General features: G+C 73.5%; 42 protein-coding genes and 1 pseudogene (2 of these 43 only partly in view). 13 read left to right on the top strand and 30 right to left on the bottom strand.

Going from position 1 to position 57671, the window contains the following annotated elements; genetic code table 11:
• The 3 genes in view from ACZ6WH_RS09225 to ACZ6WH_RS09215 are tightly spaced (at most 36 nt apart) and all read right to left on the bottom strand, a layout consistent with a single transcriptional unit that may run on beyond the window.
• Positions 1-14 carry the 5' portion of a DUF742 domain-containing protein gene (locus tag ACZ6WH_RS09225; protein ID WP_361567639.1) on the bottom strand. The gene continues 397 nt to the left of window position 1, outside the view, so 14 of the gene's 411 nt are visible here — the first part of the coding sequence; its start codon is at positions 12-14; its stop codon lies beyond the left edge, outside the window.
• A 36-nt stretch (positions 15-50) separates the two neighbouring features.
• Positions 51-485 carry a roadblock/LC7 domain-containing protein gene (locus ACZ6WH_RS09220; RefSeq protein ID WP_361567642.1) on the bottom strand — a complete coding sequence of 145 codons (435 nt, stop codon included), beginning with the start codon at positions 483-485 and terminating at the stop codon, positions 51-53.
• A complete protein-coding gene (locus ACZ6WH_RS09215; RefSeq protein ID WP_469727159.1) occupies positions 482-3133 on the bottom strand; it encodes a nitrate- and nitrite sensing domain-containing protein in 2652 nt (883 codons plus the stop codon). Before ACZ6WH_RS09215 ends, ACZ6WH_RS09220 begins: the two co-directional genes overlap by 4 nt.
• A 310-nt stretch (positions 3134-3443) precedes the next feature.
• Here ACZ6WH_RS09215 and ACZ6WH_RS09210 point away from each other — a divergent pair, with 310 nt between their 5' ends.
• From ACZ6WH_RS09210 to ACZ6WH_RS09200, 3 genes are all read left to right on the top strand, one after another.
• Positions 3444-3800 (top strand): hypothetical protein, encoded by a 357-nt coding sequence (locus tag ACZ6WH_RS09210; protein ID WP_469727158.1) that lies wholly within the window; start codon positions 3444-3446, stop codon positions 3798-3800.
• A gap of 239 nt (positions 3801-4039) precedes the next feature.
• Entirely contained in the window at positions 4040-4858 is an 819-nt protein-coding gene (locus tag ACZ6WH_RS09205; protein WP_469727156.1) for an IclR family transcriptional regulator, read from the top strand.
• Between the two features lie 147 nt (positions 4859-5005).
• Positions 5006-6091, top strand: a complete 1086-nt coding sequence (locus ACZ6WH_RS09200; protein ID WP_469727155.1) for an S-(hydroxymethyl)mycothiol dehydrogenase — start codon at positions 5006-5008, stop codon at positions 6089-6091.
• A gap of 107 nt (positions 6092-6198) precedes the next feature.
• Here ACZ6WH_RS09200 and ACZ6WH_RS09195 read toward each other — a convergent pair whose 3' ends face one another.
• The 7 genes from ACZ6WH_RS09195 to ACZ6WH_RS09165 form a co-directional block, all read right to left on the bottom strand.
• Complete coding sequence (locus ACZ6WH_RS09195) at positions 6199-11703, bottom strand: hypothetical protein (protein ID WP_469727153.1); 5505 nt, start codon at positions 11701-11703, stop codon at positions 6199-6201.
• A gap of 115 nt (positions 11704-11818) precedes the next feature.
• Positions 11819-12754 carry a hypothetical protein gene (locus tag ACZ6WH_RS09190; protein WP_469727152.1) on the bottom strand — a complete coding sequence of 312 codons (936 nt, stop codon included), beginning with the start codon at positions 12752-12754 and terminating at the stop codon, positions 11819-11821.
• A gap of 130 nt (positions 12755-12884) precedes the next feature.
• Positions 12885-14426 (bottom strand): hypothetical protein, encoded by a 1542-nt coding sequence (locus tag ACZ6WH_RS09185; protein ID WP_469727151.1) that lies wholly within the window; start codon positions 14424-14426, stop codon positions 12885-12887.
• A gap of 56 nt (positions 14427-14482) precedes the next feature.
• On the bottom strand, positions 14483-15127 hold the full coding sequence (gene pcp / locus ACZ6WH_RS09180; protein ID WP_469727149.1) for a pyroglutamyl-peptidase I: 645 nt from the start codon (positions 15125-15127) through the stop codon (positions 14483-14485).
• A 45-nt stretch (positions 15128-15172) separates the two neighbouring features.
• Positions 15173-16141 carry a DUF979 domain-containing protein gene (locus tag ACZ6WH_RS09175; protein WP_469727147.1) on the bottom strand — a complete coding sequence of 323 codons (969 nt, stop codon included), beginning with the start codon at positions 16139-16141 and terminating at the stop codon, positions 15173-15175.
• Positions 16138-16845 carry a DUF969 domain-containing protein gene (locus ACZ6WH_RS09170; protein ID WP_469727145.1) on the bottom strand — a complete coding sequence of 236 codons (708 nt, stop codon included), beginning with the start codon at positions 16843-16845 and terminating at the stop codon, positions 16138-16140. Before ACZ6WH_RS09170 ends, ACZ6WH_RS09175 begins: the two co-directional genes overlap by 4 nt.
• A gap of 99 nt (positions 16846-16944) precedes the next feature.
• Positions 16945-17670, bottom strand: a complete 726-nt coding sequence (locus tag ACZ6WH_RS09165; RefSeq protein ID WP_432851229.1) for a GntR family transcriptional regulator — start codon at positions 17668-17670, stop codon at positions 16945-16947.
• Positions 17671-17927: 257 nt separating this feature from the next.
• Between ACZ6WH_RS09165 and ACZ6WH_RS09160 the strand changes: the two genes are divergently transcribed.
• From ACZ6WH_RS09160 to ACZ6WH_RS09150, 3 genes are read left to right on the top strand one after another with little or no spacing between them, the layout of a single operon-like run.
• On the top strand, positions 17928-18692 hold the full coding sequence (locus ACZ6WH_RS09160; RefSeq protein WP_469727143.1) for a LamB/YcsF family protein: 765 nt from the start codon (positions 17928-17930) through the stop codon (positions 18690-18692).
• The gene (gene pxpB, locus ACZ6WH_RS09155) at positions 18689-19375 is read left to right on the top strand and encodes a 5-oxoprolinase subunit PxpB (protein ID WP_469727142.1); all 687 of its coding nucleotides are present in this window, start codon (positions 18689-18691) and stop codon (positions 19373-19375) included. The genes ACZ6WH_RS09160 and pxpB overlap by 4 nt, the downstream gene beginning before the upstream one ends.
• The gene (locus ACZ6WH_RS09150) at positions 19372-20256 is read left to right on the top strand and encodes a 5-oxoprolinase subunit C family protein (protein WP_469727140.1); all 885 of its coding nucleotides are present in this window, start codon (positions 19372-19374) and stop codon (positions 20254-20256) included. Before pxpB ends, ACZ6WH_RS09150 begins: the two co-directional genes overlap by 4 nt.
• Before the next feature lie 174 nt (positions 20257-20430).
• Here ACZ6WH_RS09150 and ACZ6WH_RS09145 read toward each other — a convergent pair whose 3' ends face one another.
• From ACZ6WH_RS09145 to ACZ6WH_RS09125, 5 genes are all read right to left on the bottom strand, one after another.
• A complete protein-coding gene (locus ACZ6WH_RS09145) occupies positions 20431-21801 on the bottom strand; it encodes an NAD(P)/FAD-dependent oxidoreductase (RefSeq protein WP_469727139.1) in 1371 nt (456 codons plus the stop codon).
• A 15-nt stretch (positions 21802-21816) separates the two neighbouring features.
• On the bottom strand, positions 21817-22404 hold the full coding sequence (locus ACZ6WH_RS09140) for a cupin domain-containing protein (protein ID WP_469727137.1): 588 nt from the start codon (positions 22402-22404) through the stop codon (positions 21817-21819).
• A gap of 99 nt (positions 22405-22503) precedes the next feature.
• On the bottom strand, positions 22504-26106 hold the full coding sequence (locus ACZ6WH_RS09135) for a hydantoinase B/oxoprolinase family protein (protein ID WP_469727135.1): 3603 nt from the start codon (positions 26104-26106) through the stop codon (positions 22504-22506).
• A gap of 485 nt (positions 26107-26591) precedes the next feature.
• Positions 26592-27911, bottom strand: coding sequence for a glycosyltransferase (locus ACZ6WH_RS09130; protein ID WP_469727133.1), 1320 nt, complete (start codon positions 27909-27911; stop codon positions 26592-26594).
• The gene (locus ACZ6WH_RS09125; RefSeq protein ID WP_469727131.1) at positions 27908-29032 is read right to left on the bottom strand and encodes a glycosyltransferase family 4 protein; all 1125 of its coding nucleotides are present in this window, start codon (positions 29030-29032) and stop codon (positions 27908-27910) included. Before ACZ6WH_RS09125 ends, ACZ6WH_RS09130 begins: the two co-directional genes overlap by 4 nt.
• Before the next feature lie 200 nt (positions 29033-29232).
• Between ACZ6WH_RS09125 and ACZ6WH_RS09120 the strand changes: the two genes are divergently transcribed.
• Complete coding sequence (locus tag ACZ6WH_RS09120) at positions 29233-29358, top strand: hypothetical protein (RefSeq protein WP_469727129.1); 126 nt, start codon at positions 29233-29235, stop codon at positions 29356-29358.
• Positions 29359-29612: 254 nt separating this feature from the next.
• On the opposite strand, the gene ACZ6WH_RS09115 is transcribed toward ACZ6WH_RS09120, so the two are convergent.
• Positions 29613-31037, bottom strand: coding sequence for a HEAT repeat domain-containing protein (locus ACZ6WH_RS09115; RefSeq protein ID WP_469727128.1), 1425 nt, complete (start codon positions 31035-31037; stop codon positions 29613-29615).
• 342 nt (positions 31038-31379) lie between these two features.
• Here ACZ6WH_RS09115 and ACZ6WH_RS09110 point away from each other — a divergent pair, with 342 nt between their 5' ends.
• Positions 31380-32855: a PP2C family protein-serine/threonine phosphatase gene (locus ACZ6WH_RS09110; protein WP_469727224.1), complete on the top strand. Its 1476-nt coding sequence runs from the start codon at positions 31380-31382 to the stop codon at positions 32853-32855.
• 270 nt (positions 32856-33125) lie between these two features.
• Here ACZ6WH_RS09110 and ACZ6WH_RS09105 read toward each other — a convergent pair whose 3' ends face one another.
• Positions 33126-34610, bottom strand: coding sequence for a DNA-binding protein NsdB (locus tag ACZ6WH_RS09105; RefSeq protein WP_469727126.1), 1485 nt, complete (start codon positions 34608-34610; stop codon positions 33126-33128).
• A gap of 234 nt (positions 34611-34844) precedes the next feature.
• Between ACZ6WH_RS09105 and ACZ6WH_RS09100 the strand changes: the two genes are divergently transcribed.
• Both ACZ6WH_RS09100 and ACZ6WH_RS09095 read left to right on the top strand, forming a co-directional pair.
• Positions 34845-35978, top strand: a complete 1134-nt coding sequence (locus ACZ6WH_RS09100; RefSeq protein WP_469727124.1) for an aminoglycoside phosphotransferase family protein — start codon at positions 34845-34847, stop codon at positions 35976-35978.
• A 392-nt stretch (positions 35979-36370) separates the two neighbouring features.
• A complete protein-coding gene (locus ACZ6WH_RS09095; RefSeq protein ID WP_469727122.1) occupies positions 36371-38362 on the top strand; it encodes an N-acetylmuramoyl-L-alanine amidase in 1992 nt (663 codons plus the stop codon).
• A 229-nt stretch (positions 38363-38591) separates the two neighbouring features.
• Here the strand turns inward: ACZ6WH_RS09095 and ACZ6WH_RS09090 are convergent, their stop codons facing one another.
• The 5 genes from ACZ6WH_RS09090 to ACZ6WH_RS09070 are packed head-to-tail and all read right to left on the bottom strand — an operon-like array spanning position 38592 to position 44515.
• Entirely contained in the window at positions 38592-39626 is a 1035-nt protein-coding gene (locus ACZ6WH_RS09090) for an aldo/keto reductase (protein ID WP_469727120.1), read from the bottom strand.
• Between the two features lie 29 nt (positions 39627-39655).
• On the bottom strand, positions 39656-41296 hold the full coding sequence (locus ACZ6WH_RS09085) for a glycoside hydrolase family 13 protein (protein WP_469727118.1): 1641 nt from the start codon (positions 41294-41296) through the stop codon (positions 39656-39658).
• Between the two features lie 41 nt (positions 41297-41337).
• Complete coding sequence (locus ACZ6WH_RS09080) at positions 41338-42171, bottom strand: carbohydrate ABC transporter permease (protein ID WP_469727116.1); 834 nt, start codon at positions 42169-42171, stop codon at positions 41338-41340.
• Positions 42168-43196: a carbohydrate ABC transporter permease gene (locus ACZ6WH_RS09075; RefSeq protein ID WP_469727114.1), complete on the bottom strand. Its 1029-nt coding sequence runs from the start codon at positions 43194-43196 to the stop codon at positions 42168-42170. The genes ACZ6WH_RS09080 and ACZ6WH_RS09075 overlap by 4 nt, the downstream gene beginning before the upstream one ends.
• 14 nt (positions 43197-43210) lie before the next feature.
• A complete protein-coding gene (locus ACZ6WH_RS09070; RefSeq protein ID WP_469727112.1) occupies positions 43211-44515 on the bottom strand; it encodes an ABC transporter substrate-binding protein in 1305 nt (434 codons plus the stop codon).
• A 383-nt stretch (positions 44516-44898) separates the two neighbouring features.
• On the opposite strand from ACZ6WH_RS09070, the gene ACZ6WH_RS09065 reads away from it, so the two are divergent.
• Positions 44899-45984 (top strand): LacI family DNA-binding transcriptional regulator, encoded by a 1086-nt coding sequence (locus ACZ6WH_RS09065; RefSeq protein WP_469727111.1) that lies wholly within the window; start codon positions 44899-44901, stop codon positions 45982-45984.
• Here the strand turns inward: ACZ6WH_RS09065 and ACZ6WH_RS09060 are convergent.
• The 3 genes and pseudogenes from ACZ6WH_RS09060 to ACZ6WH_RS09050 form a co-directional block, all read right to left on the bottom strand.
• Positions 45971-48412, bottom strand: coding sequence for a glycoside hydrolase family 95 protein (locus tag ACZ6WH_RS09060; protein WP_469727110.1), 2442 nt, complete (start codon positions 48410-48412; stop codon positions 45971-45973). The two genes, ACZ6WH_RS09065 and ACZ6WH_RS09060, sit on opposite strands and share 14 nt — an antisense overlap.
• Before the next feature lie 129 nt (positions 48413-48541).
• On the bottom strand, positions 48542-49039 hold the full coding sequence (locus tag ACZ6WH_RS09055; RefSeq protein WP_469727108.1) for a hypothetical protein: 498 nt from the start codon (positions 49037-49039) through the stop codon (positions 48542-48544).
• Positions 49040-49092: 53 nt separating this feature from the next.
• A pseudogene (locus ACZ6WH_RS09050) lies at positions 49093-52029 on the bottom strand (ATP-binding protein).
• A gap of 286 nt (positions 52030-52315) precedes the next feature.
• Here ACZ6WH_RS09050 and ACZ6WH_RS09045 point away from each other — a divergent pair.
• Positions 52316-53413 carry an isoafricanol synthase gene (locus ACZ6WH_RS09045; protein WP_469727107.1) on the top strand — a complete coding sequence of 366 codons (1098 nt, stop codon included), beginning with the start codon at positions 52316-52318 and terminating at the stop codon, positions 53411-53413.
• Positions 53414-53764: 351 nt separating this feature from the next.
• Entirely contained in the window at positions 53765-54088 is a 324-nt protein-coding gene (locus ACZ6WH_RS09040; protein WP_469727105.1) for a hypothetical protein, read from the top strand.
• Here the strand turns inward: ACZ6WH_RS09040 and ACZ6WH_RS09035 are convergent.
• The 5 genes from ACZ6WH_RS09035 to ACZ6WH_RS09015 form a co-directional block, all read right to left on the bottom strand.
• Positions 54026-54268: a DUF397 domain-containing protein gene (locus ACZ6WH_RS09035; protein WP_469727104.1), complete on the bottom strand. Its 243-nt coding sequence runs from the start codon at positions 54266-54268 to the stop codon at positions 54026-54028. The genes ACZ6WH_RS09040 and ACZ6WH_RS09035 overlap by 63 nt on opposite strands.
• 109 nt (positions 54269-54377) lie before the next feature.
• A complete protein-coding gene (locus ACZ6WH_RS09030) occupies positions 54378-55544 on the bottom strand; it encodes a thiolase domain-containing protein (RefSeq protein ID WP_469727103.1) in 1167 nt (388 codons plus the stop codon).
• A gap of 7 nt (positions 55545-55551) precedes the next feature.
• Entirely contained in the window at positions 55552-56592 is a 1041-nt protein-coding gene (locus ACZ6WH_RS09025; protein WP_469727102.1) for a thiolase domain-containing protein, read from the bottom strand.
• The gene (locus ACZ6WH_RS09020) at positions 56592-57539 is read right to left on the bottom strand and encodes a Zn-ribbon domain-containing OB-fold protein (protein ID WP_432851267.1); all 948 of its coding nucleotides are present in this window, start codon (positions 57537-57539) and stop codon (positions 56592-56594) included. The genes ACZ6WH_RS09025 and ACZ6WH_RS09020 overlap by 1 nt, the downstream gene beginning before the upstream one ends.
• Before the next feature lie 9 nt (positions 57540-57548).
• Positions 57549-57671 carry the end of a crotonase/enoyl-CoA hydratase family protein gene (locus ACZ6WH_RS09015; RefSeq protein WP_469727101.1) on the bottom strand. The gene runs 693 nt beyond the window's last position, so the window shows 123 of its 816 coding nt (coding positions 694-816); its start codon lies beyond the right edge, outside the window; it ends in the stop codon at positions 57549-57551.

The raw sequence follows: 57671 nt of genomic DNA, 5'->3' as shown, positions 1-57671 counted from the left end.
TCTCCTCGGTTCATTCGGTCACTCGGTTCATGCGCTCACCGTCGCCATCCTCAACTGGGCCGGTCGCCCCTGGGCGCCGTGCCCAGGTGCGTACCCACCCGCTTGACCAGCAGCGTCATCTCGTACGCGATCAGGCCCACGTCGGAGTCGGCGTCGGCGAGCACGGCGAGGCAGCTGCCGTCGCCCGCGGCGCTCACGAACAGGAACGCCTCGTCCAGCTCGACCATCGTCTGGCGCACCTGGCCCGCCTCGAAGTGCCGGCCCACACCCTTGGCCAGGCTGTGGAAGCCGGAGGCGACGGCCGCCAGGTGCTCCGCGTCCTCCCGGGACAGGTCGGCCGAGGCGCCGGTGGCCAGGCCGTCGCTGGAGAGGATGAGCGCCTTGCGGATGAAGCCGACCCGGCCGACCAACTCGTCGAGCAGCCAGCCCAGTTCGCCCGAGCCCTTCGCTGCGGTCCCGGCTGCTGTTGCCTTCGGTGCGGTCATCGACCGTCCCCTCCCATGTTCTTTCTCGGTGCTGTGCCGCTGCCGTCGTCGCCGGATTCGCGCCGGCCTCGCTGCCAGCCGCGCTGGAGCGATGCCATACGGGCTCGCACGGCCTCGGCGTCACGGTCGGCCGCGGGGTCCGCGGCCTCGGGTGCCGCGCCGGCCTGCCGGTCGGGCGACGTCTTGAGCTGGGGGGCGAGACTGGCCTGCCGTACCCGCCGGGGCAGGCCGCGCACCGTCCGCGCGAGCTGCGCCTCTTCGGAGGGCGCGGGCGCGGCCTCGGTACGCGCGGCCTCGGTACGCGCCGTCTCGGGGCGCGCGGCCTCGGTGGGGGCAGCCTCCGCGGGGAGAGCCTCGGTGGGCCGCCGTTCGCCGCGGACCTCCTCGGCCGGCCGGTCCGCGTCCGCCACCGGGCGGCCGTGGTCGCTGACCAGTGCCGGGGAGCGGCGGCGGCGCGGCAGGGGCGCGGGGCCGTCGCCCGGGGCCCGGTCGCGGGCCGGGGGCTGCTGCTCGCGCGCGGCGGGCACCGGGCCGGTGGGCTGCGCGGGGCGGCTCTCCTCGGGGCGGCGCTGCCTCCGGGGGCCGCGGAGGGCGTTCGCGTCCTCGTCCGCGGCCGGCCGCTGCGCCGGCATGTCCGAGGTGCGCTCCGGGAGCGGCACCGGGATCTGGGCGAGCGCCGCCAGGTCGCCGCCGCGCGCGGCCGGCGCGGGCCGCTTCACCGGCACCGAGCCGGTGTCCTCGCCGCGGCCGTCGGAGGTCTCGGTCAGCAGCGTGCCCGGGATGAACACCACAGCGGTGGTCCCGCCGTACGGGGAGGCCTGCAGCGAGACGCGTACGCCCTGCCGCTGGGCGAGCCGGCTGACCACGAAGAGGCCGAGCCGGTCGGTGTCGGAGAGTTCGAACTCGGGGGTCTCGGCGAGCCGGAGGTTGGCGTCCAGGAGCGCGTCGGGCGCCATGCCCAGGCCCCGGTCGTGGATCTCCAGGGTGAAACCGTTGGCGACCCGCTCGCCGACCACCTGCACGGCGGTGTGCGGCGGCGAGAAGACGGTGGCGTTCTCCAGGAGTTCGGCGGTGAGGTGGGTGAGGTCGGAGACGGCCGGGCCCTCCACCGCGAGGCGCGGCAGCCGCCGCACCTCGATGCGCTCGTAGTCCTCGACCTCGGAGACCGCGGCGCGCACGACATCCATGAGCTGGATGGGCTTGCGCCACTGCCGGGACGGCGCGGCGCCCGAGAGGATGACCAGGCCCTCGGCGTGCCGCCGCATACGGGTGGTGAGGTGGTCCAGGCGGAAGAGGTCGGCCAGCTCCTCGGTGTCCTCGGTGCGCCGCTCCATGGCGTCCAGCAGGGTGAGCTGACGGTGCAGCAGGACCTGGCTGCGGCGGGCGAGGTTGACGAAGACCTCGGAGACGCCGCGGCGCATGTCGGCCTGCTTGACGGCGGCCTCGATGGCGGCCCGCTGAAGGGTGTTGAGCGCCTGGGCGACCTGGCCCATCTCGTCCTGGGTGAACTCCAGCCGCGGCGCCTCGGTCTCCACGTCGACGTGCTCGCCCGCGGCGAGCCGGCGCATGACGCTGGGCAGCCGTACGCCGGAGACCTCGTGCGCGTCCTTGCGGAGCCGGCTGAGGTCCTTCACGTGCCGGCGGCCCAGCCGGAAGGAAACGACGATGGAGACGAGCAGGGCGACGAAGCCGAGTACGCCGGCGAAGGCGGCCTTGACGAGCACGGTCATCGCGGCGGGCTGGACGCGGTCCGCGAAGCGGTCGCCCGCTTCCTTGTTCAGCCGGTCCAGGTCGCCGAGGACCCGGCCGGCGACGCTGTGCCAGCGTTCGGCGTTGACCGCGGTGGGGGCGGCCGAGGGCCCGGCGGCGATCACCCTGTCCTCGAAGGCCTGCAGTTCGCGCGGCTTGTCGCCGTTCCAGTAGTCCTCGTAGACGGCCCGCTCGCTCGCGGGCAGGGAGGTGAGGCTGGTGTCGTACAGGAGCTTGCGCTCGGCCACCCGGTCGGCGAAGTCCCGCAGTTCGCGCGGGGTCATCGAACGGGACACCAGCGCGGCGCTGAGCACCGCGTCCTCGCGGGAGATGGCTTCGCGCCCGCGGGTGATGCTCACCAGCGCGCCGCCCTCCTTGGAGATGTCCGCGTCGGGCAGGAAGTGCAGGCTGCCCATGAAGTCGTAGCAGGGGTCGACCAGGGCGTTGTACTGCTGGAACGCCTCGCGGCGGGTGAGGGTGTTGTTCTCCACCTGCTCGCGCAGCTCGTCCAGGCCCGTGAAGCCGTCGAGCGCGGTCCGCAGCCGCGGGCCCGCGCCCCCGATCAGGTCCTCGCGTACGTCGGAGGAGTCGGCGTTGCTGCGCAGCCGGTCAACGGCCTCGTCCGTGGCGCGGGTTCGGCGGCGCAGGTCGGTCAGGGAGCCCGCGATGCGCGGGTCCGCGAGGTAGACCAGGGTGGCGCGGCGCTCCTTCTGCAGGGCCTGTACCGCGTCCTCCGTCGGATAGCCGACCTTGTCGACGATGACCGCGACCTGCAGCAGCTGGCGGGCCTCGCTTCCGGTGACGTAGGTGGCGAACGCCCACATGGCGGTCAGGGACACCAGTGGTACGAGCAGCAACGCCACGATCTTCCGGCGGATGGACTTCCCGCGAAAGCGCATGGCCTCCCCTACGTCAACCCCGGCGCGCGGGGGTGGTGTTCCGTCAACAAACGGCGCGAGCCTACTACTGTCGGGGGATCAACTCGAAGAGCTGTCCGGCGGAGCGGGCCGCAGGTCAGGCCTGGATAGCCGCCCTTGTCCGGTGATTCCGGGACAACCCGCCCGTCCATGTGGCCTCCGCCACGGAGCGCGGGGCGGGTCATCATAAGATCGGGAACGCCGGTACGCGGCGGCATGTACCGGAGAAATCCGGGCAGTCACCGAAGGGCCGGGCAGGCGGGCGGGGAAGCACGGGGAGAGTGACGCTTTCATGGACATCGGCAGAAGCGGCACGCTGTGGCAGGAGGAGCCGACCGCCCGCCCCCGGATGCCCGATCCGGTCCGCGCCGCCGCCGTACGCGCCGTGATCATCGTGGCGGTGACGCTCGTCCAGGCGATGGTCGCCTTCCTCGGCACGCTCGCCGGGTCCTGGCTCGCCTTCCCCGCGGTGCTCAGCACGGTCGCCTCGACGATCGTCGCCACATGGGGCGTGCTGGACGTCTGGGTGACCCGGCAGGTGTGGCTCCAGCGCAACGGCGTGGAGTCGCGCCCGAGCAGCACGGCCAGGGCGCTGCGCCGTGAGCGGCGGCGCGCCCGTCGGCAGGAGCGCCGCTCGGCCGCCGCGTGAGACCGCACCCGTACCGGCCGTCTTCCTTCGCCACACCGTACGGAGCGGAAAGACTTCCCGCGGTTTCGGCCACCATCTGGCCTCTTTGACGTCGATCGGTATGATGACGTTTCCCATTGCGCATCGCTCGGCGTGATGCGCAACTGGGTGACGCGCAACAGACCGAGCTCCGGGAGCGGGTCACGACGGGCTCCCGACAACTGGCCGCACAGGGCCACCGGGCGGTGACGCACAGACCGATGCCGAAGACGACCGACAGCAGCACCAACGAGACCGTCGAGGAAACCGGCGACAGCACACGCGGCGGAGGCGGCTCCGTCCAGTCCGTCGACCGGGCGGTGAGCGTGCTGGAGATCCTGGCCCGGCTGGGCGAGGCCAAGGTGACCGAGCTGGCCGAGGAGCTGGGCGTCCACAAGTCGACGGCCTTCCGGATCCTCGGCGTCCTGGAGAACCGCGGACTGGTCGAGCAGGAGGGCGAGCGCGGCAAGTACTACCTGGGCGCCGGCGTGCTGCGACTGGCGGGCGCCGCCGCGATCCGGCTGGACATCTCCCAGGAGGGCGCGCCGGTGTGCCGGGCGCTGGCCGAGGACACCGGCGAGACCGCCAACATCGCGGTGCTGGACGGCGACGCGGCGGTCAACATCATGCAGGCGCGCGGCTCGGCCGCGGTCACGGCGTACAACTGGCTGGGTCGGCGCACGCCGCTGCACGCCACCGCGAGCGGCAAGGTCCTGCTGGCGCACCTGCCGCGGGAGCGCCGCGACAACCTGCTGACCCGCTCGCTGCCCCGTTTCACCGAACGCACCCTCACGACCGCGCCGCTGCGCGCGCAGCTGACGGACGCTCTGGAGCAGGGCTTCGCCTGCACCGTCGAGGAGCTGGAGATCGGTCTGAACGCGGTCGCCGCGCCGGTACGGGCGCACGACGGCGCGGTGATCGGCGCGATCGGCGTGTCCGGACCGGCGTACCGCATGGAGGAGGAGCTGCTGCCGGAGCTCGCCGAACGGGCCGTGAAGGCGGCCGCCGAGCTCTCCCGCGCCATGGGCTTCGCGATCTGAACTCCCTTGCCCCGCAGGGGCGAAAACCTCTTGACGGATCCGCCCCTGAATCCCAGCATGTCTCATATGATGCAACAGACCGCATCATAGGCAACATAAACCGGGCACCGACCTCCGCCGCCGCAGGCGCTGTCGAGGAGTGAAGACATGCCGCACGAAGCCCGCGCCGTCATCGCCGTGAAAAAGGGGGCGCCGGTCGAGGTCCTGCCGGTCCTGGTGCCCGATCCGGGGCCCGGAGAAGTCCTCGTACAGGTGCAGGCGTGCGGCGTCTGCCCCACCGACGTGCACCACCGTGACGGCGCCGCCGGAGACGCGTTTCCGTACCTGCTCGGCCACGAGGCGGCCGGCATCGTCGAGGCCACCGGGCCCGGCTGCGGTGATCTCTCCCCCGGCGACTATGTCGTCCTCGCCTGGCGCGCCCCCTGCGGCTCCTGTCGTTCCTGCCGCCGCGGCCGCCCCTGGTACTGCTTCGACTCCCGTACGGCGCGCGGCAGGACGACCCTGCTGGACGGTACGCCGCTGACGCCCGCGCTCGGCATCGGCGCGTTCGCCGAGAAGGTACTGGTCGCCGCCGGCCAGGCGGTCAGGGTCGACCCGTCGGCCCGGCCCGAGGCCGCCGGGCTGGTCGGCTGCGCGGTGATGGCCGGGTACGGCGCCGCGGTGTACACGGGGCGGGTCGGCAACGGCGACACCGTGGCCGTGATCGGCTGCGGCGGGGTCGGCAACGCCGCCATCGCCGGGGCCTCGCTGGCCGGTGCCCGCCGGGTGATCGCGGTGGACGTGGACGCCCGCAAGCTGGACGCCGCCGAGCGCTTCGGGGCCACCGATACCGTCAACTCCCGCTGGACCGACCCGGTCGAGGCGGTCCGCACGCTGACCGGCGGGCACGGCGCGGACGTCACCATCGACGCGGTAGGCAGCCCGGACACCTTCCGGCAGGCGCTCGCGATGCGCGACCTGGCCGGGGTCCTCGTCCAGGTCGGGGCCCCCGAGGAGGACCTGCACGTCGAAATCCCGCTGCACGACCTCTTCTCGCGCGGCGGCGCCCTGAAGACCTCCTGGTACGGCGACTGCCTGCCCAGCCGCGACTTCCCCGTGCTGATCGACCTCCACCTGCGCGGCAAGCTCGACCTGGAGGCGTTCGTCTCGGAGACGGTCGCGCTGGACGACCTGGAGAGCGCCTTCGGACGGCTGCAACGGGGAGACGTCCTGCGGTCGGTGGCGGTGCTGTGAGCGCCGCTCCCGGGCGCCCCGCCCGCTGCCACCCCTGAGGGTGATCGCGGCCGTTCGGCGTGCCCGGCCGGTGCCGTACCCGGCCGGGCAGCGGCGCGGCGTAACGGCTACCGCTCCGCCGTCGGGCCGTCCGGCGCGGGCGCCTCCGAAGCCGTCGGTTCGTCCGGTGCTGTCGACGCGTCCGATGCCGCCGACTCGGCCTGTGCGACCGCCGGCTCGTCCGGTGTGGTCGCCGGCTCCTCCCCCGGGGCCGTCCTGCGGTCGCCCTGCGGGATGCGCGGGGCTTCCTGTTCCTCCGGGCGTTTGAACATCCGGGTGGCGGTGATCTCGCCGTGGATCGTCTCCGCCTCGCGCTGCTGCGGCAGGCCGGGCCGCAGGTGCTCCTCGACGCTGATGTACTTCAGGCCCGCGCGCAGGTCCGCGTCGTTCCGCAACCGGATGACCAGCGGGAATTCGGCGAGCGCCGTGGTGTCGAACAGGCCCGTGGTGTACAGCAGCTGGACGCCCAGCGCGTCGGCGACGGCACGCTGGAGCTCCAGGAGGTACGTGGCGTTGGCGCGGCCGATGGGGTTGTCCAGGAACAGCGTGCCGGCGTGCCGCTCCTTGTCACGGCCCCGGTCGTTGCTGCGCAGCGCCGCCATCGTGCAGTACAGCGCGATGGCCGCGGTGAGCAGCTGGCCGCCGGAGAAGACGTCGCCCATCTGCCCGACCGGCACCCGCTCGGCACGGAGCACCGCGTCCGGCTTGAGGATCTCCACGGCGACGCCGCGCGGCTGGAGGGCCGCGCCGACGCCCCGCAGGAGGAGGGACATGCCGTCCCGGCGCAGGTCGCTGTTGCGCTTGACGGCCGCCCGGGTCGCCTCGTCGATGACCTCGCCGAGCCGCTCGGTGAGCGTGGCCTGGTCCGGGTCGTCGAAGCGGATGCGCAGGAACTCCTGGCCCGACCACTCCCCCAGGCCCTCGGGGAGGCGCGAGAGCCGCTGCGCCGAACGGAGCGTGGCCAGCGAGGACTCCACGAGCCCGCGCAGCCGGTCGACGATGCTGTCGCGGTTGCGCTCCAGCTGCTCCAGTTCATCGGTGAGCACCCGCAGCCGGGGGGCGAACGCCTCGGCCCACTTGGCCGCGTGGTCCGGCAGCGCGGCGGCGGGCAGCTCGCGGATCTGCTGCCGGGCCGGGGTCTTGACCATCTCGTACCGGGTGGAGTTGGCGTGCCGTACGAGCACGTCGCTCGCCTCGCGGACCGCGGAGTCCGCCGCCGACAGGTCGCTCGCGCAGCCGCGCAGCGAGCGGCGGGCCTCGGCGGCCGCCTGCCGGGCCTCCTCCAGCCGGCCCCGGTACGGCTCGGGCGCTTCCTGGTCCTCCTCCGGGGTGTTGTCGCGGAGGATGTCGCGCAGCATCGCGGCGGTCTCGTCGAAGCCGCCCGCCGCGTCCTCGGCCGTGCGGTGGCCGCGCAGCAGCTCGGCGTGGGTGGCGCGGGCGGTGTCCAGCGCATCGGTGGCCGTGGCCAGTTCGGCGTTGGCGGTGCGCAGCAGCTCCTTGGCGCGGTCGGCGTCGGCCGGTACCAGCTCCTCGGGCAGTTCGGTGTGCGCCTCGACGCCCTCGGGGGGCGCCAGCCGCTCCGTCTCACCGCGCAGCCGGCCCAGCTGCTCGCTCGCCGCGGAGGCGCGCGACTCCAGCATCGCGACCAGTTCCTCGGCACGGGCCGCGGCGGCCTGCCGGGACGGGCCGTCGGCCGCGTCCGGGCTCTGCAGCAGGGTCTCGGCGCGCGTACGGACCTTGTTGGTGAGCCGGTCCAGTTCGTTGCGCGCGTTGCTCTCGTCGCCCTCGGCACGGGCCTGCTCGGCCCGGAGGTCGGCGCCGACGCCGACCTTCTCGTACAGCTGGGACGCGGCACGATAAGCCTCGCGGAGCGTCGGCAGCGAGGACTCCGGCGGGGCCTCCTCCTCGCCCAGGTCGTCCGGCACGCCCGCGATCTCGGCCCGCTCGGCGCGGAGCGCACGGGCGGTGCGGCGGGCGTCGTCGGCGGCGCGCTGGGCGGCGCGGCGGTCCTCGTCAGCGGCGCGCGCCCGGTCGACGCACTCCTCCGCACGGGACTCGTACTCCGCGCCCTCGTCGGCCAGCTCGCGCAGCTTGGTCTGCCAGGCGGCGCGCTCGCGGAGCCGGTACGCGAGCCCGGCCAGCGCGTCGGCGACCCGGCGGGCGCGCTGGGCGGCCTCGCCTCGCTCCTCCCGGACGCGGGCCGCCTCGCCGGCGGCCTCGTCCGCCTCGGCGCGTGCCGTACGGGACTCGGTCAGCTCGGCCGTGGCGGCGTCGGCGGCCGTACGGGTCTCCTCGGCGGCGGCCGCCAGTTCGGCGAGCCGGCCGGCGGGGCAGCCCGTGCGCCAGGAGGCGAGCCGGGCGGCGAGCGCGCGGTCGGCGGAGAGCCGGGCGGCGAGCTGCCGGATCTCCTCGTCGCGCGCCGTGGCGCGGGCACGCAGCGCCTGGCGCTCCTCGTCGGCGGCCGACTCGTCGTGCATGGCCGGGTTCGGCGGCACGAGGAAGACACCGCTGTCCTCGGCCTCCGGGGGCGGGGTCGGCGCGAGCAGGGCGGCGGCCGTACCGACGGCGACGGCGGACCGCGGCAGCAGCGCGGCCTGGGCCAGCACGTCGCGGGCGCGGGCGTGGGTGTCGGGGTCGGTGATGATGACGCCGTCCACCAGCTCGGGGCGGGCGGCGAGGACCCTGGCGTGGTCCACGGGGTCGACGGACTGGGCGAGGTAGCGCCAGCCGGGCAGGGCCGGGACGCCGTGCTCGCCCAGGTACTCGACGGCGGCCAGCACGTCGGGGCCGGGCGGCAGGAGGCCGCCGTCACCGAGCGCGCCGAGGATGCGCGCGTCGTCGGCGGCGGCGGTCCGCATCTCGAAGAGCTGCCGCTCGGCGGAGCTGACGCCCTCGTCGAGCAGTTCCTGCAGCGCGTCGGCGTTCCGGTCGACCTCTTCGGCGGAGAGGGGGCCGTCGGCACCGGTGCGCCGGGGGCGGGCGGCAGCCGCTTCGTGCGGGCCGTCGCCGCCGCCCTCGTCGTCGGGGCAGGCTTCCTCGTCTGCGGGCGCTTCCTCCGCGGGGGCGGCGTCGGTGGGGGCTTCGGGGGCGAAGCCGACGCCCGTCTCGGGGCCGCTGCCGGTCCGTGCCTCGGGGGCCGCGGACGTGTCGACCGCGTCGGCACCGCCCGCCGGTCCGGCGCCCTGTGCCGGGGCGGCCTCGCCCTCGTGCCCGTCGTCCGCGGCTCCTTCCGGCTCCTCATCGTGCCCGTCGTCCGCGGCGCCTTCCGGGTGCCCGTCGGCGTCGATCCGAGCCGAGACCTCGTCACGGGAATCCGATTCGGCGGCGTACGTGCCGCGTCCGCCGGCGGGCCGCTCGTCGGAGACGGGCGCCTCGTCCTCGGCGGAGGCGCCGAGGCCCACGACACCGGACGCCCAGGAGCCGCCGCCCACGGCCATCGCGTCGGCGGTGCCGGACGTACCGGCCTCGTCCGTGTGCGCGGGCGTGGCCGGCAGCGTCCGGTCCGGGGCGCTGCCCATCACGGGCCCGGCGAAGTACCCGTCGTCCGGCTCGCCGTCGTCCGCGTCCGTACCGTGCGCGCCGGCCCCGTCGTCCTCGGGAGCCGCCGCGAGCGCCTCGTCCGCGTCGTCCAGGCGGACCGTCACGCGGAGCGGCGGGTGGGCGTCCGCGGCGTACGGGCGGCCGGCGCCGCGCTGGCCCGGGAGGCCCGGCGCGGGTGCGGCCGGGGCCGTCGGCAGGCCCAGCAGCTCCGCGAGCCGGGGCTCGGCGCCGATGGACTCGGCGGCGCGGCGCTCCGCGTCGTACGCGCGCTCGGCGGCCAGTGCGGCGTCCTCCGCGCGGGCCGCGGCCAGTTCGGCGCGGGACTGGCGGGCCGCGGCCTCCTTGGCGCGGTCACCGGTCACCCGGGCGGCCTCGCGGGCGGTGTCCCAGGACTCGACCGCGGCCTTCTCCGCGTCCGTCGCGGCGAGCGCTGCGCGGGCCGGGTCGGCGTCCGGCGCGGTGTCGTCCAGCCAGCCGGCCCGTACCGCCTCGGCGGTCTCCTGCTCGACCTCGGTCAGCCGCTGCCTGAGGTGCTCGGTCTCACTGCGGGCACGCTGCGCCGCGGTGGCGGCGGCGGTGGCGTCACGATGCGCCGCCTCTCCCGTCTCCTGAAGCGCGGCGGACCGCTCCTCCTCCTGGTTGGCCCAGGTCTCCGCCTCGGTAGCGGCGCCGTGCAGCGCCCGTACGAGGTCGGCCGCGGCCTTGCTGCGGGCGGCGAGCGCCGGTGCGGCGTCCCGCTCCGCCTCCTGGATGGCCGCGGCGACGCGTGCCGAGCGGTCGGCCGCCGCGCGGTGCCGCAGCACGGTCTCGGCGGCCTGCCAGGCGGAGTGCAGCGTACGGGCGTCGTTCAGCTCGCGGCGCTGCGCAGCGGCGCCCTTCTCGGCGGCGGCGAGGGCCAGCGAGGCGTGCCGGTAGGCGATCTCGGCGGAGATCAGGGAGCGCCGCTCGCGGGTGGCCTCGGCCTCGGTGACGGCGTGGGCTGCGCCGGCGACCTGCTCGGCCAGCTCGGCGGCGCGGCCCCGCTCCTCGGTGGCGCGGGCGTGCAGCCGCTGCGAGAGGTGGCGCGTACGCCGCTCGGCACCGGCGTGCACGTCCCGGGCGCGCTCGCGGTGTTCGGCGTTCTCCGCGATCTTCGAGAGGAGGTCGAGGGAGCCGGCCGTGAAGTCGCGTTCGGCGGTCAGCTCGGCGCGGCGGCCGAGCTTGTGCGCGAAGCCGTGCACGAGGTCGGCGAGGCCGTCGGTGTCCCGGGTGTCCGTGACGGCGCGCAGCAGCAGGTCGGTGAAGTCGGAGTCGTTCTTGACCGCGAAGAGGCCGGCGGCCTCGCCCTCGTCGGCGTTCATCTCCCGCTGGTAGCGGAAGAGTTCGGGGTCCAGGCCCAGCTCGCCGAGGTGTTCGTTCCAGCGCTCGTGGATCTCGACCCAGACGACGTCGAGGTTGGGATAGTTCTTGCCGGCCTCGGTGAGGGCGTCGCGGAAGCCCTTCATCGTGCGGCGGCGGCCCTGCGCGCCGGACGCGCCCTCGACGATCGGGCGTACGGCGGTGGACTCGGCCACGGGGAGGGAGTCCAGGCTCATCCCGGGCCCCGGGCGGAAGCTGTACCACGCCTCGGCGAACTTCCGCGGATCGTTGGAGACCTGGCGGCCGCGCCACTCGCTGACCTTGCCGACCACCACGGTCTCGCCGGTCACCGTGTGCTGCCACTCCAGCGCCACGTGGCCGCAGTCGTCGGCGAGCAGGAACTTGCGCAGCACGCCGGAGCTGGCCCCGCCGAGGGTGTTGCGGTGGCCGGGCAGCATGACCGAGAAGATCAGCTTGAGCAGTACGGACTTGCCGCCGCCGTTCTCCAGGAAGAGCACGCCGGCGGGGGCCGGGCGGCGCGGCGGGCCGACCGGCTCCTCCTCGAAGAAGTCCGCCTGGGCCGGGGCCGGTCGGGGCACGGGCTCACCGACTCCGCGCAGGTCCAGGACGGTGTCGGCGTAGCGCGCACCGGCGGGCCCGATGGAGTAGAGGCGAACCCGGGACAGCTCGTACATAGAGGCGGACTCTCGTTGTCGTGACGGTGGTCGGTGGGCGACCGGCCTGCCTGGCCGGTCCTCGGTCGGTCGTGGCCGCGGCCCTACGGGGAAGCCGCGGCCCTACGGGGTGGGGTCAGCCCGAGTGGAAGGGCAGCCCCGCGTCGGCGACCAGGTCCAGGTCGTCGGTGTCCTCGGCGGGCAGCAGCGAGGCGCTGCCGTCCGCTATGGGGACCACGCCCAGCTCCAGCAGCTCGGCCATGGCGGCCGTGCCCGCCATGTCGCGCACCTGGAGCTGGTAGCGGGCCGTGGTGCGGTACGTGCCGCCCGCGTCGTCCCCGGTGCGCTGCAGGAACCCGGAGTCGACTAGGAAGGAGACGGCCTTGGCGATGATGCCGGTGGTCGAACCCGCCAGCCGCCGGGCGTCCTTGGTGGCGCCCGTCGAACTGCGCCGGGCGTACACCCGCCAGGACGCCTCCAGGCCGGGCGCGCCGCTGGTGGGGTCGGTGTTCTCGCCGGCCTCGGCGGCGCGCTCCTCCAAGCGCCGGCAGGCCTGCCGCACGAAGGCGTCCACGCCGTTGACCGTGATGCGGCCGATGTAGCCGTCGTCGGCGAGGTCCTCGGGGCGCGGGAAGGCCATCGCGGCGACGGCCAGGTGCGCGAGGCCGTGCAGGAAGCGGTCGCCCGCGTCCGTGGAGGCGCGGCGGGCGTAGTCGCCCATACGGACCGCGAAGACGGAGTCCTCTGCGGCGGTGACGGCCATCCCGGCGCGGGTGGAGACCTCCAGGACGACCAGGCCGAGCCCGGAGGCGACGGCGTCGGCGAGGCGCGCGAACGCGGGGTCGTCCCGGTAGCGCCGCAGCAGCTCGCCGTACTCGGCGTCGCGGGCGGGCAGCAGCTTGGGCTGGAGGCCGAAGGACACCAGGCGGGCGGCGTCCGCGGCGTCGGCGGGGGTGACCGGCGCGGGGCCCTTGGCGGGCTGCTCCGCCTCCGGTGCGGGCAGGTACCGGCCGTCGCCCGCGCCCGCCGTCGGATCCGGCCGCGCGGTGTCGTCGGCGTCGTACTCGGTCACGAATCTGGCTCCTTGCGGATCACGTTGTCGGCTCCTGCGCGCCCGTCGGTGGGCTCCGCTCCTGCGCGCTCCACGGCGGGCCCCCTCGGGGCGGCCACTTCGCGGGACACCATTGCCACGGCACCGGTCATCACGCCACCTCCGACCGCTCGGCCGCCATGCCCGCCGCGTCCAGCAGGGCTGTGCCCACGATGAGGTCGGCGCCGCCGAACTCGTGGTCCACCAGCTCCGTGCCGTCGTCGACCGCGAAGAGCAGCTGCCCTTCGCCCTGGCGGTACGCCGTGCCGACCGGCGGGCTCGCGGCGTGCACCGCCAGCAGCGCGACGAGGTAGGGCAGTTCGGGGTCCTGGCGGCGCGCCTCGGCGAGCAGACCGGAGAGCCGGCGCGGCGCGTCCGGGGGCAGCGTGAGCAGCGCGGTCGCGGCGTCCAGCTGCTCCTCGCTGAACCGGCTGTCGTCGGGTGTGGCGATGAGGTCGGGCTCGGGCATCTCGGCGCCGAGGTGCTCGCGCTCCTGGGGCGGGGTGAGCAGCATCTCGACCAGGTCGCCGACCCGTACGGCGGTGGGGGTGCGCAGGCCGGTGCCCTGGGCGAAGAAGGCGTCGGTGACCCGGGTGGACTGCTCGACGGGCAGCGGCAGTACGGGGGCGACCAGCTGGCCGTACAGGTCCAGCCCGGCGTGCGCCGTGGGCGGCGCGAACGCCTGCCGGTCCTGCTCGGCGCGGAAGAGCGGGCCGGCCTCCAAGAGGCGGGACTGGAGCTGGGTGTGGCGGCGGATGCAGTCCTTGACGATGTCGACGAGCTCGGCGGCGCGCCGCTTGTGCTCCGCCGTCTTCGGGTCGTTCCCCGTCTCGGCCTCGTCCCGGGCGCGGCGGATGTTGGTGAGGATCGCGTTCTCGTGGCGGTACCGGTCGGCGACGTGGTCGAGCGCCTCGGTGATCATGTCGGGGACGGTGCGCAGCCAGTCCACGGCGCGGACGTTGCGCCGGGTCGCGTCGAGGGTCTTGCGGAGCGTCTCGGCGTACTGCACGGTGCGGTACCGCGCCTGCTCGGCGGCGAGCTGGGCGTCGGCGAGGCGACCGCGGCTGATCAGCACCTCCAGCTTGACCTCGGCGGCGATCTGGGCGCTGGTGACGTCCGTGTCCAACGCGCCGACCAGGACGTTGACCGCCTCGTCGGTGGTACGGAGGTAGACCGTGCCGCCGGGGCCCGGGACCTCTTCGATGAGCTTGAAGTCGTAGTCCCGGCGGACGTAGTCGCCGTCGGCGGTAAAGGTGCCGTAGACCGCGCGGAAGCCGCGGTCCACGCTGCCGACGTTGATCAGGTTCTCCAGGACCCAGCGGGCGACGCGCTCGTGCTCGGCCGCCGGGCGGCCCGGCGCCTGCGCCGCGATGCGGGGCTGCAGCCTGGCCACTATCTGCTCGTGGTCGGCCCCGGTGTCGAAGTCCATGTGAAGCGTGACGAGGTCGATCGCGGACAGCGCGACCTCGGCCATGGCGTAGACGCCGTACTCCCCCGCGAGGTTGGCCTTGCGCGCGTCGAGGTCGTGCAGCGGCGCCGTGCACGCGAGCGCGCGCAGCCGCCGGGCCAGGCCCTCATCGGCGGCCGGGCCCGGCGCGGGTCGCGTCACCCCGCTGAACTGGGGCGCAGCGCTCTGGGGGGATGGAGAAGTCACGGTGAACAGATTAGGCCGTCGCACTGACAACGGACGAAACGGCACGGCCCCGCAGGTCAGTGTGTGGCACCTCCCACAGCCTTGATGTCGTCGGCACGGCCCGCCGCCGTGACCATGATCACGCGCAGCGCCTCGGCGGTGGCGTCGACGGGAAGCGACGGCTCGCCCTTGTCGGTGACCTGCTCGGGCGCGTACGGGACGTGCACGAAGCCGCCGCGCGTGGCGGGCCGTTCGGTGGCCAGGAGGTGCATCAGCCCGTAGAAGACGTGGTTGCAGACGAACGTGCCGGCGGTCTGCGAGACGGAGGCGGGCAGCCCGGCCTCGCGTACGGCGACGACGCAGGCCTTGAGGGGCAGCGTGGTGAAGTACGCCGCGGGACCGTCCTCGACGATCGGCACATCGATGGGCTGCTCACCCGAATTGTCGGGAATGCGGGCATCGTCGACGTTGATGGCCACCCGCTCGACGGTGACGTCCGGGCGGCCGCCGGCCTGGCCTACGCAGAGCACGACCTCCGGGTCCGCCGCCGCGACGGCCTCACGGAGCACGTCGAGCGCTTCCCCGAAGACGCAGGGCAGCTCGGCGGTCACGACCTCGAAGCCGGGGGGCGGATCGGCGGCGACGGCCTCCACGGCCCGCTGGGAGGGGTTGACGTCACTCCCCTCGAAAGGGGCGAAACCCGTCAGAAGTACCCGTGTCATGCGCTGTTCCTCGGCGTCGTTCGGAGCGTGTCGTGTGCGGTGGGATCAGAAGGCGAAGGCGGCCATGATGACGATGTTGCAGCCGAGCAGCACGACCGCGGTGGGCAGCTGGGCCTTGATCGGACCGTACTGGTCCTTCAGTTCCAGCAGCGCCGCCGGCACGACGTTGAAGTTGGCGGCCATCGGTGTCACGAGGGTGCCGCAGAAGCCGCACAGCATGCCGATCGCGAGGATCGCCGGCGCGTTGCCGTGCGCCTGCTCGATGAGGACGGGCCAGCCGACGGCAGCGGTCATGACCGGGAAGGCCGCGAAGCCATTGCCCATGATGACCGTGAACAGGAACATCCCGACGCAGTAGACGACGACCGCGGTGATCACCGAACCGTGCGGCAGCACCGCCTCGGTAATGATGCCGACCTGCTTGCCGACACCGGAGACCGCGAAGATCGTGCCGAGGGTGGCCAGCAGCTGCGGCAGCAGCATCGCCCAGCCCATGGACTCCAGCATGGAACGGCCGGCGTGCAGCGGCGCGGCGACGCTCTTCTCGCGGAGCATGAACATCGCCAGGACGAGCGCCACGATGGCGCCGATCCCGAGGCCCAGGATGGTCTCGCTGCCCTCCTGGAGGAGCGGCCCACCCCCGAAGGAGAGCTTCGGGACGAGGACGGCGCACACCAGGGCGACTGCCGGGATGGTGAGCGCGGGAAGGAACAGCTTGCTGCCGTGCTTGGCGGCGCTCGCCCGCCGCTCCTCCGTGGTGGTCGTACGGGCCTTGCCGCGTCCGGTGAACCCGAAGGCGGCGAGGCAGATCATCACGAGGACGGCGACACCGAGCGGCTCGGCGGGGGCGGACTTGTCGACGACCCAGGAGCTGTACACGAAGCCGGCGCCGAGCAGGCCCCAGAAGGCCGCGGTACCGAAGCGCTTCGGGTTCGTGCGGTCGGCCGCCATCTGCAGGGCGAGCACCATGAAGAGCGCGCCGACGAGCCAGTAGAACCACTCTGCCTTGATCACTTCGCGGCCTCCTGGGTGGCGAGTTCCACGCGGGCGCCGAGCAGTTCGCGTTCCAGCGTGCGGTCCATGCGGAGCAGCCGGCCGCCGTGCACGACGAGGGCGCACAGCCCGGTCGGGATGGCCCAGAGGGCGAGCTGCAGCGGTTCGAGGTGGGTGTCGTACGTGGAGTTGGCGAAGCCGGTGATCAGCAGGATCGAGCCGACGGCGAGGAAGACGTCCTCGCCGAAGAACAGCCCGACGTTGTCGGCGCTGGCGGTGAAGGACCGGATCCGCTCCCGCGTCTTGTCCGGCAGCGCCCCGTAGCGGCGCTCGGCGGCGCCCTCGGCCATCGGGGCGGCGAGCGGGCGCACGGTCTGCGCGGGCCCGAAGAGGTCCCGCAGGCCGAGCGCGGCGAAGCCCTGACGGAGCACGAGGTACAGCGTCAGGAAGCGTCCGGTGGTCAGCTTCGAGAAGCGCGAGATGAGGTTGCGCGCCTGCTCCTGGAGGCCGTGGCGCTCCAGGAGGCCGATGACCGGCAGCGTGATGACGAAGATCGTCACGGCCCGGCTGGAGGCGAAGCCGTCCCCGAAGGCCGCGAGCACCTTCTGCGGGGACAGCCCGCCGAGGAAGCCGGTGGCGATACCCGCCACCCCCACCACCAGCAGAGGATTGCGCCGCGTGGCGAAGCCGATGATCACCACGAGAACGCCCAGAAGAACGATCACCGGGACCGCCTTTCGCACGCAGAACCCCACGGACGTCGTGAGGATGTGCCAGGACGGTAGAGGATCGTTCTACGATCCGACAATAGGTTGAACGCTCTGTTACCTCGCGGAAACTTGTCCGGACACCTGCTGCGCGTACGCGCTCGCCAGCTGCGCCCGGGAGTCCTCCAGGTAGGACGCGAGCAGCCGCTCGGCCTGCGCCGTGTCGCCGCCCTGAAGCGCTTCGAGGATCTGCCGGTTCCGCGTGAGGTAGGGCTCATGGAAGCGGCGCGGGTCGTCCATCACGTGGAACACCAGTCGCAGCTCGGCGAGGACACCGCGCATCAGCTCGTCCGTGCGCGGGCTGCCGGCCAGCGCGACCAGCGCCTGGTGGAATCGGATGTTGGCGGTCGACAGGTCCTGCCAGGACCGCTCCAGGGCCGCCCGCTCCCCCGCCAGCACGGCCGCCTCGACCTGGTCCAGCTCGTACGGCGGCTCGCCCAGGCCGCGGATCACAGCGCATTCGATCATGGCGCGCACCCGGTAGATGTCGAGCAGGTCGTCCACCGCGACCACTCGCACGAAGACGCCCCGGTTCAGCTCGTGCACCAGCAGCCGTTCGTGCGTGAGCAGCCGGAACGACTCCCGGAGGGTGTTGCGCGAGACCCCCAGCGCCCCGCCGATGGAGTCCTCCGACAGCCGCACTCCGGGCGGGAAGAACCCCTCCGCAATACGGTCGCGCAGTATGTCGGCGACCCGTTCGGCGGTGCTCGTCCGTCCCAGCAGCGCCCGGTCCACCGCCAGCCCGGCCGGCTCCACGAGCCCCCGGTCGATGCCCTTCGCCACGTCGCGCCTCACTTTCGTCCCCCGGTCACCCGACCGCGTACGGCGGCCGTCCGGCCGCTCACGAGGGCACGCAGTCAATCCCAGATCGACGAACAAGACAACAACCCTCTTGTCCTATCGTTCAACAATCCTCTAGCTTGATGCGGTAACCGGTCGGCCCGAGCGCCCCAGGAGGACAGCCGCTACGGAAACGGGCCGGCCGGCTCTGCCTTGCCCTGCCCCCGTCCGGCCCCGCCGGCCTGTTGGAACGGACGCACATGACGGACCCGGTGATCGACCTCAACGCCGACCTCGGTGAAGGGTTCGGACGGTGGCACCTCACCGACGACGACAGTCTCCTCTCCGTCGTCACCAGCGCCAACGTCGCGTGCGGCTTCCACGCGGGCGACCCCTCGACGATGCGCAGGGTATGCGAGACCGCCGCCGAGCGCGGCGTCCGCATCGGCGCCCAGGTCTCCTACCGCGACCTCGCCGGCTTCGGCCGCCGCGCCATGGACGTGCCCGCTGACGAACTCGCCGACGAGATCGCCTACCAGGTCGGTGCCCTGGAGGTCTTCGCGCGCGCCGCGGGCTCGCAGGTCACGTACGTGAAGCCGCACGGCGCGCTGTACAACCGTGCCGTGCACGACGCCGATCAGGCCGCCGCCGTCGTGGCGGGCATCCGGCGCGCGGCCGGCCCGCTGCCCGTCCTCGGGCTCCCCGGCTCACAGTTGCACGCGGCGGCGCACGCCGCCGGACTGCCCACCGTCACCGAGGCGTTCGCCGACCGCGCCTACACCGCCGCCGGCACCCTGGTGTCGCGCCGTGAGCCCGGCGCGGTCGTCCACGACCCGGACGCCGTCGTCAAGCGCTCCCTCGGCCTCGCCCGCGACCACGCCGTCACCGCCATCGACGGCGAGCGCGTGGAGGTCGACGTGCGGTCGCTGTGCCTGCACGGTGACACCCCGGGCGCCGCGGCGCTCGCCCGGCGGGTACGCGACGAACTGACGGCCGCCGGCGTCCGCGTGGCGGCGTTCGCATGACCGCACCCCCGCCCGCCTCCACCGCGGCCCGCGTCGTTCCGCTGCGCACCCTGCCCGTGGGCGACCACGGCCTGCTGGTCGAGCTGGACAGCGGCGAGGCCGTCGAGGCGCTCCACGCCGAGCTGCTGCGCCGCGCCGCTGCCGGGCGACTCCCCGCCACCCGCGAGATCGTGCCGGCGGCCCGTACCGTGCTGATCGACGGGCTCGCCGCACCGGAGCGGTTCGCGGCCGAGCTGGCCGGCTGGGAGATCCCGCCGGCCGCCCGCTCCGGTGCGCGGACCATCGAGGTCCCCGTCCGCTACGACGGCCCGGACCTCGCCGACGTCGCCGAGCTGTGGGGCGTCACCCCCGACGAGGTCGTGCGGATCCACTCCGGCACCGAATTCCGCGTCGCCTTCTGCGGATTCGCGCCCGGCTTCGGCTACCTCACCGGCCTGCCCGAGCGCTACCACGTGCCGCGCCGCGCCACTCCGAGGACCCGCCTCCCGGTCGGCTCCGTGGCCCTCGCAGGTCCGTACACGGGGGTGTACCCGCGCTCCTCCCCCGGTGGCTGGCAGTTGCTGGGCACTACGGACGCCGTCCTGTGGGACTCCTCCCGGGAGCCGGCGGCCCTGTTCACTCCGGGCACCCTCGTACGCTTCGTCCCCCAGCCCTTCGATCCGCACCCGGAGGCGGCCCAGTGACCGACCGCGCATTCGCCGTCGTACGCGCGGGGGCACTGACCACCGTCCAGGACCTCGGGCGCACCGGCCATGCCCACGTGGGCGTCCCGCGCTCCGGCGCGCTGGACGCGGCCGCGCACCGCCTGGCCAACCGCCTCGTCGGCAACGCCCCCGAAGAGGCGACCCTGGAGACCACCGTCACCGGCTGTGCGGTACGGATGCGGTGCGCGGTCACCGTGGCCGTCACCGGGGCGCCCTGCCCGGTGACCGTCGACGGCCGCCCCGCCGCCTGGGGCACCCCCGTGCACGTGCCGGCCGACGCCGTACTGGAGGTGGGCACCGCCACCCACGGGCTGCGCAGCTACGTGGCCTTCGCGGGCGGTGTCGACGCCGAGCCGGTGCTGGGCAGCCGCGCCACCGACCTCCTCTCGGGGCTCGGCCCCGACCCCCTCGCCGACGGCGCCGTACTGCCGCTCGGCGCACCGGGCGCGCCGGCCGACGCCGCCGACGCGGTGCCGCACGCCGGTCCGGTGCGTGAGCTGGTGCTGCCGGTCCGCCTCGGACCGCGCGACGACTGGTTCACGGCGGCCGGGCTGCGCACCCTGCTGACGGGGGTCTGGCGGGTGTCGTCCGCGAGCAACCGCATCGGCCTGCGGACGGAGGGCCCGTCGCTGGAGCGTGCGCGGGACGGCGAACTCCCCAGCGAGGGCATGGCGCTGGGCGCCGTCCAGGTGCCCCCGAACGGCCTCCCGGTGCTCTTCCTCGCCGACCACCCGACGACCGGCGGTTACCCGGTCATCGGCGTCGTCCAGGAGGCCGCGCTGCCGGCCGCCGCACAGGCCGCGCCGGGGACCCCGGTGCGTTTCGTACGCGCCCACAGCGGTCCCCGGGCACGCGGCTGATCGAGCCGGCCGGCGGTCCGGGCGCTGCGGGCCAGGATCACCAGGGAGCGGACCGGCGACACGGCCACCAGCGCCATCTGGCGGACCGCGACGGGCACGATGGAGCCGCGCGGCCCGGCTGTCGCCGCCTTCGTGCGCCGTGGCGCTGCCCGCGGCCTTCGGGTGGCGTCCATGTCAGCGCCCCGAGATGCGGTCGGCGAGCTTCGCGATCGGCGCCGTGGTGGTGCGGCGCGCCGCCTCGCTGCGGTCCGCCGCCCGGTAGGCGGCGTACATCCCGTGCACGCCCAGCCAGCGGGCCGGCTCCGGCTCCCACGCCCGGGTCCGGTGACCGGTCCACGGCAGGCACGTCAGCCCGGTGTCCCGCTCCAGTACGAGGTCGCGCAGCGTGCGGCCGGCCAGGTTGGTGGCCGCGACGCCGTGGCCCACGTAGCCGCCCGCCCAGCCCAGCCCCGTGGCCCGGTCGTAGGAGACGGACGCGCACCAGTCACGCGGTACGGCGAGCACTCCGGACCAGGCGTGGTCGAGCCGCGCCCCGACGGTCGCGGGCAGCAGCCGGTTCAGGGTGTCCCGCAGTGCCCGTACCGTCTTCGGGCTGGTGCGCCCGTCCCGGTCCACGCGGGACCCGAAGCGGTACGGGACGCCGCGCCCGCCGATCGCGATCCGGCCGTCGGCGGTGCGCTGCGCATACGTGTAGGCGTGCGTGAGGTCGCTGAGCAGTTCCTGGCCGTCCCAGCCGATGGCCTTCCAGGCAGCGGCGGAGAGCGGCTCCGTGACGACCATGGAGGAGTTCATCGGCAGCCAGGTGCGGCGCTCTCCGTGCAGGTCCGTGGTGAAGCCCTCGGTGGCCCGCAGGACGCTTCGGGCCCGTACCGTCCCGAAGGGCGTCTCCACGCGCCCCGGGGCGATGCGGGTGGCGGGGGTGGACTCGTGGATGCGGACGCCGAGGGCAGCGACCGCCCGGGCGAGTCCCTGGACCAGCTTGGCCGGGTGGACTCGGGCGCAGTGCGGGTTGTGCACGCCGCCCAGTGCGCCGGCCACATCGACGCGGTCGCGCACCTCGCGTCCCGAGAGCAGTACCTCGTCCTCGTTCCCCCAGTACCGCGACCTCTCGTGCGCGGCGCGCAGTCGTGGCAGCTGGGCGGGCCGGTGGGCCACGCTCAGGTAGCCGCTCTTGACCACGTCGGCGTCGATGCCCTCGGCCTCGGCCACGGCGATGACCTCGTCCACCGTGGCATTCATGGCCCGTTGCAGCTCCAGGACGGACTGCCGGCCCCGCTCCTTCGCGTACGTCGCGGGCGAGCCGGCGATCTTCGCGCTGAGCCAGCCGGCGTTGCGCCCAGAAGCACCGAAGCCGGCGAACTCCCGTTCCAGTACGACGATGTCGAGGCCCGGGTCGGCCTTCTTCAGGTAGTACGCGGTCCACAGTCCGGTGAAGCCGGCGCCGACGACGCACACGTCGGCGTCGACCGGGCCGTCCAGGGGATCGCGCCGGCTGGGGACGCCGGTCTGGCGGTACCAGAAGGAGATGTTGCCGTTCCACGTCATCGTCGCCTCCGTCGCTCAGTAGCTGGGCGGGCCGATCACCCACAGGACCCTGGCGCCGTCGCCGCCGGTCTCCACGAGCTTGTGCGGGACCGCGCTGCTGTGCCGGATGCTGTCGCCGACCCCGAGGGAGAACCGCTCGTCCCCGAGGTGCAGTTCGACCTCGCCCTCCAGCACGTAGAGGAACTCCTCGGAGTCCCCGTGGGTGTAGGGGCGGTCGCCGGTCGACCCGCCGGGCGCGAACTCGCCGAGGAACGCCTCCAGGTGGTGCTGCGGCCCCGGTGTGAGCCGGAACTTCCGCCCCAGCACCCCGAAGGTGAGGCTCGGCGCCGCGGCCGCCTTCAGGACCCGCGGGCCGGTCGTGTAGTCGGCGGCGAACAGATCGCCCATCTTCAGGCCGAGCGCGCCGGCGATCTGCTGGAGCGTGGCGATGCTCGGGTTCGCCATGCCGCGTTCGACCTGGCTGAGGTACCCCTCGCTGATGCCGGCCGCGTCGGCCACCGCCCGCAGTGTCCGCCGCCGCGCACGGCGCAGGGCGCGCAGCCGGTCGCCCACGGGGACGTCCCCGGCACCGTCGTCCTGCCGCCCGTCGGGCTCATGTGCCATGGCGGGGAACCTAAAGAACTCTGGTCCCGAGGACAAGAGTTCTTGCACAGCACCTCAGAAATCTTTACCGCCGTGCCACGGGCTGCGGGTCACCGATCGCTACGCAGAAGGCTTCCCGTACCCGCCGCCGCCCGGCGTACGGACCACCAGCACGTCACCGGTGTCCATCTCGGCCACGTCACAGCCCGCCAGCCGCTCCGTGCGGCCGTCCGCGCGCTCCACGAGGTTCTCGCCCGGGACGCCCGGCGCGCCGCCCGCCATGCCGTACGGCGGCACCCTGCGGTGCCCGGTCAGCAGGGCCACCGTCATGGGCTCCAGGAAGCGGAGGCGGCGGGTGACGCCGCAGCCGCCGTGCCACCGCCCGTGGCCGCCGCTCCCGTCCCGGACGGAGAAGTCCTCGACACGTACCGGACAGCGCCACTCCAGCACTTCGGGGTCGGTGAGCCGGGAGTTGGTCATGTGGGTCTGCACGGCATCGGCACCATGGAAGCCGTCGCCCGCGCCCGAGCCGCTGGCGACCGTCTCGTAGTACTGCACGCGGTCGTTCCCGAAGGTGACGTTGTTCATCGTGCCGGCGCCCTCGGCCTGGACACCGAGTGCCCCGTAGAGCGCGCCGGTGACCGCCTGGGAGGTCTCCACGTTCCCCGCGACAGTGGCGGCCGGGAAGACCGGCGCGAGCATCGAGCCCTCCGGGATGCGCACCCGGAGGGGCTTCAGGCAGCCGCTGTTGAGCGGGATGTCGTCGGCGACCAGGGTCCGGAAGACGTACAGCACCGCGGCCATCACCACCGAGCTGGGCGCGTTGGCGTTGCCGGGCTGCTGGGGCGAGGTACCGGCGAAGTCGAGCACCGCGCCGCGCTCTTCGTGGTCAACGGTCAGCGCGACCCGGATCTCCGCTCCGCTGTCGGTCTCGTACCGGAAGGAGCCGTCGGCGAGGCCTGCGATGATGCGGCGCACCGATTCCTCGGCGTTGTCCTGCACGTGGCCCATGTAGGCACGTACGACATCGAGGCCGAACTGACCGATCATCCTGTGCAGCTCCCGGATGCCCTTCTCGTTCGCGGCGATCTGGGCCCGCAGGTCGGCGATGTTGGCGTCCGGGGAGCGCGAGGGGTACGGCCCTTCGGTGAGCAGCTGCCGCGTCTCCTGCTCGCGCAGCCGGCCGTCCCGCACGAGGAGCCAGTTGTCGAAGAGCACCCCCTCCTCCTCGACCGTGCGGCTGAAGGCCGGCATGGAGCCGGGCGTGATGCCGCCGATCTCGGCGTGGTGGCCGCGGGAGGCCACCAGGAAGAGCAACTGCTCGCCCCGCTCGTCGAAGACGGGGGTGACGACCGTGACGTCGGGGAGGTGCGTGCCGCCGTGGTAGGGGTCGTTGATCGCGTACACGTCGCCGGGGCGCATGTCGTCCGCGCGCCGCCGCAGCACCTCCTTGATGGACTCCCCCATCGACCCGAGGTGGACCGGGATGTGGGGAGCGTTGGCGATCAGGTTGCCGTCGGCGTCGAACAGCGCGCAGGAGAAGTCGAGCCGTTCCTTGATGTTGACGGAGTGCGCGGTGTGTTCGAGGCGCACCCCCATCTGCTCGGCGATGGCCATGAAGAGGCTGTTGAAGACCTCCAGCATGACCGGGTCGGCGGCGGTGCCGACGGCCGTGCGCTCCGGCCGCGCCTCGGCCCGGGAGAGCAGCAGGTGGCCGTGGTCTCCCGCGGCCGCCTGCCACCCCGGGTCGACCACGGTGGTCGCGTCGTCCTCCACGACGATCGCGGGGCCGGTCACGGTGTCCCCGGGACGCAGCTCCGTACGCCGGTACAGGCGGGTCTCCCGCCACTGCCCGCCGACGAACATCCGGACGGTGTCCAGCGGCCTCAGCGGGCCCTCCCGGTCCGCCGCGAGGCTGCGGTGGCGCGAGGTGCCGCCGGCCGCGCCGACGGCCTCCACGGAGGCCGCCTCGGCGATCAGCGGCTTGTCCATGGTGAACGCGTACCGGGTGCGGTGGACGCGGGCGAACTCGGCGGCCATGTCGTCCGCACCGGCGAGCGGCACGGGGATGCCGGCGTCGGTGCCCGCGTACCGGAGGACGACGCGGGCCCGGGTGGTGATGCTCTCCCGGGGCACCCCGTCGGCGAGGAGCTCGTCGCGGGTCCGCTCGGCGAGCCCGTCACAGGTCGCGCGGATCCGCTCCATGGAGTCGGCCGTCAGCTCGGTCTCGATGGCCTGTTCCCGCATCGCCGTGGCGTCGGCGACCCCGATGCCGTAGGCGGAGAGCACGCCCGCCAGCGGGGGCACGACGACCGTGCCGATGCCGAGCGCGTCGGCGACCGCGCAGGCGTGCTGGCCGCCCGCGCCGCCGAAACTGGTGAGCGCGTACCGGGTCACGTCGTGGCCGCGCTGCACGGAGATCTTCTTGACCGCGTTGGCCATGTTGAGCACGGCGATGTCCAGGAAGCCCGCGGCGACCTCCTCCGGGCCGCGCCGGTCGCCCACCGCCTTCTCGGCCTCCCGCGCGAGCCCTTCGAAGCGCTCGCGCACCTCGTCGGCGTCCAGCGGCTGGTCGCCGTGCGGGCCGAACACCGCGGGGAAGTGCGCGGGCTGGATGCGGCCGAGCATGACGTTCGCGTCGGTGACCGTGAGGGGGCCGCCACGGCGGTAGCAGGCGGGCCCCGGGACGGCGCCCGCCGAGTCGGGCCCCACCCGGTAGCGGCGCCCGTCGAAGTGCAGGACGGAGCCGCCGCCGGCCGCGACCGTGTGGATGTTCATCATGGGCGCGCGCATCCGTACGCCCGCGACCTCACTGCCCAGTACCCGCTCGAACTCGCCCGCGTAGTGCGACACATCGGTGGACGTGCCGCCCATGTCGAACCCGATGACCTTGTCGTGCCCGGCCTCGGCGGCGGAACGGACCATGCCCACGACGCCGCCCGCCGGACCGGAGAGCACCGCGTCCTTCCCCCTGAAGTGCTCGGCCTTCCGCAGCCCTCCGTTGGACTGCATGAACATCAGCCGAATGCCGGGGAGTTGAGCGGCGACCTCTTCCACGTAGCGCCGCAGGATGGGCGACAGGTAGGCATCGACCACGGTGGTGTCGCCGCGCGGCACGAGCTTCATCAGCGGGCTCACCTCGTGCGAGCAGCTGACCTGGGTGAACCCCGCCTCCGTTGCCAGCCCGGCGAGCTCCTTCTCGTGCGCCGGATGACGGTACCCGTGGAGCAGTACGACGGCGGCACTGCGAAGGCCCGCTTCGTAGGCGGCGGTCAGCGCCTCCCGGGCAGCGCCGGCATCGAGGGGCGTGACCGTCTCCCCGTGCGCGTCCACGCGCTCCGGCACCTCGATCACCCGGTCGTACAGCGCGTCGGGCAGCACGATGTGCCGGTCGAACAGCCGGGGCCGGTTCTGGTAGGCGATACGGAGCGCGTCCCTGAAGCCGCGAGTGGTGACGAGCACGGTGGGCTCGCCCTTGCGCTCCAGAAGGGCGTTGGTGGCCACGGTGGTGCCCATCTTCACGACGGCCACCTGCTCCGCGGGCACCGCCTCCCCGGGCGCGAGCCCCAGCACCTCCCGGATCCCCGCGACGGCCGCGTCGTCGTACCGCTCGGGATGGTGCGAGAGCAGCTTGCGCGTGACCAGCCCCCCGTCGGGCCGCCGCGCCACCACGTCCGTGAAGGTCCCGCCCCGGTCGATCCAGAACTCCCAGCGTCCCGTCATGCGCCCATTGTGACAACGGAACCAGACCGACGGGGCGCTCCGAAGGGGACGGCGCGTTGCCCATGAGAAGCGACCGCCGCACGCGCGGGAGCGCTCCGAAGGAGCGGCGAGGCCCCTGAGAGACGCGGGCTGGCGCCCCCCGGGCGGGCGCCAGGTCGCCCCCCTGAAAGCCGACGGGCGGGGCGGAAGGAGGCGGTGAGGACACGGCCACCGCAGCACGCGAGCCGAAGGGGACAGCGGTGCCCATGAGACACGGACGCCGCGCCCGCACGAGAACTCCGTAGGCGCGGCAAGACCTCCGCCCCCAGGAGGCGCGGATGACGCACCTCCGAGTGGGCGTCAGGCCGCCCCTGAGAACCGACGGGCAGGACAGGGTGAGGGAGCGCGTCGCGGGCGGTGCGGAAAACGGCCACCGCAGCGTGCAAGCCGACGGGGGGCGGCGGTACCCGTGACACACGGACGCCGAACCACACACCCCAGGGGCGTCAGGCCGCTCCCCTGAGGGCCGGTGGGCGGGACGGGGTGAGGGTGGCTGCGTCGTGGGCGGTGAGGAAGGCGTTGATCGCGGCGTGCCAGCCGAAGTGTTCGGCGCGCCGGCGGGCCGCGGTGCGGCGGGGTTCCTCGGGGCGGGCCAGGACGCGGCGGACGGCGGCGGCGATGCTGTCGCCGTCGTCGAGGGCGGTGTCGCCCGCGGGGCCGATCAGGCCGGCGAGCGCGGAGCCGGCGTTGGCGACGACCGGGGTACCGCAGGCCAGCGCCTCCAGAGCGGCGAGCCCGAACGTTTCGGCGGGTCCCGGTGCGAGGAGGACGTCGGCGCTGGCCTGGAGGGCGGCGAGCGCGCAGGCGTCGGTGACGTGACCGAGGAACGCCACCGGCAGCCGCTCGGCCCGGGCGCGGGACTCCAGGCGGGCGCGCAGCGGGCCGTCACCGGCCACGGCCAGCGCGGCGTCCACCCCGTCGGCGCGGAGCCGGGAGAGGGCGTCCAGGGCCCTTCCCGGACGCTTCTCCACCGACAGCCGGGAACACAGCAGGAGCACGGCGGACGCGCCGCCGCCGGTCCGCCGGCGCAGTTCCTCGCTGCGGCAGCCGGGGTGGGCGCGGGCCAGGTCGACGCCGAGCGGGGCGGTGACCACGTTGCGCGCACCCGTCCTGGTGAACTCGGCCGCCGCCCACTCGGTCGTGCAGACGACCCGCGTGTAGGCGTGCGCGGTACGGAGGTTGAGCCGGTCCGCGACCGAACGCGCGGCGGACCGGGGCACGCCCCACGTGTGCAGCACCCCGTCCACGCTCTCGTGCGACACCATCACCGCGGGCACCCGGGCGCGCCGGGCCCACTCCCCGGTCCAGCGCAGGGTCGTACGGTCGGAGACCTCCAGGCGGTCCGGGGCGAGGGTGCGCAGCAGCCGCTCCAGGCGCGCGCGTCCGGCGAGGACCCGGTACCCGCCGGTGCCGGGCAGCACCGGGCCGGGGAGCGTGATCACCCGCCCCTGCGGGGTGCGTTCGTCGCTCGCTGCCGGTCCCGGAACCACGAGCACCGGGTCATGGCCGGCCGCCCGGTATCCCTCGCCCAGCTCCCGCAGGGCCGTGCGCAGCCCACCGGACGCCGGGGTGACGAAGTTCGCGAGCCGTACGATGCGCAGCCCCTCGAGGCGCGGATCCCCGTGACAGGTGCCGTCCACGTCGGGCTGCCTCCGACTGTGCTCCGTGCAGTCGCACCCTGGGCGGTCGTGCCCCGCGTACCCCGTGCGGTCGTACCCCGTGAAGTCGTACCCCGCGCGGTCGTGCTCCGTACCGTCGCGCCTCATGCCGGCACCGCCTCCCGTTGTCCCAGTACGTCCTCGTAGTGCGCCAGCAGCCGGTCGCCGACCGCCTCCCACGTGCGGTCCGTGACGGCCGCCCGTCCCGCCGCCCCGTATGCGACGCGCAGCCGCGGGTTGTCGGCGAGCACCTGCACCGCGTCCCGCAGCGCGGCGGCGTCGCCCGGTGCGACGAGCAGGCCGGTGCGCCCGTGCGCCACGAGATCCAGCGGGCCGCCCGCCGCCGGCGCCACCACCGGCACCCCGCTCGCCATGGCCTCCTGCACGGTCTGGCCGAAGGTCTCGTACGGGCCGGTGTGCACGAAGACGTCCAGGCTGGCGAAGAGCCGGGCCAGTTCGTCCCCGGTGCGGCGGCCCAGAAAGCGGGTCTCGGGCAGCGCCCCGCGCAGCGCCGGTGCGCTCGGCCCGTCACCGATCACGATGGTCCGTACGCCCGGCAGCCGCTCCGCCTCCCGCAGCAGACCGACCTCCTTCTCCGGGGCGAGCCGCCCGATGTACCCCACCAGCACCTCCCGCCCGGCGGCCAGCGAACTGCGCAGCACCTCGTCGCGCCGGGCCGGGTGGAACCGCACGGAGTCCACCCCGCGCGGCCACAGGAGCACCCGCGGGACGCCGTGCTCGGTCAGTTCCCGGACCGCGGCCGTGGACGGCGCCAGGGTGCGGTCCGCCGCGCTGTGCACCGCGCGCAGCCGCCGCCAGGCCGCCGCGCTGCCCGTGCCCAGGTACGTACGGGCGTAGCGGCCCAGATCGGTCTGGTAGACGGCGACGGCGGGCACCCCGAGGCGGGCGGCGGCCGCCATGCCGCGTACGCCGAGCACGAAGGGGCTCGCGAGGTGGACGAGGTCGGGCCGGTGCGCGCCGAGCGCGGCGGCCAGCTTGCGGCCCGGCAGCGCGACCCGGACCTGCGGGTAGCCGGGCAGCGGCAGCGAGGGCACCCGCACGACCGGGCACGGCGGGATTCGGCCCGCCGCCGGGTCCTGCGCCGTCGCCGGGGCCACGACCAGCGGCTCGTGGCCCCGCCGCACCAGATGCCGGGCGGTCTCCAGGGTGCAGTGCGCGACGCCGTTGACGTCGGGCGGGAAGGATTCGGTGACGATGACGACACGCATACCGGTGTTGTCGGCGGGCCGGGCGTGGACGGGGCCAAGGGGATCTTTCCAACGGGGGAACGTCCCATGAGCGTTGGTCGCCCGAGTGATAAGAGGTGCTTGAGTGGCAAGAGTGATTCGAGTGGCGGGAGGGCCCCGAGACGGCGCGGCGTGCTCATCGCTCGCACGCGCAGTGGCGTACCGCGCTCAGCACGACGGTGGTGGGAGTTCCCGTACGGCTGTTCTCTGTCCGGGTCCACTACGCCCTGTCCCGTACGCGCGTCGACGGCCCCGTGTACGGCGAGCCGGTCGCCTCGTACGGGGCCGCGGCCCGCAGCCCGTCGTAGGACGTACGGCAACGCGCCACACGACGGGGCCGCGGTCCGCGGCACACGAAAGCCGGAGGCGACACCGCACACGGAAGCCGGCAGCGACGCCGCACACGAAAGGGGGCAGCGGCGCCGCGCACGAGAACGGGTGACAGCTCGGCGCACGAGAACGGGTGACAGCTCGGCGCACGAGAGCGGGTGGCAGCGCCGCGCACGAGACGGGTGGCGACGCGGCGCACGAAGGGGCTTGTCGGGCCCGGCGGGCCCGCGGGTCAGACCTCGGCGGCGTCCGGGCCGATGCGTCCGCGTACGGCGGTCTGGACCTCGGTCTCCTCGGCCGGGTCGGCGGCGAGCCGGCGGAGCTGCTCGACGACGCGGGCGTCGCCGGTGGCGGCGGTCCGTGCGGCGAGCTCCCGGGTGGTCTCCTCGCAGTCCCAGAGGCACTCGACGGCGAACCCGGCGGCGAAGCCGGGATCGGTGGCCGCGAGCGCGGCGGCCGCCCGGCCGCGCAGATGGGAGGAGGACGTCTCGCGGTAGATGTGACGCAGTACGGGGGCGGCGCACTCCACGCCCAGCCGTCCGACGCCGTCGGCCAGCTCCCACAGACCGTCCGCGTCCGGGCCCTCGGCCTGCACCGTCCTGCGCAGCGCCGCGAGCACCGTACCGGCGTCCTGGACGCCGCCGCGGCGGGCGAGCAGCCCGGCGGCCACGGCGCCCAGCCGGTCCGGGCGGCGGGCCCAGACCCTGGCGCGTTCGACGGCTGCCACGGCGCGCATGCGGACAAAGGCGCCGGTCGCTGCTTCGGTGAGCTCCGCGCATCCGAGCGGGTCGGAGACGGCGGCCTCGATCAGGTCGAGCGCTTCGGGGTCGCCGCGCTCGGCGAGGTGGCGCAGAGCGGCGGCGCGGGCCGCGTCCGGGCCGCCGCGGGCGGCGGCGAGCAGCTCGGGGCGGTCCTCGGGGCCGGCCACCGCGGCGAGGCAGCGGGCGGCGGCGCCGGTCCGCCACTCGGCGGGCCGGGCGGCCCGGCCGTCCTCGGCCCACTGGAGGACCTCACGGACGCTCCAGCCGGGGCGCGGACCGCTCGGCGTGAGCTGGCGCTGCCAGCGGTCGAAGCAGCCCTGCTCGCCCGCGGCCCGCACCCGGGCGCCGTACCGGTCCTCCTCGGCCCACAGGCGCCACGGGCGGGGCTCGAAGGCGTCCCGTACGGCGGCGGCCAGCTCGGCCTCGCCCTCGGGGGTCTCCGGGAAGCGCGCCAGTACGGCGGGCGCAAGGGACAGCAGGCCGTCGTCGTCGTCACGCAGGGCGAGCTCGTCCAGGGCCCAGCGCCAGTTGGCGCCGACCGCGGCGTAGCTGCGCAAGAGGAGCAGCGCGGCGTCGCGCCCGTAGGAGGCGAGGTGGCCGAGCACGGAGAGCGCGAGGCCGGTGCGTTCCTCACGGGTGTCGGTGCGGTCGTCGGGGTGGAAGAGGTGCCGTTCGATCTCTTCGAGTCCGCCGTCGAGCTGCATGTAGAGGCGTGCGTAATACAGCGAGCGGTTCTCCAGCTGCCAGTCGCGCCGTGGGTCGCGCAGCACGCTGTCGTCGAGGGCGGCCAGGGCCTCGGCCCGGGGCGCCGCCAAGGCATGCAGGGTCCCGTCGCCGCGGCCTCGCTGGAGGAGGCCGAGCAGGGTGCCACTGGGCGCTATGTCTGGATCGAACATGAGGTCAGCATCCGGTGCGGGGGACTGGCTGGCAACGGGATTTCCGCTGACCGGCATTCTTGCCGGTGTCCGCGGGCCGTATGCGTCGTTCACCGGAGTGGATCGGCGGAACGACTGCCGTACGGCGGCCGAAGCCTAGCCCGGAGTGACGGATTCCGCAGCGTCCGGGAGGGTTACGGAGGCACAGCCGGAGGCATATGCCATGTGCACCACCGTATCGGGTCATGCCAAATCCCTTACGCGCGGTCGCAGCCTGTGCAACAGTCGTTACCGGCCCTTCCGTCAGACATGGCCGACAAGGCCGGAGACATGGCCGAGCGCCGCCTGATATCGGAGTACGTCATGCCGTCCCATCTTTTCGCGGACCATCATCACGCGCAGCCGCCCGAGCGCGGCGCGGTCGACGCACTCATTTCGCAGGCCCGCCGGCTCCGTGGCGGTCTGGACGCCGTACGCCGTGAGACAGCAGCCGGCGGGCTGCCGGACGAGGACGCCCGGCTGCGCTGGCAGCGGGCGCTGTGCGACCTCGCGGTCCACCACCTGGAGGACCTCGGCGGGCATCTGGACCAGCTGAGAGAGGGTCTGCCGGCCGGGCCCGCGGACGCTACGGACGACGTCCTGCCGCAGCCGGCGGCCCCGCCCGACCCGGACCCCGAGGCCCGGGCCCGCGGCTCGCTGCTGAGCCGGGTGGGCAGCGCGGAGTGGAATCTGCTCACCGACCGGGTCAGCTGGTCCGAGGAGCTGTTCGGGATCTTCGGCCGGGACCCGGCCGACGGGCCGCTCACGCTGGACGAGCTGCCCTCCCTGATCTTCTCCGACGACCAGGCCCAGGTGACCGCGATGGTCACGGACTGCCTGGTGGACGGCAAACCGATCGACGGCGAATTCCGCATCGTGCGCTCCGACACGAGCGTGCGCACGGTGCACATGGTGGGCGAGCCGGTGCTCGACGCCGACGGCAGCACTGCCTGCATGTGGGCCGTGCTGCGGGACGTCAGCGAGCTGCGCCGCAGCCAGCGGGCGGTGCGCGAGACCCGTGACTCGCTGCAGCGCCAACGGCATATCGCGCAGACCGAGCACCGGCTTGCGGTCGAGCTGCAGGAAGCCGTGCTGCCGCCGTGGCGCGGCTCCCTGCGGTTCCCGCAAGGCGGCCCGGTCGCCCTTGACCTGGCCGCTCATTACCTCCCCTCCGGTTCCAGCGCCCTCGTCGGCGGCGACTGGTACGACGCGCTGCAGCTCCCCGACGGGCGCACGCTGCTCAGCGCCGGCGACCTCACCGGACACGGCGTCGCCGCCACCTCCGGCATGGCGATGCTCCTCGGTGCGCTGCGGGGCATGGCCGTGTCGGGCCAGGAACCGGGCCCCCTGATGGGCTATCTCAACCAGCTCCTGGACGCCTCGGCGCAGCCCGCCCTGGGCAGCGCGGTGTGCTGCCGCTTCGACCCGGCCACCCGCAGGCTGGACTGGGCGCAGGCCGGGCACCCCGCCCCGCTGCTCTTCCGGGACGGGCGAGGACGGGAGCTGCAGCCGCCCGAGGGCGTGCTGCTGGGCGCGACCTCCCACGCCACGTACGCACAGCGCAGCGAGCAGCTGGCCCCCGGCGACCTGCTCGTGCTGTACACCGACGGCCTGGCGCCCCGGCGCAGTACGCACGGCACGGACAGCGCACACGAAAGCGCGGACCGGCTGCTCGCCCTGGCCCCGCGGTTCGCCGAGGCACGGAGCGCGCAGGACAGCGTCCGTATCGCCATCGAGGAGTTCGGCAACGCCGAACGGGATGACGACGGGTGCGTGTTGATCGCCAGGATCTGCGACTGACCGCGCGCCGGGTGACGGTGGACAGCCGCTGACAGGCGTCTGAGTACGCCTGCACGAGTACACCGCTGCCGCCTGAGTGCACCGATGCTCGGCACTCACGCGCGGCAGTGGGCTGCTGGCGGCAGAACGACGCAGAAGACAGCAGAACGGCACAGTGGAAACAGTGGAAGGCGCCCCGAGGTCTTGGGGGCGTCTTTCACGCTGTTCCGAACCCGTTCCCGACCTGCTTCCCGACCTGCGGAACGCGGCCGGGGAACGGCAGGCGGCCGCTCAGGCCCGCCCGTTGCGTTCCTTCGGCTTCTTCTGCTTGGGCAGCGCCAGTTCGATCTCCTCGCGCAGCGCCTGCACCTTGGGGTAGTCGGCGTACTGCCCCGTGAGGCGGTACATCTCGCGCAGCCGGTCCCAGGTGCGGTGCGAGGAGTTCTCCCCGATCGACACCAGGGCGAGCCGGGCGTACCGGTCCGCCTGTTCGGGATCATGGGCGATGAACAGGGCGGAGGCCAGCGACAGGTAGTCGAAGATCTGCGAGCGCTGGTAGCCGTCCCGGCGCAGCGCGAGCGCCTGCTGGGCGTGCCCCTGGGCGATCTTGGCCGCCTTGGGGTCGTGGTCGGCCAGCGTGCGGTACGCCAGGGCCTGCATACCGTGCAGATCGGCCTCGTCGAAGCTCTGCATCCAACTGGGCGGCGGCACGTCCCGCTTGTCCGAGACGAACAGTTCCTCGGCCTCGCCGAGAGTGCGCCGCATCGCCTGCCCCTGGCCCTTCGACGCCTGCGCCCACGCCTCGATCGTGTGCAGCATCGCACGCGTGCGCGGCAGGGTCTCCTCGCCGGAGCCGGACTGGGCGAGCTTCATCAGGTCCAGGGCGTCGTCGGGACGGCCCAGGTGGACCATCTGCCGCGCCGCGCGGGAGAGCGCCTCCCCCGCGCGCGGCCGGTCGCCGCCCTCGCGCGCCGCGTGCGCGGCGATGACGAAGTACTTCTGGGCGGTGGGCTCCAGGCCCACGTCGTGGGACATCCAGCCGGCCAGTACGGCCAGGTTGGCCGCCACGCCCCACAGCCGCCGCTGGAGGTGTTCGGGGTGGCGGTAGGAGAGCATGCCGCCCACCTCGTTGAGCTGGCCCACCACCGCCTTGCGCTGCAACCCGCCGCCGCGGGCCGCGTCCCAGCGGCGGAAGACCTCCACGGAGCGCTCCAGGGCGTCGATCTCCTGGGAGCCCACGGGTGCCGCTTCGTAGCGGTCCATGCCGGCCTGGTCGAGGGTGCGGACGGAAAGGGGGTTGTCGGTACTGGGTGCGTCGGCTGCCAGTGCCGGGTCGGCGTGCAGCCAGTCGTGCATGGCGCTGCTGAGCGCGGAGCCCGCGGCGAGCGCCGCGCCCGCGCCCACCAAGCCGCGTCGGTTGAGCATGAGGTCCATTCCCGTGAATTCCGTGAGGACCGCGGCGGTACGGTCGGGCGGCCACGGCAGGCCGTCGGCGGCCTGCCGCTTCCCCGCGCGCCCGGAGCGTGCAAAACCGAGGTCCTCGATGGTTACGACACGGCCGAGGCGCTCGGTGAACAGGGATGCCAGGACTTTCGGCACGGGATCGCGGGGGGTCTCCCCCATGTCGATCCAGCGCCGTACTCGGGACGTGTCGGTCGCCAGCTGCGGGTGGCCCATGGCCGCCGCCTGCCGGTTGACCAACCTCGCCAGCTCGCCCTTCGACCAGCCGGCGAGCTGGAAAAGGTCCGCGAGACGGGTGTTCGGCTCCCTGTTCACGTCAAGCCCCCAGGTTCCTCGACTGAGTTGACAGTAACCGGCCGTCATGTGCCGGGCGAGCATTCGCCAGGGTTCGCCAGGGTGCGCCAGATGGTCTGCCACCCGTAGTCGCGTGTTCTGTAGAGATGCAGCCCCCGGCCCGGTGGCGGAAACGCATTCCCCAGGGTGTCGGAGCCCTCACCGGGCCGGTGGCGCACCGCCACTCGTCGGCGCACGAAGGGACCTCATCCACCCATGTACGCAGCATCGTCCGCCGCGACCGCCCCGCCCCGGCCGTACCGACCGCAGCCCGCGGGCAGCGGTCCGTATCTCGATCCCGCCCACTCCTCGGGAATGGCCGCAGGGCCCGCGGGCGGCCGCCTGAGGCGGGCGCAGGGGCCCGGACCTCAACCGCTCAGCGGGAGACTCGACTTGTCCGGCCCTCAGGGCGCGCAGCTGCGCGCGGCGGTCGCCTCGGTGCAGCGCATCTGTCCGGAGTTCAATCCGGTCCAGGTACTGCGGCGGGGCGGGAAGTCCGTCCTTCTCGTCGGCACGACCGGTCGTACGACCGCGGTCGCGAAGGTTTTACTGGACCACTCGCCGGCCTGGGTCGAGCGGTTCCGGCACGAAATAGCGGCGTATCGCGCCTTCGTCCGCCACCGCCCGCCGGTGCGCGTGCCGAGGTTGGTCGCCGCGGATCCTGACAACTGCACCCTGGTCGTCGAGCGGATGCCCGGGCGGGTGGCCGCCGTACAGCGCCACCCCACCGAAGCGCCGCCGCGTGCGGACATCCGGGCCGCGCTCGGCGCGGTCTGCCGGATCAACCTCTGGCGTCCGCCGGCCGGCATGTTCGACGCGCCTCTGGACTACGCGAACCGCATCGGGCGGTACCACGATCTCGGTCTGCTGACCGACCGGGACCTCGGGGACCTGCAGAAGCTGATGCACGGCCTGGCGCACTCCACGGGCCAGTTCTGCCACGGTGACGCGCTGCTGAACAATGTCCTGCTCTCCCCGGCCGGCCCGGTGCTGCTGGACTGGGAGCACGCCGGCTGGTACCTGCCGGGCTACGACCTCGCGACGCTGTGGTCGGTGCTCGGTGACGCACCGGTCGCGCGCCGGCAGATCAGCCAGCTCGCGCAGGCCGCCGGCCCCGCGGTCCGGGACTCCTTCCTGGTCAATCTGATGCTGGTGCTGACCCGGGAGATCCGGCGCTACGAGACCGCGGTGCAGCGGACCATGCGGGAAGAGGTGCCGCCCGGTGCCTCCGGCCCGGGACAGCCGGGAGCGCCCGCCGCAGGCGAGGAACAGCGTCTGCTGCTGCGGCGGCTGCACGACGACGCCCAGATGGCGCGGCGTGCGGTGCGGGCGGCGGTCGGCACCCGCTGATCCGCTGACGGGGGGACGAAGCGGCGCGCCTGTGCTGGGGCGCGCCGCTGTCGTATGCCCACGCCGCAGCCGAGAGGGGTGGCGTACGGCTGCACCCGGGTGGCGTATCGACGTGGTCTGCGGGGCATCACCCACACGCACCACACGACGGTGCGGAACCCGAGGTCCACCGGCTCGACGCTTCCCGGAATTGGTCCACACCACTGACGCGCCGCAGGCCCCGGGCCCGGCCCGCGAAAAGCCTTCCGGGCCCGCGCCCACCTGCGGAATCACCCGGTTGCCGGGTGATTGACGGATCGTCGGTGAACCGATACCTCTTGACGGGTTCCCGCACGCCCAGCGGCGCACCATCCGCCACACCGCCCGGTACGGGCCGGCCCGAGGAGGCTGCATTGCGAGGATCCGCCCCCGTCGGCGTCGCCAGACGCGACGCCTTCCGCACCCGCAGAACGACGAGGAGGGCGGCGACCGCGGTCGCGGCGACCGCCCTCCTCCTGCCCTTGGTATCGGCCGCGCCCACCGCCACCGCCGGCTCGGACACCGGCTCGCTCCAGCGCGCCTTCGCCGACGCCGCCGCCCGGTACGACGTACCGCAGAGCGTGCTGCTGGCCGTCTCGTACCTGGAGTCCCGCTGGGACGGCCACCGGGGCGCGCCCAGCGTGGCCGGCGGCTACGGTCCCATGCACCTCACGGACGCGCGGACCGCGCTCGCCAGGGAGGCGCCGCACCACAGCGAGGGCACCGAGGACGCCCGCGGCGACTCGGCGCGCTCCCGGAAGACCGCCGAGGCGAAGCTGCCCGCGGCGTCCGAGCTGCCGGCCCGGCTGAAGACCCTGCCGAAGGCCGCGGCGCTCACCGGCCTGCCGGCGCGCGAGCTGCGGGAGAACCCCGCGGCGAACATCAGCGGCGGCGCGGCCCTCCTCGCCGACCAGCAGCGCCGGCTCGGCCTGAAGCCGAGCGCGGACCCCGCCGACTGGTACGCCGCCGTGGCCCGCTACTCCGGCGCGAGCGACGCCAGGAGCGCCACGGTCTTCGCCGACCAGGTCTACGACGTGCTGCGCGGCGGCGCGTCCCGGACCACCGACGCGGGCCAGCGCGTCACCCTCGCCAAGTCCCCCCGCCTCTCCCCCGACCGCGCCCAGACCCGGGTCCTGGGCCTGCGCAAGGCCTCCGGGGCCGGGACCGAGTGCCCGTCGAGCGTGGCGTGCGAGTCGGTGCCGGCGCCGTACCAGAAGCTCCCCGACGACGACTACGGCAACCACGACCTGGCGGACCGCCCCGAGGACCAGAGCGTCGACTACATCGTCATCCACGACACGGAAGCGACGTGGGAGACGACGCTGAAGCTGGTCCAGGACCCGACCTACGTGTCCTGGCACTACAGCCTCCGGTCCTCCGACGGGCTGATCGCCCAGCACGTCCCGACCAAGGACGTCGGCTGGCACGCGGGCAACTGGTACATCAACTCCCGCTCCATCGGCCTGGAGCACGAGGGCTTCCTGGTCGCGCCGGACGCCTGGTACACGGAGGCGATGTACCGCACGTCCGCCCGGCTGGTGCGGTACCTGGCGCACAAGTACGACATCCCGCTGAACCGGCAGCGCATCCTCGGCCACGACAACGTGCCGGGCACCACCACCGCGTCGATCAAGGGCATGCACACCGACCCGGGCCCCTACTGGGACTGGGACCACTACTTCGCCCTGCTGGGCAGGCCGTTGACGCCCACCGCGGGCCCGCGCGGCGGTCTCGTCACCATCGACCCGGTCTACGAGATGAACGAACTGGCGTACACGGGCTGCGAGAAGGCCGGTCAGCCGTGTGCCCCGCACGGCTCGGGCGCGGTGCGGCTGCACTCCGCGCCCAGTGAGGACGCCCCGCTGGTGAAGGACGAGGGGCTGCACCCCGGGGGCGCCGACTCCACCATCGGGGTGAACGACACCGGCGCCCGCGCCAGCACCGGCCAGCAGTTCGCCGTCGCGGACCGCGAGGGTGACTGGACGGCGATCTGGTACCTCGGCCAGAAGGCGTGGTTCGAGAACCCCGGTTCGGAGCCGACCGCGGTGAACGCCAGGGGCTGGGTCGCCACGCCCAAGAAGGGCCGGACGGAGATCCCGGTCTACGGCCGGGCGTACCCGGAGAAGGAGGCCTACCCGGCGGACGTCCCGGTCCAGTCGGTCTCGCCGCTGCCGTACTCCCTCAAGGCCGGCCAGCGGTACGCGATCGGCGGGCGGACGCACGGCGAGTACTTCTACGCGCCCACGTTCGACACGAGCAAGCACGCCGTCGTGCGCGGCAAGGACGTGTACTACGAGATCCAGGTCGGCCACCGGGTCGGCTACGTCCGGGCGGCGGACATCGACGTCCGCTGGTCCGGCCGCTAGGGTCTGTCGTTTGGATCAGGCTGGATCAGTGAGCGGCGTCTGGTGCCGTGCATCGCAAGGCGAAGGAGGGAGCCACTGCGGAGCATTGGCGAGTGACGACAACGCCGCGAGGTGCGGTGTCCAGGCGTCGCGAGCCCAGCAAGATCCGAACGAGAGGCCCTAGCACCACAGCGGCGGCCGGCGGGACCCCGAACGGGCCCGCCGGCCGCCGCGCCGTGTCGTGCGCGCCTCAGCCCGCGCCGGCCACGTTCCGGCTGCGCTGCTCCTGGCCGGGGCCGCCGTACGGGTAGTCGGCGGCGCCGGGGTCGCTCACCTTGTCCAGCCGGGCGCGTTCCTCGTCCGAGAGCCGGAGGCCGGCGGAGGCGAGGTTGTCGTCCAGCTGATCCACGGTGCGGGCGCCGAGGATCACCGAGGACACGGCCGGCCGGTCGCGCACCCACGCGAGCGCGACCTGTGCCATGGAGACGCCGCGTTCCTCGGCCACCGCGCGCACCTCGTCGACGACGTCCCAGGTGCGCTCGACGCTGCCGCGCCGGTCGTACGCCTCGGTACCGCGCTCGGGGTTCTCGCCGAGCCGGGTCGCGCCGGCGGGCCGGGCGTCCCGCCGGTACTTACCCGTCAGCCAGCCGCCGCCGAGCGGGCTCCACGGGAGCAGGCCGAGCCCTTCGGAGACGCAGGCCGGCACGATCTCCCACTCGATCTCGCGGGAGACCAGGCTGTACTGCGGCTGGAGGGTGACCGGGCGGGCCAGGCCGCGGAAGTCGGCGACGTCCACCGTCTTCTGGAGCTGCCAGCCGGTGAAGTTGGACAGCCCGATGTAGTGGACCTTGCCCTGGCGCACCGCGTCGTCCAGGAAGCGCAGGGTCTCCTCGACGGGCGTCATCGGGTCCCAGGCGTGGACCTGGTACAGGTCGATCGTCTCGACGCCGAGGCGGCGCAGCGAGGCATCCAGCGCCCGGTGCAGGTGGCGGCGGGAGAGCCCGGCGCCGTTCGGGTCCTGGGCCATGGGGAAGCGGCCCTTGGAGGCGAGGACGACGCGGTCGGTGACATCGGTGGTGCGAGCGGCGAACCAGCGGCCGATGATCTCCTCGGAGGCGCCGGCCGTGTAGACGTCGGCGGTGTCCACGAGGGTGCCGCCGGCCTCGACGAACCGGTCCAGCTGGGCGTGCGCCTCCGTCTCCCCGGTCTCGTGACCGAAGGTCATGGTGCCCAGCGCCAGGGCCGAGACGGCGCAGCCTCCGGTCCCGAGGGTGCGGTACTCCATGTCAGGTGCTCCTTCCGTGCGGCCGGTGGTCACAGGGCGAGCCACACCGCGTGGTCCGGTGCCAGCCGGCCGTCCGCGAGCGGGCCGCTGGCCAGCAGTACCTCCTCGTGCTCCGGGAGCGGATACGGCTCGGCCGAGAGGTTGACGACGCACAAAAAGCCGGGCTCGCGCCGCAGGGCGAGGACGCCGGCCGGGGTGTCGAGCCAGGTCATCAGGCCGTCGCCGAGCGCCGGGTGGTCGCGGCGGGTGCGCAGCGCGCGGCGGTAGAGCGCCAGCATGGAGTCCTCGTCGCCTTCCTGTGCGGCGACGCTCAGCTCGCGCCACAGCGGCGGCTGGGGCAGCCAGGGTTCGCCGGCCGCGCCCTCCGGGCTGAAGCCGTACGGTGCCTGGTCACCGGACCACGGGATCGGCACCCGGCAGCCGTCCCGGCCGCGGTCGGTGTGGCCGGACCGCTCCCAGGTGGGGTCCTGGAGCACCGCTTCGGGCAGTTCCTCGACCTCGGGCAGGCCGAGTTCCTCGCCCTGGTAGACGTAGGCGCCGCCGGGCAGGGCGAGCATGAGGAGGGCCGCGGCGCGGGCGCGGCGGGTGCCGAGGGCGAGGTCGAGCGGGCCTTCGGGCCGGTAGGTCTCGTTGGCGACCCACTTCTTGACGACCTTGCGGCCGTAGCGGCTGGGGTGGCGCACCACGTCGTGGTTGGAGAGCACCCAGGTGGCCGGGGCACCGACGGCGCCGAGCATGGCGAGGGAGTGGTCGATGACCGCGCGCAGCTCCTTGGCGTCCCAGCTCGCCATGAGGAAGTCGAAGTTGAAGGCGGTGTGCAGGCCGTCCTGGCGGACGTAGGCGGCGAGCCGTTCGGGGGTGTCGGCCCAGGCCTCGGCGACGAAGGCGCGGTCGCCGGGGAATTCGTCGGCGACCCGGCGCCAGGCGCGGTAGATCTCGTGCACCTCGTCGCGGTCCCAGTGCGGGTGGTCCAGGTGCTGCCCCGGGACGCGGTCGGCCGGGGCGGGGAGGGCCGGCAGGTCGGGCAGCTCGGGGTGCTTGACCAGGCCGTGGGCGACGTCGATACGGAAGCCGTCGACCCCGCGCCGGAACCAGAACCGCAGGATGTCCTCGAACTCGGCCAGGACGTCGGGGTGGTCCCAGTTGAGGTCGGGCTGTTCGGGCGCGAAGAGGTGGAGGTACCACTGCCCGTCGGGCACCCGGGTCCAGGCGCGGCCGCCGAAGCAGGACCGCCAGTCGTTGGGCGGCTCGGCGCCGTCGGGGCCGCGGCCGTCGCGGAAGACGTAGCGGGCGCGCTCGGGGCTGCCGGGCCCGGCGGCCAGCGCGGCGCGGAACCAGGCGTGCTGGTCGGAGGTGTGGTTGGGCACGATGTCCGGGATGACACGGATACCGGCGGCGTGGGCCTCCTCGATCAGCGCCTCGGCCTCCTCGACGGTGCCGAAGCGCGGGTCGATGGCCCGGAAGTCGGCGACGTCGTAACCGTGGTCGGCCTGCGGGGACTTGTACCAGGGGTTGATCCAGATCGCGTCCACGCCGAGCGACTTCAGGTACGGCAGGCGGGAGCGGATGCCGGCGATGTCACCGATGCCGTCGCCGTTCCCGTCGGCGAAGCTGCGGATGTAGACCTGGTAGATGACGGCGTCGCGCCACCAGGGTGCGGTGCGGGTCATGGGGCGTACTCCTTGTACGGGCGAGGTACGGGCGGTCTGGGCTACTTCGCGGCGCCGGCGGTGAGGCCGGCGACGATCCGGCGCTGGAAGAGCAGCACCACGATCACGAGCGGTACGGTCACGAGCACCCCGGCCGCCATCTGGCTGCCGAACGGCGTCTCGAACTGGGTGGCGCCGGAGAACTTGGAGATCGCGACGGGCGCGGTCTGCATCTCCGGCTTGTTGGTCATGGACAGGGCGATGAGGAATTCGTTCCACGCCGCGATGAAGGTGATGATCGCGGTGGTGAACAGGCCGGGTGCGGCGAGCGGGACGATGACCCTGCGGAAGGCCTGGCCACGGGTGCAGCCGTCGACCATGGCGGCCTGTTCCAGCTCGTCGGGGAGCTGCCGGAAGAAGGCGGTGAGGTTCCAGACCGCCAGCGGCAGGGTGAAGGACATGCTGGGCACGATCATGGCCTGGTAGGTGTTGATCCAGCCCAGGCCGACGAAGAGCTTCAGGAGCGGCACGGCGATCGAGACCACCGGGAACATCGAGGTGGCGATGATCAGGGTGAGCACCAGCCGCTTGAGGCGGAACTCCAGCCGGGCCATGGCGTACGCGGTGAAGGTGGCGAGCAGCAGTGCGAGGCAGGTGGTCACGCCCGCCACGACCAGGCTGTTGAGGAGAGCGCGGGTGAAGGCCTGGGCGGGGTCGAAGACCGCGCGGTAGTTCTCCAGGGACAGCGGGGACGGCAGCGGGGAGTTGTCGAAGATGTCGGAGGTGCGGCGCAGGCTGGAGACCAGCATCCAGCCGAACGGCGCGAGGCAGTAGGCCACGACCGCGGCGACACCGAGGAACAACAGGCACTTGCGAAGGCTTGCCGGGAGCGTCATGCCGCAACCCCCTGAGTGCGGCGCGGCAGCCGCCGGCGGCGTCGGAGGGGCTTGCCGTCGTCCCCCACGATGTCCGCGCCGAGCAGCCGTACGAAGGCCAGCGCGATGAGGAACACGTAGACGAAGAGGATCACCGCGTATGCGGAAGCGGGGCCGAACCGCACGTTGGCCGCCTGGTCCTGGGCGAGCATCGACAGCGTCTCCACCGAGGTCTTCTGCGCGCCGATCAGGATGTACGGCAGGTCGAACATGCGGAGCGCGTCGAGGGTGCGGAACAGCACCGCCACCAGCAGCGCGGGCTTCACCAGCGGCAGGGTGATGTGCCGGAACCGGCGCAGCGCCCCGGCCCCGTCGATGCGCGCCGCTTCGTACACCTCGTTCGGGATGACCTGAAGACCGGCCAGGACGAGCAGGCCCACGAAGGGCGCGGTCTTCCAGACGTCGGCGATGATGACGGCGGCCTTGGCGTGGAACCCCTCGGTGGTCCAGAGCACTTGGTGGCCGATGAGGGCGTTGGCGATGCCGTCGCTGTGGAAGATCCAGCGCCAGAGCAGGCCGGTCACGGCGGTGGGGATGGCCCACGGGATGAGGATGCTCGCGCGGACCAGGGCGCGGCCGCGGAAGGCGCGATGCATGATCAGCGCCATCGCCACGCCGATGAGGGTCTCCAGCAGGACCGTGGTGGCGGTGAGGAAGGTGGTGTTCCAGAAGGCGTTCCAGAAGCGGGCACCGGCCTCGCCGAAGATCGCGGCGAAGTTCTGGAGCCCGACGAACGGCTCGCCGTCCTCGACGAATCCGGTCTTCGGGTCCAGCCCCCGGGGGCCGTACAACGACTGCTTCAGGGCGACGAGGGTCGGGTAGAGCACGACGACGCCGAGGACGAGCAGGGTGGGCGACACGAGGAGCGCGGCGAGCCGGGCGGTGCCCGCGGTGGCCCGCGCCGGGCGGCGGCGGGCGGGCGCGGTGGGTGGTTCTCTGCGCGCGGCCGGCGGTACGGGCCGGGCGGGCGTCTGGGTCTCGGCCATCGGGGCGTGGCTCCTTACTCGGCCATGGGCTGCCGCAGCGCCCGCTGGAGGTCCGTGAGCGCCTGGGCACTGCTCTTCTCGCCGGTCAGCGCGGCGTAGGCCTCGCGCTGCACGGCCGCGGTCAGGTCGCCGTACTGGAAGACGCGCGGGCGCGGCACGGCGTGCAGGATCGACCGCTTGAGGGTGGGGAGGTAGGGATAGGTCTTCACCAGGGCGGGATCCCGGTAGAGGGACTCGTACGTGGGGGCGGCGGGCGCGTATTTGAGGGAGAAGCGCTGGTTCTGCTCGTTGGTGAAGAACTTCATGAAGTCCAGCGCGGTGGCCTTGTTCTTCGCGGAGGCGGTGAGCGCGAGGTTGTGGCCGCCGAGGCTGGAGGCGCCGGGGCCGTTCAGGCCGGGCAGCGGGGCGACGCCGAACTTCCCGGCGACCTTGCTGGAGCCGTCCTTCTTCGCGGCGAGCGGATACATGTACGGCCACTGCCGTTCGAAGACCAGCTTTCCGTCCTGGAACGCCCGCCGGGCGTCCTCCTCCTGGTAGGTGATGGCCTCCTTCGGGGCCGTGCCGTCCCGGAGGGCGTCGACGAGGAAGTCGAGCCCGGCCCTGGCCTGCGGGGTGTCCAGGTGCGGGCGGCCGCGGGCGTCGGTGACGGTGCCGCCGGCCGAGTGGACGGCCTCGGCGACGTTGACGGTGAGCCCTTCGTACTTCTGGAACTGGCCGGCGTAGCAGGACATCCCGCGTGCCTCGGGCAGCTTCTTCACCTTCGCGCAGCCGGCCTTCATCTCCGCCCAAGTGACCGGCGGCCTCTCGATGCCGGCACGGCGCAGCAGGTCGGTGCGGTAGTAGAGCATGCCGCCGTCGGAGCTGGCCGGGACCGCGTAGAGGCCGCCCCGGTAGGTGGCGGTCCCCACGATCGGGTCGAGCATCCTGTCGAGCGGGAAGCGGTCGGCGGGCAGCCGGTCGACCCAGCGGTGGGCGGCGAACTCCGAGGTCCAGACGGCGTCCAGGGAGAGCACCGTGAACGCGTCGGACTTGAGCTCGGCGTTCTGGATCATCTGCTGACGCTGCGCGTCGGGGTCGGTGGGCAGCTGGACGAAGGTGACCTTCTCGTCCGGATGCGCCGTGTTCCAGCGGTCGAGCACGGCCTGCACGGTGCCGGTGGTGTCCTTGCCCGCGACGTACGTGATGGGGCCGCGGCCCTCGAACGTACCGGCCTTCCCGGCGGGCGGCGCGCCGCCGGAGGTGCCGCAGGCGGTCACGGCGGTGAGTCCGACGAGTCCGGCACAGGCGCTCCGGACGGCTCTGATGGTCCTGGTCTTCACTGTCTCTCCTGGCAGCTGGGCTCCGCATCGGAGTTCCGTGCGGTGCGCCGACCGTGTGACTGCGCTGTCATCCGCGTCCCGCGCATGCAGGAACAAGAGGGGCCCATTTCAAGGGAGTTAAGGGAAAGAGAGGTGCAGGAGCGGGGGAAGTGGGCGGCCACTCCGTAACAACGCTTGCACGCTAGGAGCAGGCCATGGGGAAGTCAACGCGTTACGTCGAGGTAATTTCCCGGTTCTCCAGGGGTGCTATGCACCGGTTTCCTGCGGTTGATTGAGGGTGGCGCTCAAGGATGGGCACCCGAGACAGCGTTGTCACGAGAAGGGCGTGACAGCGCTGTCTCGGAAGGGTTTCCGCGCGCCGTGACCGGTGCTACCGTCCGCTCATGCCACCAGCCCAGCGGCACCACCCCACGCTGGCCGACGTCGCCCAGCGGGCCGGGGTGTCCGCCTCCACCGTCTCCCGCACCATGCGCGGCATGTCGACCGTCTCGCCGGACGTGCGTGCCCGCGTCGAACAGGCCGCGCGCGAACTGCACTTCGTGGTCTCCCGCCAGGCGTCCAGCCTGGTGACCGGCCGTACGGGCGTGGTCGCCGTGCTCGCGCCCACGCTCAACTCCTGGTTCATCGGCTCGGCGCTCTCCAGCCTGGGCCCCGTCCTGCGCGCGGCCGGCCTGGAGCTGCTCGTCTACGTCATCCCGGACCTGGCCGAGCGGACCGACTTCTTCGACCGGCTGCCCGCGCGGCGCAACGCCGATGCGCTGCTGGTGTTCTCCTTCGACCTCTCCGAGGAGGAGAGCGCGCGCCTGGACGACCTCGGGATGCCGGTGGTCTACCTCAGCCAGCACGCCGAGGGCCGGCCGAGCGTGTACGTGGACGACGTGGCCGGGGCCCGCGCCGGCACCCGGCACCTGCTCGGCCTCGGGCACCGCCGGATCGCCTTCGTGCAGACCACCGGGGCCAGCGGCTTCTCGTTCAGCTCGCACGAGCGGCTGCTCGGCCACCGGCAGGCGCTCACCGAGGCGGGCGTGGCGCCGGACGGTGAACTGGTCGTGGCCACGCCGCCCGGGGACAAGCGCCGTACCGCCGAGGCGGTCGGGGCTCTGCTGAGCCTGCGCGAGCCGCCCACCGCGATCTTCGCCGAACAGGACGAGGTCGCCGTCTCGGTCCTCTGGACGCTGCGGAAGGCCCACATCGACGTGCCCGGACGGATGTCCGTGCTGGGCTTCGACGACCATCAGATGGCCGAGTGGTCGGACCTGACCACGATCGCCCAGTCCCCCGCCGACATCGGACGGGCGGCCGGCGAGCTGGCCCGCGATCTGATCAACGACCCGGAAGCGGACCGGACCCGGCACCTGGTCCTGCCCACCCGGCTGATCCCGCGAGCCACCACGGCACCGCCGCGCCCGGCCGACGGGGACCGTCCGTCCGACGCGGACGAGCCCCCTGTACCGGCTACTGCGGAATGAACTCGTACGAGTGACCGCCGCGCGCCCCGAGGAAGGCCACCCTCGCCTCCGTACGGGGCACCAGGTCCGTGCCTGCCGTCAAGTCGCGGACCGCGTACGCCCTCGTGAAGAGCGCGCCGCGCAACCGCAGTTCGCCGTCCCGGCCCGCATGGATCACCACGCGGCGCGCGGCGCCGCCCGACCACGTGAGGTCCACGCCCGCGTCGCCGCGCGCCCGGAGCCCGGTCACCGAGCCGTCGGGCCAGCGGGCCGGGAGCGCGGGCAGCACCTCGATCGCGTCGAGGTGGCTCTGCAGCAGCATCTCGGTGATCCCGGCGGTGGCGCCGAAGTTGCCGTCGATCTGGAACGGCGGATGGGTGTCCCACAGGTTGGGCAGGGTGGAGGAGGACAGCAGCTGGGTGAGCATCGTGTGCGCGTGGTCGCCGTCGCGCAGCCGCGCCCAGAAATTGATCTTCCATGCCTTGGACCAGCCGGTACCACCGTCGCCCCGTGCGCGCAGTGAGACCTTCGCCGCCTCCGCCCACTCGCCGCCGGGCCCGATCGCCCGCCCCGGGTGCAGCGCGAAGAGGTGGGAGACGTGCCGGTGGGTGTCCGCCGGGTCGTCCAGGTCGGCCTTCCACTCCTGGAGCTGCCCCCAGGAACCGACGCGCAGCCCCGGGTCGAGCCGGTCCAGCGCCCGCCGCAGCTCCGTACGGAACTCCGTGCCGTCACCCGTCAGCCGGGCCGCCTCCAGGGTGTTGACGAACAGGTCGCGGACGATCTGCTGGGAGATGGCGGCGCCCGCGGTGAAGGCCCCGTGCTCGGGCGAGTAGCTCGGCGAGACGACGAGGGTGCCGTCGCGCGGGTCTGTGTGCAGGGTGTCCAGCCAGAAGAGGGCGGCCCCCTTCATCGCCGGATAGGCGGTACGGCGCAGGAAGCCGGGGTCGCGGGTGAAGCGGTAGTGGTCGTAGAGGTGGTGCGCGAGCCACGCGGCGGCCTCGGGGAACCAGAAGGCCGTGGCCCAGTCGTGCACGCCGGTGAAGCCGTACGGGTTGGTCTCGTTGTGCACCACCCAGCCGCGGGCGCCGAACATGCCCTTCGCCGAGACCTCGCCGGGCGGGCGCAGCGCCGTGATGAAACGCTCCAGCGGCTCGGCCGCCTCGGCGAGGCCCGCCACGTGCACCGGCCAGTAGTTCATCTGGAGGTTGATGTTGGTGTGATAGTCCGCAGCCCAGGGCGGGGCGGTGGAGTCGTTCCACACGCCCTGGAGGTTGGCGGGCGGCGAGCCCCGGCGCGAGGAGGCGAGGAGGAGATAGCGGCCGTACGCGAAGTACAGCGTCTCCAGCGCGCGGTCGGCGGCGCCGGCGCCGCCGGTGTACGAGGCGAGCAGGCGGTCGGTGGGGACGCCGGCCGGCATCCGTCCGCCGAGGTCTAGCGCGACGCGGCCGAACAGCCGCCGGTGGTCCCGCAGATGGGCCGCGAGCAGCCGGTCGAAGCCCTTGGCGACCGCGGCGTCCACGGTCCGGGTGACCCGGCCGTGCGGGTCGGGGCCGCGGTAGTGCGGGTGCCGGTCCGCGTAGTCGGTGCCGGCGGCGAGCACGAACCACACCGCGTCGGCGGCCTGGACGGTGACCGTGCCGTCGGCGTGCTCGCGGACCGTGCCGCCCTCCGCCACCACCCGCAGCTGCGCCTCGAAGACCATGCCGTTGTCCTGGAGCGCGCCCCGTACGGTGATCCGGCCGTCCCGTGCGGTGACCGTGCGGTCCTCGCGGGGTGAGGTGGTGCGGAGGGTGCAGCCGACGGCGCCGGGCCGGTCGGCGGTGAGGCGGCCGACGAGGACGCCGTCGGGGTGCGAGGCGAAATAGGCACGGTGGTGGGTGGTGGTGCCGGCGCGGTAGCGCACCCGCGCCACGGCGGAATCGAGGTCCAGCTCACGGCGGTAGTCCGCCGGGGAGGCCGGCGGGTCCGCCAGGTCCAGATGGAGGTCGCCGAAGGTCTGGTACGCGCCGTAGCCGGTCTTCGGCTGCCCCAGCAGCTCGGCCACCCGCTCGGGGTCGGCGCTGCCCTCGTCGTCGATCAGCTGCCTGACCTGCGCGAGGGCTTGGGGGCGCGGCGTGTGCCAGTTGCCGGCGTCGTAGCCCGGGGAGCCGGGGCCACCGGTCCACAGCGTCTTCTCGTTGAACTGGAGGCGTTCGCTCGCGACGGTGCCGAAGATCATGGCGCCGAGCGCACCGTTGCCGACGGGCAGGGCCTCGCGCTCCCACTCCTCGGCGGGACGGTCGTACCAGAGGACACCGAGGGCCGAGCCCGGGTCATCGGAGGTCTGGCCCGACTTCTCGGTCGTACGCTCCTGGGCCGCCGCGTGCCGCCGCGGCCCGCCGAGGGCGAGCGCGCCGCCCACCCCGACTCCACCCAGTACAGCGGTTCTTCGAGCAATTCCCGGACACATCGGCGGCTCCCGGAGGACACGAGACGCGGCTCACCCCGGCGGGGCGCCGCCGATGCTAGAGGTCCGATGAATAGGGCGACAAGAGGCCGTACGGGATCGAGGGCGCCGGTCCGTGGCCCCGCTCCCGGCTCAGCCCTGCTGGAACATCTCCGCGGGCAGCGGCTTGAGCAGCGCGTACAGGTCGTCCGTGATCGGGCGGTCCCAGCTGGCGATGGTGACCAGCACGCCGTCGCTCCGGTCGAACTGCACGCAGGAGATCCGGCCCTCGGAGCACTTGATGCGCTTGACGATCAACAGGTTGTTGTCGTGCATGACCGGGAGGTCCTCGGTCTCCACGACGGAGACCTCCTCGTCGTGCCCCAGTGCGTCCAGCAGCTGCGCCACCTCGAAGGGCACCTCGCCCTCGCCGAGCTCCCGCGCCGGGGAGCCCTCGGGGAGGTTGCCGATGATCATCGCCGGGCCGCGGCCGCCGAAGAGGTCGTACCGCAGGAAGACGCCCTGGCAGGTGCCGTCGGGAGCGGGCAGCAGCCCGGCGCCCAGGTTGCCGGGCCAGTCCCCGGGATCCATGGCAAGCACATCAAAATCGGGCCCGGCAGGCACGGCGCTACGGCGGCGGAGGAACGACATACAGCCATCGTACGTGGCGCGCCGCGGCACCATGCTGCGGTCCCGGGCGGCCGTCACGGCTCCGGAGCGGCCGGCGGCGGGGCCGTGACGGCACCCGCGCTCTCCAGCAGCCGCGGCAGGCCGCCGTGGTCCGTGCCCATCTTGCGGTAGACCCCGGACAGCAGCCGGCTGACGGCCGGAACCTGCGTACCCAGCTCCACCGCGATCCGGTCCTTGGTCCAGCCCTGCACGACCCACTCGGCCACCGCCCGCTCCTGGGCGGTGAGGGCGTCCGTGCCGGAACTGCGCAGCTGGAGCGGGCGCAGCCCGGCGGCGGACAGCTCGTCCCTGGCACGTGCGGCCAGCGCCTCGGCGCCGCAGTGCAGGGCGCTGTCCAGACCGCGGTAGAGACGGTCGGCGGCATCCTGCGGCAGGCCCGCCCGGCGCAGTGCGGCGCCGTGCTCGACCAGCGCCTAGGCCAGCTCGAAGGCGGACGGGGAACGCTCGAAGTGGCGGACCGCCTCGGCCAGCAGCTTCATGCCCTCCGCGCCGCCGACCACGCCGGCCTTGCAGAACAGCGCCTGCCCGATGGCCGACTCGGTACCGAAGTCCTTGGCGCGCTGCAGTGCGTCGTCGACCAGGGTGAGGGCCCTGGCCCGGTCGGTGAGGGCGATCGCGCGGGCGAGGTGCAGCTGCCAGGGGCACCAGGCGGGGTTGCGCATGGCGCGCGGCTCCAGCCGCCTGCCGACCGCCGTGAGCTGCTGTTCCGCGTCCCGGTGCAGGCCGCGCGCGAGCAGCAGCTCGCTGTAGACGGTCTGCGAGTCCGGGTAGACGACGGCGTTCGGCACGACCTCGCCGTAGCTGTACGTGTCGGCCAGCTCCTGGGCCTCGGCGACCCGGCCGCGGGCGAGCAGGATCTCGATGAGGATGCCGATCGCGAACCACTGGGCCGGCACCCGCTGCCCCACCCGGTGCGCGATCCGCAGGCCCCCGTGGACCAGGTCCTCGGCCTCCGCGAGCCGCCCGCGGCGGTAGCGGATGTAGCCGAGCAGGGTGTACCCGAAGGAGAGGTGGGCGCCGCGCCAGCCCTTGCGCTCGCACTCGGCGATGCCCTTGTGGAACAGCTCCTCGGCACGGCCCGGCTGGTCGCAGTACATGAAGGTGAGCGCGACGAGGACGGGCACTTCGAACCCCCACTCCTCGTCCGTCCACGGCAGGCCGTCGCCGAGCGCCTCCTCGGCGTAGTGCAGCGCGGTCTGCGCGCCCTCGCCGCGCACCATTGCGTCCCAGGCGCGCAGTCCGAGGATGTACCGCTCGGCCATGCCGCGCCCGGTGAGGTGGTCGGCGAGCTTGGCCAGCAGCCGGGAGCGGGCGGGCGAGTCCTGCTCGTCGGCCCGGAAGGCGTTCCACATGAACTGCTCGGCCTGCATCCGCAGCCGCGTCCGCGCGTTCGTCGCGCTCTGCGCCTCGGCGGCGACGACCTGCGCCGCCTCCTCCATGCGGTCGGCGTGCCCGAGCGCCTGCGCCAGCTTGTATGTGATCGTCTCGCGCAGGTCCGCGTCCAGCTCGTCCTCCTCCAGCGCCGCGCGGAGGTGGTTCACCGTGGTCGCGGGCTCGCTGAGCAGGGAGGAGCAGCCCAGCTCGAAGAGGACCCGGGCGCGGTCCTGGAGGGCCGGGGGCTCGCGCAGCGCACGGGCCAGGCAGCGGCGGGCCGCGTCGGGCGCGCCCGCGCGGAAGTACTCGCTCGCGGCCTCCCGCAGCCGCTGCACGACCCAGTCGTCGTGCTCGGGGTGCATCTCCAGCAGATGGCGGGCCGCGGACGTGGCGCCCTGTCCCGCGTCCACGACCGCGGCGGCCGCCTGACCGTGCAGCGCGACCCGCAGCGCCCCGGGGATGGCCTGGTAGACGGCGCTGGCGACGAGGGGGTGGAAGAAGCGGAGGTTGCCGTTGTCCGAGGAGCGGACGGGGGCGAGGATGCGGGCGTCGCGCAGCTTGTCCACGACGTCGGCGGCCTGGACGGAGCCGAGGCCCGCGACGTTGGCGGCGAGCGTCGGGGAGACCTCCGTACCGAGGACGGACGCGGCCCAGGCGAAGCGGACGGCGGCGGTTCCGAGCCGCTCCAGGCGCTCGATGAGCCCGCTGTCCTTGATGGCCATGACCAGCTCGCGCAGCTGGGAGACGTTGGCCTGCTGCGGCTTGATGTCGCGCTCGCGGATCTTGGCGCTCAGCTCGACGACCTCGTACGGGTTGCCGCCGGTGACGGCCCAGCACTCGCGGCAGAACGCCTCGTCGGCGCCGTCGCCGACCATATGGGTCACCACGCGCCGGACGGCGGTGGGGGTGAGCGGGGTCAGCTCGAAGGGGCGGGAGCCGCTGCGCTCGGCGATCCGGCGCAGCGGGCCGGCGCCGGCCGGCAGCTCGTCGGGGCGGTACCCGACGATGATCAGTATGGGGAGCTCCTCCGCGCGGGCGGCGAACGCGGTGAGCCAGGCGAGGGATTCGGGGTCGGCCCAGTGGGCGTCGTCCAGAATGAGGACGACGGGCGTGAAGTGCACGGCGAAGCGGGTGACGACCCAGTCCAGGCCGTCCCGCACGCCCTGCGGGTCGGGCGAGGCGTCGCCGTCCGCCGCGACCAGGCCGACGGCGGGCGCGACGATGTCGTACCAGGTGCCGAGGATCCGGCGGTGTTCCTCGGGGGACTCGGCGGCGAACACCGGCTGCACCAGCTGCCGTACGACGTGGAAGGCCACCTCCTGCTCCTGCTCGCCGCCGCGGCCGAGCAGCACCGTGCAGCCGCGGGCGACGGCGCGTCGCCGGGCCTCGGTGATCAGCGCGGTCTTGCCCATGCCCGGTGGCCCGGCGAAGGCGATCAGGCCGCCTGTCCGCACCCCTCCGTCCTCGCCGCCGGAGCCGCACAGGTCGGTCAACATGCCGTCCAGTGCGCTCAGTTCCGTTTCTCGTTCGAGCATGGGCCTGCGCGCCCGGCCGGACCGCCCGGTGATCTCCGCCATGTTTCCGTCCTCACCCCTTGTGCATATGGCGACGAGCCTAGCGTCGCGCGGCTCCCCGTGGTCGGGCCCGGACAACTTCCGACCATGAACCGACGGGGCGCACAGGGAGGTTCCGCGCCTCGCGGGGCATTGCGCGGCGCGCGGCCCATGGCCTGCGCGGGTGGCGCGAGCGGGCGTCGTCCACAAATTCATTGACCGATAAACCGGCTCGCTTCTTGACTGGTTATCGCAGGAGCCTCAGGCTCCCCTGACTGCGCCGCGGGGCGCAGCTTGAAGGAGGCGGACCATGAACGACCAGAACAGTGCGGCGGTAGCACCGCTGCCTCCCGTCCCCAGGCGTACCGCGCCCCTCGCCATCCCCTTCCCGGCGCAGCTGAACCCCGGGGTGGAAGTGGCGCGGCGGCACACCCTCGGCTGGCTGCACGGGTACGGCATGCTCTGCGGCGCGGCGGCGACGCAGGAGTACGACGCGCTGCGGCTGGACCGGCTCATGGCCTACTTCTATCCGGAGGCCGACGCCGCCCGGCTGGCGCTGGCGACGGACTTCAATGCCTGGTTCTTCCTCTTCGACGACCAGTTCGACGGCGAGCTGGGCCAGTGCCCGGATTCCGTGGCCCACTTCGTGGACCGTGTGATGCGCACGATGGACGAGACACCCGATCTGCTGCCCGAGGAGCCCGACAGCCCGCTGGTCGCCGGGTACCGCGACATCTGGCAGCGGATCACCGCCGGGGCGCCCCGCGCCTGGCAGTTGCGCTTCCAGGGCCACTGGGAGCGGTACCTCGGCGCGTACCACTGGGAAGCGCAGAACCGTACCCGCAAGGGCGTGCTGTCGCTTGATCAGTACCTCAAGGGCCGCCGGGACTCCATAGGGGTGCAGCCCTGCCTGGACTTCGCCGAGCGGTGCGGCGGTTACGTCCTCCCGCGTGAACTGCACGGCAGACCGCCGCTGGCGGAGCTGCGCCGGCTCACCGCCGAAGTGGTGATCTTCGTCAACGACATCGTGTCGGTGGACAAGGAACTGGCGGCCGGCGACGTCAACAACAGCGTGATCATCCTGCAGCGGTCGACCGGCTGCACGCTGGACCAGGCGGTGCGCAGAATCGTCCGGACGTGCAACGCACGCGTGGAGCAGTTCCAGCAGATCGCCGCGACCCTGCCCGCGACGCTCAGGGAGCTGGGCATGCCGGCCGATGTGCACGACCACGTGGCGCACTACGCCTGGAGCATGCGGAACCTGATGACCGGCAACCTGGTGTGGTCGCAGGAGACCCCGCGCTACGACGACACCGGCACCGCCTCGGTACGGAGCCGGCCCTGGGCCGACCTCTTCGCGGCCGCCGACCCCGGCGGGTTCCCGGCGCAGCGCACGGCCGGTTCCTGACCGGGCGGGGGGCGCGGTGTCGGAGGTGCTCAACCACGGGAAGGCCGGACTGGATTCCGTACCGGCGGAGGTGTGGGAGGCGGTGCCCGGCCCGCGCGTGCGGATCCTCGCCGACAACGCGCTCACCCGGCTGCCCGCCTCACTCGGCGACCTGACCGGCCTGTCCGGCTGTCTGCACCTCCACGACAACCGGCTGGCCGAACTGCCTGCCGCACTGGGGCGGCCGGCCCGTCTCGGCTGCGCGAGCTGTGGCTGCGCGGCAAGCGCCTCACCGCGCTGCCGGGCGCCTTCGCCGGGCTGCGGGAGCTGCGCGAACTGGAGCTCCGCGAGAACGAGCCGGCCGAGATCCCCGTGGCGCTGCGCGGACTCCCGCTGCTGCGCCGGCTGGACCTGCGCGCCAACCGCATCGGTACGCTCCCCCGCTGGCTGCCGGAGTGGCCGTCGCTGGAGAAGCTGGACCTGCGCTGGAACGCCGTCGACGAGTCGGCGCCGGAGCTGCGTGCCCTGCGGGACCGCGGCTGCGTCGTCCTCGTCCGACAGCCGTGCCACCCGACCGGGATTTGGTCCGGGTGGCACGTCCTCGGCCCGTGGCGCCGTCCGGGCGCCCGGGGTTCATGTCAGGTCGAACTCGCCGTCCCGGGCGCGCAGCACGAAGCCGCGCCATTCGCCGGGTGAGAAGACGACGGCCGGGCCGTCCGGGCTGCGGCGGTCCCGCATCGCGATGAAACCGTCGACGAAGGCGATCTGGACGTCGCCCACAGCCTGGCCACTGGGCTGCCACTGGGCCTGCGTGAGATCGAGTTCGGGCTGCTTGTCGCCGGTGATCCGCTGCTCGGTGATGGTGCTTTCGGCCACGTTTACCGCTCCTCCCCGGTGGGGTCCGCCGTCCCGGTCAGCGTAGTCACCGTGCCCGGCATCCAACAGGCCGCGACGGGCCGCGTGGCCCCGTTCCGTACGTCACCGGTCAGGTGGCGGGCGGCTCGGCTCCGACCAGCCACATCGCGAAGAACTGCGAGCCGCCGCCGTACGCGTGCCCCAACGCCCTTCGCGCACCGGCCACTTGATGTTCGCCGGCCATGCCGCGTACCTGGAGTGCCGCCTCGGCGAAGCGGATCATGCCCGAGGCGCCGATCGGATTGGTGGAGAGGACACCGCCCGAAGGATTCACCGGAAGGTCACCGTCCAGTTCCGTCACGCCGGCCTCGGTGAGCTTCCAGCCCTCGCCCTCCGCGGCGAACCCGAGGTTCTCCAGCCACATCGGCTCGTACCAGCTGAACGGCACGTACATCTCGACCGCGTCGAGCTGGCCGCGCGGGTCGGTGATGCCGGCCTGCCGGTAGACGTCGGCCGCGCAGTCCCGGCCGGCGCGCGGCGAGACGGCGTCCTTGCCCGCGAACAGCGTCGGTTCGCTGCGCATCGCCCCGCCGTGCACCCACGCGGGCGGGTGCGGCGACCTGGCGGCGCCGGCCCGCCCGGTGAGGACCATCGCGCACGCGCCGTCCGAGGAGGGGCAGGTCTCGGAGTACCGGACGGGGTCCCACAGCATCGGGGACGCCTGCACCTTCTCCAGGGTGAGGTCGTGCTCGTGCAGATGCGCGTACGGGTTCTTGAGCGCGTTGCGGCGGTCCTTGTAGGCGACGAGGGAGCCAATCGTGTCGGGCGCGCCGGTGCGCCGCATGTAGGCGCGGACGTGCGGGGCGAAGAAGCCGCCGGCCCCGGCGAGCAGAGGCTGCTGGAAGGGGACGGGCAGGGACAGGCCCCACATGGCGTTGGACTCGGACTGCTTCTCGAAGGCGAGGGTGAGGACGGTGCCGTGCACCCCCGCGGCGACGAGGTTGGCGGCCACCAGGGCGGTGGAGCCGCCCACGGAGCCCGCGGTGTGCACCCGGAGCATCGGCTTGCCGACGGCGCCGAGCGCGTCGGCGAGGTACAGCTCGGGCATCATGACGCCCTCGAAGAAGTCGGGCGCCTTGCCGATCACGACGGCGTCGATGTCGGCCCAGGTCAGTCCGGCGTCCTCCAGGGCGCGCACGGCGGCCTCGCGGACCATTCCCGCGATGGAGACGTCCTTGCGTGCGGCGACGTGCCGGGTCTGGCCGATGCCGACGACGGCCACGGGCTCCTTGCTCATGACGGCCTCACTCCCCTTCCAGGACGGCGACCAGGTTCTGCTGCAGGCACGGGCCGGAGGTGGCGTGCGCGAGGGCGCGGTGCGAATGGCCGCGCTGGATACGGGCGGCCGCCTCGCCGAGCCGGATGAGGCCGGCGGCCATCATCGGGTTGGCGGCGAGCGCGCCGCCCGAGGGGTTCACCGTCACGTCGTCGCCGAGCTTCAGGGCGCGGCGGAGCACGATCTCCTGGGAGGTGAAGGGCGCGTGCAGCTCCGCGGTGTCCACGGGCCGGTCGAAGGCCCCGGCCCGTTCGGCGGCGAGCCGGGTGGAGGGCGAGTCCGTGAGGTCGCGTACGCCGAGTGCGTGGGCCTCGATGCGATGGTCGATGCCCCGGATCCAGGCGGGCCGGTCGCAGAGCGCGCGGGCGGTGTCCCCGGCGGCCAGGACCACGGCCGCGGCGCCGTCGCCCACGGGTGCGCAGTCGCCGCGCCTCAAGGGGGCGACGACGTGCTCCCCCATGGGGACGTCGCCGCGCAGCTGGGCGTGCGGATTGCCGGCCGCGTCGGTACGGCTGCGCGCCGCGACCCCCGCCAGAACCCGCTCGTCGGCGGCGCCCGCGTCGAACAGGGCCTGCGCCTGAAGGGCGGCGAGCGCCACGGAGTCGGGCCACAGCGGCGCCACGTAGTACGGGTCGAGCTGGCGGGTGAGCACCTCGCGCAGGTCGCCGGGGGACGACTTGCCGTAGGAGTAGACGAGGGCGGTGTCGGCCTCGCCGGTGAGGAGCTTCACCCAGGCTTCGTACAGCGCCCAGGCGCCGTCCATCTCGACGTGCGACTCGGCGACCGGCGGCCAGGCGCCGACACCGTCCAGGGCCATGGTGAAGGAGAACGCACGCCCCGCGAGATAGTCGCTGGACCCGGAGCACACGAAGCCGAGGTCGGCGGTCTCCAGGGAGACCGCGTCGAGCACCTCCCTCAGCACCGGCATCAGCATCTCCACCTCGGAGACCTCACGGCTGTCCGGTACGTGGTCGGACTGCCCGAACGCGACGATCGCCACGTCTCGCATCACACCAGCTCCTTGTACGTGTCGTAGTCGGCGTCCGGCTCTCCCGTGGGCCGGTAGTGGTCGGGCCAGCGCTGCCCGTCCTTCCAGACCGGCTCGACCCGCATCCCCATCCGGACCTGGTCGTACGGGATTCCGGCGATCCGGCCGTGCAGCGCCAGCCCGGCGCCGTCCAGGGCGATGTGGGCGTAGACGTAGGGCACTTCGATGTCCAGGTTCTTGGCCTTGATGTTGACGATGCAGTAGGTGGTGACCGTGCCCTTCGGGCCGACCTCGACGCGCTCGCCGGTGGGGACGCCGCAGGTGGGGCAGGCGCCGCGCGGCGGCACGTACACCTTGGCGCACTCGGGGCAGCGCTCGCCCACGGTGCGCCGCTCGGCGAGCGCCCGGAGGTAGGCGGTCTGGGCCCGCCCCGGGCCGTAGGTGTAGTCGAGGCGGGCGGGGAGGGTGACAACGGAGACGGCGTCGGCGAAGTCGCCGCCGTGTGCGCGCGGCGCGGGACCGGCCGCGCCGTCGTACGGCTCGAAGCAGGCGATGTCGGTGATGGCGCCGGTCCGGGCCTCCGCCCAGCGGATGCGGACCCGCATGCCGGTGGAGACGGCGTCGGGCGAGGGCGCGTCCAGGGCGTGCAGCAGGGAGCTGTCGGTGCCGTCGAGCCGGACGAGCACCCAGGCGAAGGGCCGGTCGAGGGGGTGCTTTCCGGTGGGGTGCGGGTTCCAGGCCCAGGTGGTGACGGTGCCGGTCTCCGCGACCTGGACCAGTTCGTGCAGCTCGTCGGCGGTGACCGGGTCGTACTCGGTGGGCGGTACCAGCACGGAGCCGGCGGTGGTCCGCACGCCGAGGACGGTGCGCTCGCGGAGGCCGGTGAGGAAGGCGCTCTGCACGGGCCCGAGGGAGCGGGTGAAGGGGAATTCGACGACGAGCGGGGCGGCGAGGATTTCGGTGGTCACGGCTGCTCCTCAAGTGCGCCGGTAGACGGGCGGGCGCTTCTCGGCGAAGGCTTTCGCGCCTTCCTTGGCATCGGCGGTGGCAAAGATCGGCCAGCCCTGGGCGAGTTCGTGTGCCAGTCCGTCGGTCTCGGT

This window comes from Streptomyces sp. NPDC050806, from assembly GCF_055586425.1.
The sequence above is the reverse complement of the archived record's forward strand: the minus strand, read 5'-3'. Positions and strand labels throughout refer to the sequence as shown.

Bases quoted from the DNA above. Each gene is read 5' to 3' on its own strand.
- ACZ6WH_RS09205 (WP_469727156.1), top strand. From the start codon at position 4,040: ATGCCGAAGACGACCGACAGCAGCACCAACGAGACCGTCGAGGAAACC.
- ACZ6WH_RS09160 (WP_469727143.1), top strand. From the start codon at position 17,928: ATGACGGACCCGGTGATCGACCTCAACGCCGACCTCGGTGAAGGGTTC.
- ACZ6WH_RS09080 (WP_469727116.1), bottom strand. From the start codon at position 42,171: ATGACGCTCCCGGCAAGCCTTCGCAAGTGCCTGTTGTTCCTCGGTGTC.
- ACZ6WH_RS09075 (WP_469727114.1), bottom strand. From the start codon at position 43,196: ATGGCCGAGACCCAGACGCCCGCCCGGCCCGTACCGCCGGCCGCGCGC.
- ACZ6WH_RS09220 (WP_361567642.1), bottom strand. From the start codon at position 485: ATGACCGCACCGAAGGCAACAGCAGCCGGGACCGCAGCGAAGGGCTCG.
- ACZ6WH_RS09145 (WP_469727139.1), bottom strand. From the start codon at position 21,801: ATGACGTGGAACGGCAACATCTCCTTCTGGTACCGCCAGACCGGCGTC.
- ACZ6WH_RS09125 (WP_469727131.1), bottom strand. From the start codon at position 29,032: ATGCGTGTCGTCATCGTCACCGAATCCTTCCCGCCCGACGTCAACGGC.
- ACZ6WH_RS09055 (WP_469727108.1), bottom strand. From the start codon at position 49,039: ATGTCGTTCCTCCGCCGCCGTAGCGCCGTGCCTGCCGGGCCCGATTTT.
- ACZ6WH_RS09195 (WP_469727153.1), bottom strand. From the start codon at position 11,703: ATGTACGAGCTGTCCCGGGTTCGCCTCTACTCCATCGGGCCCGCCGGT.
- ACZ6WH_RS09215 (WP_469727159.1), bottom strand. From the start codon at position 3,133: ATGCGCTTTCGCGGGAAGTCCATCCGCCGGAAGATCGTGGCGTTGCTG.
- ACZ6WH_RS09030 (WP_469727103.1), bottom strand. From the start codon at position 55,544: ATGAGCAAGGAGCCCGTGGCCGTCGTCGGCATCGGCCAGACCCGGCAC.
- ACZ6WH_RS09115 (WP_469727128.1), bottom strand. From the start codon at position 31,037: ATGTTCGATCCAGACATAGCGCCCAGTGGCACCCTGCTCGGCCTCCTC.
- ACZ6WH_RS09065 (WP_469727111.1), top strand. From the start codon at position 44,899: ATGCCACCAGCCCAGCGGCACCACCCCACGCTGGCCGACGTCGCCCAG.
- ACZ6WH_RS09130 (WP_469727133.1), bottom strand. From the start codon at position 27,911: ATGAGGCGCGACGGTACGGAGCACGACCGCGCGGGGTACGACTTCACG.
- ACZ6WH_RS09100 (WP_469727124.1), top strand. From the start codon at position 34,845: ATGTACGCAGCATCGTCCGCCGCGACCGCCCCGCCCCGGCCGTACCGA.
- ACZ6WH_RS09090 (WP_469727120.1), bottom strand. From the start codon at position 39,626: ATGGAGTACCGCACCCTCGGGACCGGAGGCTGCGCCGTCTCGGCCCTG.
- ACZ6WH_RS09210 (WP_469727158.1), top strand. From the start codon at position 3,444: ATGGACATCGGCAGAAGCGGCACGCTGTGGCAGGAGGAGCCGACCGCC.
- pxpB (WP_469727142.1), top strand. From the start codon at position 18,689: ATGACCGCACCCCCGCCCGCCTCCACCGCGGCCCGCGTCGTTCCGCTG.
- ACZ6WH_RS09110 (WP_469727224.1), top strand. From the start codon at position 31,380: ATGCCGTCCCATCTTTTCGCGGACCATCATCACGCGCAGCCGCCCGAG.
- pcp (WP_469727149.1), bottom strand. From the start codon at position 15,127: ATGACACGGGTACTTCTGACGGGTTTCGCCCCTTTCGAGGGGAGTGAC.
- ACZ6WH_RS09135 (WP_469727135.1), bottom strand. From the start codon at position 26,106: ATGACGGGACGCTGGGAGTTCTGGATCGACCGGGGCGGGACCTTCACG.
- ACZ6WH_RS09085 (WP_469727118.1), bottom strand. From the start codon at position 41,296: ATGACCCGCACCGCACCCTGGTGGCGCGACGCCGTCATCTACCAGGTC.
- ACZ6WH_RS09200 (WP_469727155.1), top strand. From the start codon at position 5,006: ATGCCGCACGAAGCCCGCGCCGTCATCGCCGTGAAAAAGGGGGCGCCG.
- ACZ6WH_RS09045 (WP_469727107.1), top strand. From the start codon at position 52,316: ATGAACGACCAGAACAGTGCGGCGGTAGCACCGCTGCCTCCCGTCCCC.
- ACZ6WH_RS09025 (WP_469727102.1), bottom strand. From the start codon at position 56,592: ATGCGAGACGTGGCGATCGTCGCGTTCGGGCAGTCCGACCACGTACCG.
- ACZ6WH_RS09140 (WP_469727137.1), bottom strand. From the start codon at position 22,404: ATGGCACATGAGCCCGACGGGCGGCAGGACGACGGTGCCGGGGACGTC.
- ACZ6WH_RS09060 (WP_469727110.1), bottom strand. From the start codon at position 48,412: ATGTGTCCGGGAATTGCTCGAAGAACCGCTGTACTGGGTGGAGTCGGG.